This window comes from Streptomyces coryli (assembly GCF_011044975.1).
GTDB classification, from domain to species: Bacteria; Actinomycetota; Actinomycetes; order Streptomycetales; family Streptomycetaceae; genus Streptomyces; species Streptomyces coryli.
Genome location: NZ_JAAKZV010000044.1, coordinates 1 through 40873, shown reverse-complemented (window position 1 = coordinate 40873; position 40873 = coordinate 1). Strand labels below are relative to the sequence as shown.

General features: G+C 71.2%; 36 protein-coding genes, 2 tRNA genes, 2 pseudogenes and 1 riboswitch. Of the genes and pseudogenes, 17 read left to right on the top strand and 23 right to left on the bottom strand.

Annotation, left to right across the window (positions count from 1 at the left end; genetic code table 11):
• The coding region (locus G5C51_RS13160) for a low temperature requirement protein A (protein WP_206313770.1) at positions 1-1166 on the bottom strand (1166 nt) is incomplete at its 3' end.
• A 41-nt stretch (positions 1167-1207) separates the two neighbouring features.
• On the opposite strand from G5C51_RS13160, the gene G5C51_RS13155 reads away from it, so the two are divergent.
• Positions 1208-2137: a cyclase family protein gene (locus G5C51_RS13155; protein ID WP_165236704.1), complete on the top strand. Its 930-nt coding sequence runs from the start codon at positions 1208-1210 to the stop codon at positions 2135-2137.
• The gene (locus G5C51_RS13150) at positions 2134-2880 is read left to right on the top strand and encodes an MBL fold metallo-hydrolase (protein WP_165236702.1); all 747 of its coding nucleotides are present in this window, start codon (positions 2134-2136) and stop codon (positions 2878-2880) included. The genes G5C51_RS13155 and G5C51_RS13150 overlap by 4 nt, the downstream gene beginning before the upstream one ends.
• Before the next feature lie 59 nt (positions 2881-2939).
• Here G5C51_RS13150 and G5C51_RS13145 read toward each other — a convergent pair whose 3' ends face one another.
• Positions 2940-4409, bottom strand: coding sequence for a DHA2 family efflux MFS transporter permease subunit (locus G5C51_RS13145; protein ID WP_165236700.1), 1470 nt, complete (start codon positions 4407-4409; stop codon positions 2940-2942).
• A 99-nt stretch (positions 4410-4508) separates the two neighbouring features.
• On the opposite strand from G5C51_RS13145, the gene G5C51_RS13140 reads away from it, so the two are divergent.
• From G5C51_RS13140 to G5C51_RS13130, 3 genes are all read left to right on the top strand, one after another.
• Positions 4509-5228, top strand: coding sequence for a TetR/AcrR family transcriptional regulator (locus tag G5C51_RS13140; protein ID WP_165236698.1), 720 nt, complete (start codon positions 4509-4511; stop codon positions 5226-5228).
• 40 nt (positions 5229-5268) lie between these two features.
• Positions 5269-5853, top strand: coding sequence for a DUF1349 domain-containing protein (locus G5C51_RS13135; RefSeq protein ID WP_165236696.1), 585 nt, complete (start codon positions 5269-5271; stop codon positions 5851-5853).
• A gap of 210 nt (positions 5854-6063) precedes the next feature.
• Positions 6064-6456: an STAS domain-containing protein gene (locus G5C51_RS13130; RefSeq protein WP_165236694.1), complete on the top strand. Its 393-nt coding sequence runs from the start codon at positions 6064-6066 to the stop codon at positions 6454-6456.
• 31 nt (positions 6457-6487) lie between these two features.
• Here the strand turns inward: G5C51_RS13130 and G5C51_RS13125 are convergent, their stop codons facing one another.
• Positions 6488-7426 (bottom strand): alpha/beta hydrolase family protein, encoded by a 939-nt coding sequence (locus tag G5C51_RS13125; protein WP_338118120.1) that lies wholly within the window; start codon positions 7424-7426, stop codon positions 6488-6490.
• A gap of 153 nt (positions 7427-7579) precedes the next feature.
• Between G5C51_RS13125 and G5C51_RS13120 the strand changes: the two genes are divergently transcribed.
• The 3 genes from G5C51_RS13120 to G5C51_RS13110 all read left to right on the top strand — a co-directional run bounded on the left by G5C51_RS13120 (position 7580) and on the right by G5C51_RS13110 (position 10380).
• Complete coding sequence (locus tag G5C51_RS13120) at positions 7580-8503, top strand: LLM class flavin-dependent oxidoreductase (RefSeq protein WP_165236692.1); 924 nt, start codon at positions 7580-7582, stop codon at positions 8501-8503.
• Positions 8504-8565: 62 nt separating this feature from the next.
• Complete coding sequence (locus tag G5C51_RS13115; RefSeq protein WP_165236690.1) at positions 8566-9549, top strand: formylglycine-generating enzyme family protein; 984 nt, start codon at positions 8566-8568, stop codon at positions 9547-9549.
• A 21-nt stretch (positions 9550-9570) separates the two neighbouring features.
• Positions 9571-10380 (top strand): maleylpyruvate isomerase family mycothiol-dependent enzyme, encoded by an 810-nt coding sequence (locus tag G5C51_RS13110; RefSeq protein WP_165236688.1) that lies wholly within the window; start codon positions 9571-9573, stop codon positions 10378-10380.
• Positions 10381-10464: 84 nt separating this feature from the next.
• Here G5C51_RS13110 and G5C51_RS13105 read toward each other — a convergent pair whose 3' ends face one another.
• Positions 10465-11244 carry a transglycosylase SLT domain-containing protein gene (locus G5C51_RS13105; RefSeq protein WP_165236686.1) on the bottom strand — a complete coding sequence of 260 codons (780 nt, stop codon included), beginning with the start codon at positions 11242-11244 and terminating at the stop codon, positions 10465-10467.
• Positions 11245-11246: 2 nt separating this feature from the next.
• Positions 11247-11403, bottom strand: a riboswitch (cyclic di-AMP (ydaO/yuaA leader).
• Positions 11404-11749: 346 nt separating this feature from the next.
• Here G5C51_RS13105 and G5C51_RS13100 point away from each other — a divergent pair.
• On the top strand, positions 11750-12544 hold the full coding sequence (locus G5C51_RS13100) for an SDR family oxidoreductase (RefSeq protein ID WP_165236684.1): 795 nt from the start codon (positions 11750-11752) through the stop codon (positions 12542-12544).
• A gap of 11 nt (positions 12545-12555) precedes the next feature.
• On the opposite strand, the gene G5C51_RS13095 is transcribed toward G5C51_RS13100, so the two are convergent.
• Genes G5C51_RS13095 through G5C51_RS13080 form a run of 4 tightly spaced genes read right to left on the bottom strand, consistent with a single transcriptional unit; the run spans position 12556 to position 16958 of the window.
• Complete coding sequence (locus G5C51_RS13095) at positions 12556-13752, bottom strand: Gfo/Idh/MocA family oxidoreductase (RefSeq protein ID WP_165236682.1); 1197 nt, start codon at positions 13750-13752, stop codon at positions 12556-12558.
• A 31-nt stretch (positions 13753-13783) separates the two neighbouring features.
• On the bottom strand, positions 13784-15136 hold the full coding sequence (locus G5C51_RS13090; protein WP_165236680.1) for an ABC transporter substrate-binding protein: 1353 nt from the start codon (positions 15134-15136) through the stop codon (positions 13784-13786).
• 12 nt (positions 15137-15148) lie between these two features.
• The gene (locus G5C51_RS13085) at positions 15149-16030 is read right to left on the bottom strand and encodes a carbohydrate ABC transporter permease (RefSeq protein ID WP_165236678.1); all 882 of its coding nucleotides are present in this window, start codon (positions 16028-16030) and stop codon (positions 15149-15151) included.
• Positions 16031-16049: 19 nt separating this feature from the next.
• The gene (locus G5C51_RS13080; RefSeq protein WP_165236676.1) at positions 16050-16958 is read right to left on the bottom strand and encodes a carbohydrate ABC transporter permease; all 909 of its coding nucleotides are present in this window, start codon (positions 16956-16958) and stop codon (positions 16050-16052) included.
• Between the two features lie 177 nt (positions 16959-17135).
• Here G5C51_RS13080 and G5C51_RS13075 point away from each other — a divergent pair, with 177 nt between their 5' ends.
• Both G5C51_RS13075 and G5C51_RS13070 read left to right on the top strand, forming a co-directional pair.
• Positions 17136-18311, top strand: a complete 1176-nt coding sequence (locus G5C51_RS13075; protein ID WP_165236712.1) for an ROK family transcriptional regulator — start codon at positions 17136-17138, stop codon at positions 18309-18311.
• A 61-nt stretch (positions 18312-18372) separates the two neighbouring features.
• Positions 18373-19521, top strand: a complete 1149-nt coding sequence (locus G5C51_RS13070; RefSeq protein ID WP_165236674.1) for an L-talarate/galactarate dehydratase — start codon at positions 18373-18375, stop codon at positions 19519-19521.
• 63 nt (positions 19522-19584) lie between these two features.
• Here G5C51_RS13070 and G5C51_RS13065 read toward each other — a convergent pair whose 3' ends face one another.
• Entirely contained in the window at positions 19585-20142 is a 558-nt protein-coding gene (locus tag G5C51_RS13065) for a heme-binding protein (protein WP_165236710.1), read from the bottom strand.
• 240 nt (positions 20143-20382) lie between these two features.
• On the opposite strand from G5C51_RS13065, the gene G5C51_RS13060 reads away from it, so the two are divergent.
• Positions 20383-21720, top strand: a complete 1338-nt coding sequence (locus G5C51_RS13060) for a sensor histidine kinase (protein WP_420824802.1) — start codon at positions 20383-20385, stop codon at positions 21718-21720.
• Positions 21717-22355 (top strand): response regulator, encoded by a 639-nt coding sequence (locus G5C51_RS13055; RefSeq protein WP_165236670.1) that lies wholly within the window; start codon positions 21717-21719, stop codon positions 22353-22355. Before G5C51_RS13060 ends, G5C51_RS13055 begins: the two co-directional genes overlap by 4 nt.
• A gap of 3 nt (positions 22356-22358) precedes the next feature.
• Here the strand turns inward: G5C51_RS13055 and G5C51_RS13050 are convergent.
• From G5C51_RS13050 to G5C51_RS13040, 3 genes and pseudogenes are all read right to left on the bottom strand, one after another.
• Positions 22359-22977: pseudogene (locus G5C51_RS13050) on the bottom strand (DinB family protein).
• 37 nt (positions 22978-23014) lie between these two features.
• Entirely contained in the window at positions 23015-24121 is a 1107-nt protein-coding gene (locus tag G5C51_RS13045; protein ID WP_165236668.1) for a helix-turn-helix domain-containing protein, read from the bottom strand.
• Between the two features lie 88 nt (positions 24122-24209).
• Positions 24210-25205, bottom strand: coding sequence for a quinone oxidoreductase family protein (locus G5C51_RS13040; protein WP_165236666.1), 996 nt, complete (start codon positions 25203-25205; stop codon positions 24210-24212).
• 151 nt (positions 25206-25356) lie between these two features.
• Here G5C51_RS13040 and G5C51_RS13035 point away from each other — a divergent pair, with 151 nt between their 5' ends.
• A complete protein-coding gene (locus tag G5C51_RS13035; RefSeq protein ID WP_165236708.1) occupies positions 25357-25584 on the top strand; it encodes a hypothetical protein in 228 nt (75 codons plus the stop codon).
• A 32-nt stretch (positions 25585-25616) separates the two neighbouring features.
• Here G5C51_RS13035 and G5C51_RS44030 read toward each other — a convergent pair whose 3' ends face one another.
• The 6 genes from G5C51_RS44030 to G5C51_RS13005 all read right to left on the bottom strand — a co-directional run bounded on the left by G5C51_RS44030 (position 25617) and on the right by G5C51_RS13005 (position 32158).
• Entirely contained in the window at positions 25617-25955 is a 339-nt protein-coding gene (locus G5C51_RS44030) for a hypothetical protein (protein ID WP_338118118.1), read from the bottom strand.
• 95 nt (positions 25956-26050) lie between these two features.
• Complete coding sequence (locus G5C51_RS13025; RefSeq protein WP_165236664.1) at positions 26051-26902, bottom strand: carbohydrate ABC transporter permease; 852 nt, start codon at positions 26900-26902, stop codon at positions 26051-26053.
• A gap of 2 nt (positions 26903-26904) precedes the next feature.
• Positions 26905-27795: a carbohydrate ABC transporter permease gene (locus tag G5C51_RS13020; protein WP_338118117.1), complete on the bottom strand. Its 891-nt coding sequence runs from the start codon at positions 27793-27795 to the stop codon at positions 26905-26907.
• Between the two features lie 12 nt (positions 27796-27807).
• Positions 27808-29097: an ABC transporter substrate-binding protein gene (locus G5C51_RS13015; protein ID WP_165236662.1), complete on the bottom strand. Its 1290-nt coding sequence runs from the start codon at positions 29095-29097 to the stop codon at positions 27808-27810.
• 44 nt (positions 29098-29141) lie between these two features.
• Entirely contained in the window at positions 29142-30875 is a 1734-nt protein-coding gene (locus G5C51_RS13010; RefSeq protein WP_206313768.1) for an alpha-glucosidase, read from the bottom strand.
• An 89-nt stretch (positions 30876-30964) separates the two neighbouring features.
• Complete coding sequence (locus G5C51_RS13005) at positions 30965-32158, bottom strand: ROK family transcriptional regulator (RefSeq protein ID WP_165236658.1); 1194 nt, start codon at positions 32156-32158, stop codon at positions 30965-30967.
• Between the two features lie 287 nt (positions 32159-32445).
• On the opposite strand from G5C51_RS13005, the pseudogene G5C51_RS44270 reads away from it, so the two are divergent.
• Positions 32446-34173: pseudogene (locus G5C51_RS44270) on the top strand (glycoside hydrolase family 66 protein); the annotation flags it as partial.
• A gap of 197 nt (positions 34174-34370) precedes the next feature.
• Here the strand turns inward: G5C51_RS44270 and G5C51_RS12995 are convergent.
• Positions 34371-34447: transfer RNA gene (locus tag G5C51_RS12995), tRNA-Ile, on the bottom strand.
• Between the two features lie 279 nt (positions 34448-34726).
• Positions 34727-34799 (bottom strand) — tRNA-Asn (locus G5C51_RS12990).
• Positions 34800-34958: 159 nt separating this feature from the next.
• On the opposite strand from G5C51_RS12990, the gene G5C51_RS12985 reads away from it, so the two are divergent.
• Both G5C51_RS12985 and G5C51_RS12980 read left to right on the top strand, forming a co-directional pair.
• Positions 34959-35279, top strand: a complete 321-nt coding sequence (locus tag G5C51_RS12985; protein ID WP_165236656.1) for a YtxH domain-containing protein — start codon at positions 34959-34961, stop codon at positions 35277-35279.
• Positions 35280-35320: 41 nt separating this feature from the next.
• Positions 35321-36775, top strand: coding sequence for a xylulokinase (locus G5C51_RS12980; RefSeq protein ID WP_165236654.1), 1455 nt, complete (start codon positions 35321-35323; stop codon positions 36773-36775).
• A 48-nt stretch (positions 36776-36823) separates the two neighbouring features.
• Here G5C51_RS12980 and G5C51_RS12975 read toward each other — a convergent pair whose 3' ends face one another.
• The 3 genes from G5C51_RS12975 to G5C51_RS12965 all read right to left on the bottom strand — a co-directional run bounded on the left by G5C51_RS12975 (position 36824) and on the right by G5C51_RS12965 (position 40682).
• Entirely contained in the window at positions 36824-38110 is a 1287-nt protein-coding gene (locus G5C51_RS12975; RefSeq protein WP_165236652.1) for a sigma-70 family RNA polymerase sigma factor, read from the bottom strand.
• A gap of 187 nt (positions 38111-38297) precedes the next feature.
• Positions 38298-40196, bottom strand: coding sequence for a DNA primase (gene dnaG / locus G5C51_RS12970; RefSeq protein WP_165236650.1), 1899 nt, complete (start codon positions 40194-40196; stop codon positions 38298-38300).
• Positions 40197-40205: 9 nt separating this feature from the next.
• Positions 40206-40682, bottom strand: a complete 477-nt coding sequence (locus tag G5C51_RS12965; protein WP_165236648.1) for a GNAT family N-acetyltransferase — start codon at positions 40680-40682, stop codon at positions 40206-40208.
• Between the last annotated feature and the right edge of the window lie 191 nt (positions 40683-40873).

The following is a 40873-nucleotide window of genomic DNA, read 5'->3' as shown; positions in this document are numbered from 1 at the left end:
CCCACGCCCCTCCCATCCCTTCGCGTGTACTCCCCCACCACAATCGCCGCCACCAACACCAACCCCGTAACCAACACCGGCTCCCCCGTAAAGCTCGCCCCCAGCACCAACACCGCCGCGACCGGCCCCACCCACGCATGCACCCGCCCCGCATGATGGGGCTGGAGATGCAGCAGCCACAGCGTGACGAGGAAGACCGCCACCGGCACCGTCACGGCAAAGCCCGCAGCAAGGTCACCGATGTGTGTCTTATGCGCGGCCTGGTCCACCGACACAGCCAACCCCGCCCCCACCGCCGCCGCCGAGGCGAAGACGAGGTAATGGCCGTAGCCCCACCGCAGCGACCTCGGGATCGAGGTGAGCAGCTCAGCGGCCGGCTTGGAGAAGTACAGCCACCACAGTGTGAAGACGATCAGCAGGCCGCCGATGGCGGTGGTCGCCAGGTGGCCGATGCCGACCCCGTCGTCGGCGTCCATCGCGCCCTGCACGGCGACGGTGGCGGAGAGGATCGACTCACCCAGCACGATGATGGTGAACAGCCCATACCGCTCGGCGATGTGGTGCGGATGCCAGGTGGTGGCGCCGCCGCGCTCGGCGAAGGCGGGGACGGCGAGCTCGGCGAGGGCGAGGACGAGGAAGCCGGTGATGGCCGGGGCGCCGTCGGGGAGCAGTAGCCGCAGCACCCACCCGATCTGTACGACGATGATGCCCGCGGCGTACCGCAGGCAGTTCCGGCGGTGCTCGGGATCGGAGCGGGCGGCGCGCAGCCACTGCGGGACGGCGGCCAGCCGCATGATCACGTACCCGAGGGTGACCATCCCGAAGTCCTTCTCGTCGACCGCGCGATGCACCCCGGCGGCCACGACGAGCGCACCCGTCATCTGGACGAAGACCGCGATCCGGTACGGCACGTCGTCGGTGTCGTAGGCGGAGGCGAACCAGGTGAAGTTCATCCACGCCCACCAGATGGCGAAGAAGACCATCAGGTATCCGGCGACGCCGGAGCCCACATGGTCCTCGGCCACGGCATGGTGCAGCCGGGCGGCGGCCTGCGCGACGGCGACCACGAAGACCAGGTCGAAGAGCAGCTCGAGCGGGGTGGCGGCCCGGTGCGACTCGGCGGGATCACGGGGGTTCATGGGACGGATGGCCGTGCGGGAGGTCATGCGATCATTCTGCCGGGGGACGGCTGCGTAGGAGGGGACCTATGAGTGATGGCGGGCAGTGGCGGGTCGAGTTCGACGCCGATGTGACCTTCGCCAACGGCGGCGGGCTGCAGGTGCAGGGCTTCCGGCTGGACGTGCCGGGCGACCGGATCGAGGACGGCCGGCTCGCCGAGCTGCTCGTACGGCACCTCGGCCTGCTGATGGTCGGCGACGTCTCCATCAGCAACAAGCGCATGCTCCGCGAGCCCCACAAGGGCGGCCGCGGCGTCGCCGTCGCGGCCCCCGGGCCACGGCGGCTGGTGGAGCTGAGCCATGTCGTACGCGAGGGCATGATCACGTATCCCGGACTGCCCGGCCCCACGATCAGCGATCACCTGTCCCGCGAGGCCTCCAAGGCCATGTACGCGTCCGGGACCACCTTCCAGATCGGGCTGATCACGATCTGCTCCAACACCGGCACCTACGTGGACACCCCCTTCCACCGCTACGAGGACGGCACCGACCTCTCCGGCTTCCCGCTGTCCTCGCTCGCCGACCTCGACGGCGTCGTGGTGCGGGTGACCGGCGCCGCGGGCCGCGCCATCGACCGTGCCGCCCTGCTCCCGTACGACGTGCGCGGCCGCGCTGTACTGATCCACACCGACTGGTGCCGGCACTGGGGCACGGAGACATACGGCAGCAGCGAGCACCCGTACCTCACCGAGGACGCGGCGGAGTGGCTCGCCGAACAGGGCGCGGCCCTGGTCGGCATCGACTCGCTCAACATCGACCACACCCCGCAGGGCGGGACGAGGCCCGCGCACACCGTGCTGCTCGCCGCCGGCATCCCGATCGTCGAGCACATGCGCGGCCTCGAGCAGCTGCCGCCCGAGGGGTTCCGCTTCCACGCGGCGCCGCCGCGGGTGGAGGGGATGGGGACGTTCACGGTCCGGGCGTATGCGGTCGTGGGCGGCGAGGACGGGGCGGCATGAGGCTGACCGTGCTCGGCGGCTGCGGGGCGTGGCCGGCGGTGGATGACGCGTGCAGCGGGTTTCTGGTGGAGCATGATGGCTTTCGGCTGGTGCTCGATCTCGGGTATGCCGTCATGCCGCGGCTGCTGCGGTACGTACGGGCGGAGGACGTGGATGCCGTGGTGATCACCCACGGGCATCCGGACCACTGCGCGGATCTCAATCCGCTGCTGCGCGCCCGGTCGATGACCGACGGGCCGCCGCCCGCGCCGTTGCCCCTTCACGCGCCGCCCGGGTCCCTCGACGCGGTGCTCGCGCTGGACCGGCCGGGGATGCTCGACGATGCCTATGAGCTGCGGGAGTTCGAGCCGGGGGCGGCCTTCGCTGCCGGCCCCTTCCAGGTGACGACGAAGCTGCTGCCGCACATGCGCGTGAACGCCGGGCTGCGGGTGGCGGCAGGCGGGCGCGTGCTGGCGTATACGGGCGACACCGGCCCGTCCTCGGCTATCGCGGCGCTGGCGCGGGGCGCGGATGTGTTCGTGGCGGAGGCGTCGTACCCGGACAAGGTGCCGGCCGACATGGCCGAGCACCTGTCCACCGCGCGGCAGGCCGGCGCGGACGCGGAGCGGGCCGGTGCGGCCCGGCTGCTGCTGACGCACCTGATGCCCGGCACGGACCGCGCCGCCGCGATCGCGGCGGCGCGGGTGTCATACGGGGGCGACGTGGCCGTCGCGGAGAGCGGGCTGGTCGTCGAAGTGGGGTAGGCCTGGCCGGTGAACGGGCGGCCGTACGGCGGGTACCGGCCCGTGCTCAATGCCCGCCCTCAATGCCCGCCCTCCGCACGCGCCTTGCGCGGCAGTAGGAAGGCCGTCGCCGACGCCAGCACCAGCGCCGTCGCCGCGATCCCCATCGTCCACTGGGCCGCGCCCGTGAAGTCATCGCCCGACGCCGCCGAGAAGAAGACCGTACCCAGGACGGCGACGCCGACGGAGGCGCCGAGCTGCTGATTGGCGTTCATGACGCCGGACGCCGAGCCGGTCTCCTCGTCCGTCACGCCCGCAAGCGCGATGTCGAAGAACGGGCCCATCCCCAGGCCGAGCCCGAGGCCGGTGACCAGCAGCACCGGGGCCAGCTGCCAGGACGACACCGACGCCCCCGCCCCGTGCACGGTCAGCGCCAGCCAACCGATGCCGACGGCCGCGATCACGAGCCCGACCTGGAGGCCGTAACGCCCGTACTTCTCCCCCAGCTTGATCCCGGACGCGGCCGCCGCGACCGACATGCCCAGCGCCCAGGGGATCACCGTCGTGCCCGCGTGCATGGGCGAGAAGCCGAGGCCCATCTGGAGGTACAGCGTGAAGATCAGCATCAGCCCCGCCATCCCCGCGAAGATCAGCGTGCCGACGCCGAGCGCCGAGACGAAGGCGCGGTTACGGAACAGACTGGGCTCCACGAGCGGGTCGCCGCCGCGGGCGCGGAGCCGGCGCTGGTACCAGGCGAAGCCGGCCAGGACGGGGACGGCGGCGGCCATCGACGCGTAGGTCCAGGCGGGCCAGCCCAGCTCGTGGCCCTGCACCAGCGGGAAGATCAGCAGCAGCACGCCGAGGCCGACGAGCGCGGAGCCGCGCAGGTCGAGGCGGGTGGTGGTGCTCGTACGGCCCTGCGGGAGGGTGCGGCCTGCGGCGAACAGGGCGAAGAGGCCGAGCGGGACGTTGATCAGGAAGATCGAGCGCCAGCCGAGGCCGAAGATGTCGGCACCGGTCAGCCAGCCGCCGAGCACCGGGCCACCGACCGCGGACAGGCCCATGACCGGGCCGAAGACGGCGAAGGCGCCGCCCATCTCCTTGGGCGGGAACATCTCCTTGATCAGCCCGAAGCCCTGCGGCACGACGAGCGCGGCAAAGGCGCCCTGCGCGACGCGGGCGGCGATGAGCATCTCGGGATTCATCGCGGCGGCGCACAGCGCGGAGCAGAGGGTGAACCCCAGCGTCCCGACGAGGAACATCCGGCGGCGGCCGACGAGGTCACCGAGCCGGGCGCCGGTGATCATCAGGATCGCGAAGGCGAGGGTGTAGGCGGCGGTCGTCCACTGGATCTGGGTGGCGCCTCCGCCGAGGTCGGCGCGGATGGACGGGGCGGCGATGCCGACGATCATCGCGTCGAGGAGGTCCATGATCTCGACGGCGAGGATCACGGCGAGGCCGTACCAGCGCAGCCGGTGAGCGCGGGAATCCGCAGGTCGGGCGGCTGTGGGCGCGGGAGGTGCGCCGGGGGCGGCGTCGGTGGCGGTCATGAGGGTCGAGCTCCTGTCGAGAGGAAGTGGAACAGCGTTCGTGTTGTCGCGAACACTGTTCTACTCACGAACAGCGTTCCAGTCAAGTACGGTGTTCGCATGACGACGGTCCCCCCGCCCCCCTGGCGCCAGCCGAACAAGAAGTCCGGGCCGCCCCGCCGCACGCTCAATCAGTCGGCGATCCTGGACGCCGCGATGCGGATCGTGGACGCGGAGGGCATCGACGCCCTGTCCATGCGGCGCGTGGCGCAGGCCCTGGACACCGGCCCGGCGTCGCTCTACGCCCACGTGCGCAACAAAGAGGAGCTCCTGCAGCTCCTCCTCGACCGCGCCCAGGAGGGCATCCCCCGCCCGGAGCCGGACCCGGACCGCTGGCAGGACCAGATCAAGGAAGTCCTCCGCGCGGCCCGCGCGCAGCTCGCCGCCCACCGCGACCTCGCCCGCGCCGCGGACCAGGTCCCCCTCGGCGCCAACTCCCTGATCAACACCGAGACGATGCTCGCCGTGCTACGGGCCGGCGGCCTGCCCCCGCAGGCGATCGCGTACGCGGTGGACACCCTGGCGCTGTACGTGGTGGCGACGGTCGTCGAAGACGCCGCGCGCGACCAGCGGATGGGACACGTAGCGGAGCCGGAACGCTCAAAACTCCGCACGGAATACACGGGCAAGGTCCGCGACTACTTCGCCTCCCTCCCGGAACCGGACTTCCCCAACACCCGCGCCCTGGCCTCCGAACTCACCCGCGACGTCGGCGACGAACGCTTCGAATTCGGCCTCGACCTGCTGGTCAGCGGCCTGGCCCGGCACGCCGGGGACTAGGGCCTGTCCGGCGAATCCTGCCGGGCTAGGCTGCACCCCCATGACGACCAACGTGCCCTGGAAGTCCGGGACCTGGACCACTCCCCCGGCCGCGGCCCGCGAAGCGGACGGGCGGCTGCTGGTGACGGCGGTCGAGGGCAGCGACGCGTGGCTGCGCACCGGTTACGGCTTCGTCCACGACAACGAGCACGCCCTGCTGGCCCCCTGGGATCGCGATCAGGATGCGGTCGAGGTCACCGTCAAGGCGGGCTTCGACGAGGAGTTCGACCAGGCGGGCCTCTTCATTCGCATCGACGGCGAGCGGTGGGTCAAAGCCGGGCTCGAGTTCGCCGACGGCGTGCTCGGGGTCGGGGCGGTGGTGACCGACGGCGGCTCGGACTGGTCGAGTGCGCCCGTACCGGAATGGGCCGGGCGTGAAGTCACCGTGCGGGCCTCGCAGTTCGAGGACGGTGTCGTCATCCGCGCCAAGGCCGAGGGCGAGGCGTGGCGGCTGGTGCGGCTGGCTCCGCTGGATCCCGGCGCCGACGCGCAGGCCGGGCCGTACTGCTGCGCCCCCACCCGCGCCGGGCTCACCGTGGACTTCGCATCCTGGCGGCTGGCCGCGCGGGATACGTCACTCCACTAGACTTCCGACACCAGGTCACCAACCGCACCACAGCCGATCAATGTCAAGCAATCAAGCGGACGTTCACACCATCGGGTGAGACTGGGGGGATGGTGTCCACTTCTGTCTTGTCAAGGGTTGGGGATTGCGGACTACGGTGATCGCGGCGCCGCCCCGGACCATGGCGGCCATCGGACCATTCTTCACGCCGCGAGGGGGGCGCGAGAGGTCATGCACGCAGGCGCCCCCGGCCGGCAGAGCGGCACCAGCAGACCGGCACCGGAATCCACGGAGTTATTGCGGACGTATGCGCTCCGCGAGTTCACCGTGCTGGAGTTGCGCGGCGAGATAGATCTCGCCGCGCTGCCCCGGCTGCAGCCGCACATCGACTTCGCGACCGGCGGGCACGGCCCGCAGATCGTCATCGACCTGCGGCAGGTCACCTTTCTCGACTGCTCGGGGCTGCGGCTGCTGTGCCGGGCCCGCACCCGCGCCGAGGAGCGCGGCGGGCGGGTGCGGCTGATCTGCGATCACCCGCTGACGCTGCGGATCCTGCGGGCGGCAGGGCTGATGCAGGCGTTCCGGCCGGTCGCGGACATGGAAGCCGCGGTCGAGAGCGAGTGAGGGCGCGGCCCGTAACGCATACAAGTCCCGCTCAGGCGCTCTCCCCCACCGGCCGCCCCGTGCGGCCGAGCCAGTCCGCCACATACGCCGCGAGGCCCTCGCCGTGCCGGACCCAGCGGAAGTGGTCCAGCCGGCTGCCGCCCGCCTTCGACGCGGTGTAACTCCACTTCTCCAGGTCCGCCTTCGGGACCTTGCCGCACAGATGGCGTACGGCCCCGGGCGGGGCGAGGCGGTCGCCGGCCACCCCCACCGCCAGGACCGGCAGGTCGAGACGCGCCATCAGCGCGTCGTAGTCCACCGCGGCAGAGCCGGCCGCCGCCTCGGGCAGCCGGTACCTGCCCGTGCGCGACTGCCGCGCCCAGTCCCGCATCACCCGCGCGGGCTGCCGCCCGCCGAAGCCGAACAGGTCGCCCGGCCACCGGCCCAGCACCGTCGCCAGCGCCGCCGCGCTCTGGCTCCCGGCCAGCACACCGAGGCCGCGGACGGCGCCGAAACTGCGGTACCAGACCGAACCCGCCGCGACGACCGCCACCGCGTCCGGCGCCGCCGTCCCGCGGTGCGCGCCCTGCGCGGCCTGGAGCAGGGCGAGTTGGCCGCCCAGGCTGTGTCCGAGGACGGCGAGCGGGGCGTCCGGGAAGGCGGTACGGGCCGCGGTCACCGCCGCGTCGAGGTCGGCGAGCAGCTCGGCGTAGCCGAAGCGGCCCGCGCCGTCGGCGCGTTCGCCCTGGCCGCGCTGGTCGAAGAGCAGCGGCACGAGGCCGCTGCGCGACAACTCGGCGGCGAGCGGGGCGTAAAAGCGGGCCGGGGTGCCCATCGCGGGCGAGACCAGGACCATCGGGGCGGTCCGGTCGTCGGCCGCCGGCCCGCGCAGCCGGATGCGGGCGCCGTGCGCGCCGTCGGCCTCGGCGACCACGTCGAAGGGGGCAGGGGTGAGAGCGGTGGATTCGGCTCGGTCTGGCTGGGCTGTCACCCGCAGATGATCCCACCGCCGCCGGGCCGTGGGCTGTGATGCGTACCACCGGAGGGCCCCCGGCGGAGCATCAGCAGACCCGCGTGCCACGTTCGGTCTGCCATCGGCACAAGCAGGGTGACCTGCCACCTTCCGCTGGCTAGTCTCCGAAGCATGGCACCGACCATCTCCCTCCAGGCCCAGCCCAAGGACGCCGCCTCCTGGTCCGCGCTCGCCCGCCGCGCCGAGGACGCGGGCTTCGACGCGCTGCTCGCCGCCGATCATCCGGGCGCGGTCGCGTCGCCGTACGTGGCGCTGGCCGCCGCCGCGGCGGTCACCTCGCGGCTCGGGCTCGGCGCGTACGTATCGCACGCCGGGATCCGCGAACCGCTGCTGCTGGCGGGCGACGTCGCCACCCTCGACCTCGTCTCCGGCGGCCGGGCCCGGCTGGCGCTCGGCGCCGGGCACACCCCTGCGGAGTGGGAGATGCTCGGCTCGAGCCGGCCTGATGTGGCGGGCCGGGTACGGCGGTTCCTCGCGGTGGCGGAGGCCACCCGGACGCTGCTGGCCGGCGGCGAGATCACCCTCGAAGGGCCCGAGGTGCACGCCCGCGGGGCGCGGCTCGACGGGCCGCGGCCGGTGCAGGAGCAGGTGCCGTTCGTCTTCGGCGGCGGCAACTCGACGCTGCTGCGCTGGGCCGGCGAGCACGCCGACGTGGTCGCGCTCAGCGGCCTCGGCCGCACCCTCCCGGACGGCCACAAGCACCGCACCCGCATCGCGGAGACCGACGTGGACCGGCAGCTGGAGCTGGTCGCCGCGGGCGCGGCGGCGGCCGACCGCGAGGCGCCGCCCGGGCTGGAGGCGCTGGTGCACTTCGTGGAGCTGACGGACGACGCCGCGGCCGCGGCGGCGGGGATCGCCGAGCGGCTGGACTGCACGGCGGAGGTGCTGCTGGCGTCGCCGTACGCCTGGATCGGGACGGAGGCGGAGATCCGGGCGAAGATCGAGCGCGACCGGAACCGGTGGGGGATCACGCGGTACGTGGTGCGGGAGCCGGGGTTCGACGTGGCGGAGCGGGTGTTGGGCGGAAGCGCCTAAGTCCTGCCATACCGCGCAAAACCGGCCTGGACGTCCATCACGGCACGACATAGCGTCGAGCCATGAGTGAGCACGGTCGCGCATGCTGCACCCCTGGACGTACGGGCGCAGGCCCTGAACCGGTGACCCTCGCGGCACCCGGCGCCGCGCGGGTGGTCCAGGCGCCGCCCGAGCCCCTGGGCCCGTCTCAGCACACCGCCGCCCTCACCTCCCTCCGCGGCGGCAGCTTCCTCATGGGCACGGAGGACGCCGAGGGCTTCCCCGCCGACGGCGAGGGGCCGGTGCGCGAGGTGCACCTCGCGCCGTTCGAGATCGACACGTACGCCGTCACCAACGCCCGCTTCGCCGACTTCGCCGACCGCACCGGCTACGTCACCGAGGCCGAGCGCTTCGGCTGGAGCTACGTCTTCGCCCGCTTCCTCCCCGCCGAGCTGCGCCGCAGCTCCCGCCGCCCCGAGCAGACCCCGTGGTGGTGCGGCGTCCCGGGCGCCGACTGGCGGCATCCCGAGGGGCCCGGGTCGTCGCTCGACGACCGCGCGGACCATCCCGTGGTGCACGTGTCCTGGTCCGACGCGGAGGCGTACGCGCACTGGGCCGGGCTGCGGCTGCCGACCGAGGCCGAGTGGGAGTACGCGGCCCGCGGCGGCCTGGCCGGCGCCCGCTACCCGTGGGGCGACGAGCTGACGCCGGACGGCGAGCACCGCTGCAACATCTGGCAGGGCAGCTTCCCGTCCAAGAACACCGGCGAGGACGGCTACCTCGGCACGGCGCCGGTGGACGCGTACGAGCCGAACGGCTTCGGGCTGTACAACGTCTCGGGGAACGTGTGGGAGTGGTGCGCGGACTGGTTCAGCGCCGACTGGCACACGCGCCCCGACGCGCGGCGGAAGAACCCCGACGGGCCGCCGTCCGGGACGTCCCGGGTGATGCGGGGCGGCTCGTACATGTGCCACCGCTCGTACTGCAACCGCTACCGGGTCGCGGCCCGCAGCAGCAATGAGCCGGACAGCTCAGGGGGCAACATCGGGTTCCGCTGCGCACGCTAGCGACCGGGTTACGGTGGTCCGGTGACTGACGTGAGCTATGAGGCGTACTGCACCGAAATCCGCTCCCGCTCCGACGAATTGCGTGCCGCGCTCAAGGCCGGTGATCCCGCCGCCACCGACGTCCCGTCCTGCCCCGGCTGGACCCTCGTCGAGCTCGCCCGGCACGTGGGCGGCACCCATCGCTGGGCGGCGGAGGTGGTACGGACCCGGGCCACCGGACCCGTACCCCACGACGCCACGTACGACGTCTCCGCTCCCGGCGACGCGGCCGACCCGGCCGCCCTGGGCCGCTGGGTCGCCGAGGGCGCGGGCCTGCTCACCGACGCGCTGCGGGAGGCCGGCCCCGACGCCCCGCTATGGACCGTGGCCCCCGGCGGCACCGCACATTTCTGGGCCCGCCGCATGACCCACGAGACGACCGTGCACGCCGCGGACGCCGTGCTCTCCACCGGGACCCCGTTCACCGCCAACCCGCCGATGGCGCAGGACGCCGTGGACGAGTGGATGGGCTTCGCCGCCCTCCCCCGCGTTCTGGAGGCGGCCCCGCAGGACGCGCCGCCGCTCCTCGGCCCGGGCCGCACCCTACATCTGCACGCCACGGACGCCGCCGACGGCGGCCCGGAGCCCGCCGAGTGGCATGTCGACCTCACCGGCGAACTGCCGTACTGGCAACGGGCGCACAAGAAGGCGGCGGTGGCGGTCCGCGCCCCGCTCGCCGACCTGCAGCTGCTGCTCTATGGGCGCCGCGCGATCCCGGAGCTGGAGACGCACGGGGATACGGAGCTGCTGGCGCTGTGGCTGGAGCGGACGAGCTTCTGGCTGCGCAAATAGCGCCGCGCAGACAGCAAGGAGGGGGCGGTCGCCCCCGAGCAGCGACCGCCCCCTCCTTACGGCTCTCTATCCCTCAGTACGGGCTCAGTACGGGCCGTTCACGTTGTCGATCGAGCCGTACCGGTCGGCCGCGTAGTTGCACGCGGCCACGATGTTCGCCACCGGGTCGGTGAGGCTCGTCGAGGTGCCTTCGACGTGGTACGAGTCGAAGGTCGGCTGGATCACCTGGAGCAGACCCTTGGACGGGGTGCCGTTCTGGGCGTTGATGTCCCAGCCGTTCTGGGCGTTCGGGTCGCCGCCGGACTCACGCATGATGTTGCGGTGAATTCCGTCGTAGCTGCCCGGGATTCCCTTCTCCTTCATGATGGAGAGGGCCTCGTTGATCCAGCCGTCGAGGTTGTCCGGGTAGCTCGCCTGCTTTGCCTCGGTGGGCTTGGCGGACTTCTCCTCCGTGGACGCCTTCTTGGCCTCGGACTTGGCGGGCTTCTGGTCGCCGTCCACGGACAGCTTCTGGCCCGGGCGGATAACCCGCGGGTTGTCGCCGACGGCCTTCTTGTTGTCCTGGTAGAGCGCCTTCCAGCCGCCGTCCACATCGTGCTCGTGGGCGATGGTGGAAAGGGAGTCGCCCTTGACCACGGAATAGGTGGTGGCGGTGCCGGCCTGCGGCGCGGCGGTCTTGGCGGCCTCGGCGACGTGCGCCGCGGTGTGCGCGGAGGTGGCGGCGGGGGCGGACTGACCAGCGGCGCTCGCGACGGTGGCGCCGACCAGCGGCAGGGCCAGGGCGGCCCCGCTGGTGCCCGCGACGGCCATGCCGCGGCTGATCGGACTCTTCTTGGGACGGCGGTGCTTACCCTTTGCAGGCATGACGAATTCCTCTCCGGCGCCTGCGAGGTGAGCTGTCGGGTTCGGGCTGGAGCTGCCCGGCCGCCATGTTCGGCGGCTTCACCCCAAGCCGTTCCGGAAACGAATCCGGACCGGCGACTTACCTGGTTCCCCCGCTCCTGCCGAAAGCGTCTGTGGTCGGGTACCGGACGGCGGCAGGATTAGGCGGTCCGTCCGGCTGGTCGCCGACACTAGGCAGACACCCCCGGCGGAAACAAGCCTCGAATTCAAAGAAACAATTCGGTCGGGGTAAATCCCTACGGGAATGACCTTCGGCCCGTACGTCGTTCGCACTCAACTCCCGCACGGCGCCGGGAAAATGACCGGAGCGGGCCACCCCGAGACCTCAACGGCGTGACCCTTGTCACGACTTAGGTCCCGAATTTCTCAAACTGGACATTCGGCTACGAGCCGGACTGATCGCCGGACCCCTCGGCTTCTGCCCGCCCCGCGGTTAGGCTGCGGCCACCTACCAGGAGGTAACCACATGCCCAGGACCGCGCTCGTCACCGGCGCCTCTTCCGGCATCGGCGCCGCGGTCGCCGCCGCGCTCGTACGGCAGGGCGACACGGTGTACGGCACCAGCCGCGACCCCGAGAAGATCGCCGAGCCGGTGCCGGGCGTGACGTATCTCCCGCTCGACCTCACCGACGACGCGAGCATCGAGGCCTGCGCCGCGGCCGCCGGAGCGGTGGACATCCTGGTCAACAACGCGGGCGAGAGTCAGAGCGGCCCCCTGGAGGAGCTGCCGCCCGACGCGGTGCGGCGGCTCTTCCAGACCAATGTCTTCGGCGCCGTCCACCTCACCCAGCTGCTGCTGCCGGGCATGCGCGAGCGCCGCTACGGCCGGGTGGTCATGGTCGGCTCGATGCTGGCGAGCTTCCCGCTCGCGTACCGGTCCTCCTATACCGCCTCAAAAGCCGCGATCAAGGGCTTCGCGCTCGCCGCCCGCCGCGAGGTGTCCGGATACGGCGTCGGGATCACGACCGTCGAGCCGGGCTCGATCGCGACGGGCATCAGCGAGCGGCGCACTCAGTACGTAGCGGACGATTCACCTTTCCGGGATGAATACGACACGATGCTCGCCGCCCTCAACGCGAACGAGGCGAGCGGCATCACCGCGGAGCAGGTGGCGGCGACCGTGCTGCGCGCCATCGAGGCCCGCCGTCCGAAGCCGCTGTACGCGGTCGGCAGCAACGCCCCGGTGGTCTTCGCGCTCCGTCGGCTGGTCCCCCGGGAGACCGTGCTGCGCCTCACGGCACGCCGCCACGGCCTGCGCTGACCCGCCCGCCGTCAGCCCGGCTCCCCGAAGTCCGGAATCGCCAGCCGCTCGCCGCCCCGCTTGGCGGACTCGTGCGCGACGATCCCCGGCAGCGTGTAGCGCGCCGCCACCCAGGCGTTCACCGAGGGCTGCGTACCCGCGTTGACCGCCGTCACGAAGTCGTCCACCAGGAAGTGGTGGCTGCCTTCGTGGCCGTTCGGCAGGTGCTGGAACTCGGCGGGCAGCTGCGAGCGGTCGTGCACCGGCGCCGAGCCGGAGGTGAAGGCGTCGCGCAGCGCGGGGGAGATGTGCTCGAGGGACGGGTCGTCCGGGGAGAGCGTCGGCTTCGGCTGCAGCAGCTCGCTGATGTCCGTGGCCCCCTTCTTGTCCTGCCAGAAGCTCACCGTGGCGAGCTGCTCCATCGAGGCCTCGGTCCCGAAGAACCGGAACCGCGACTCACGGATGTGCGAGGGATAGCCGACCCGGCGGAATTCATTCGTACGGAACGAGCCGCCGCCCGCGACCTCGAACAGCGCGGTGGCGTTGGAGTGGTCGTTGCCGAACTGGCTGACCTCGGCGTCGAAGACCCCGTCCCCGCGGTCGTCGGGCACTCCGATCGCGGAGACGCTGACCGCGTGCGTCTGCCAGGCGCCGAGCACGCCGCCCACCGAGTGGGTGGGGTAGAGCAGCGGCGGATAGCTGGCGGTGGCCTTCCAGTTGTCCCCGCCGCTGTAGCGGTACGCGTCGTAGAAGCCGAGGTCCATGTCGTGGACGTAGTCGCCCTCGGCGTAGAAGAGCCGGCCGAAGGCGCCCTCGGCGATCTGGTTGCGGGCGTGGACGGTGGCCGGGTTGTAGTGGCTGGTCTCGCCCATCATGTAGGTGAGCCCGGTCTCCCGTACCACGTCGATGATCTCCGCGATCTCCTCCTGGGTGATCGCCATGGGCACCGCCGAATACACGTGCTTGCCGGCCCGCAGCGCCTGCACCACCAGCGGGCCGTGGGTCCAGCGCTGGGTGAAGATCCCGACCGCGTCGATGTCCGCGGCGGCCAGCATGGCCTCGTACGACGGGAAGGACCCGGCGAGCCGCTCGGCGGCGACCAGCTGGTCGGCGCGCTCGGGCAGCAGGTCGGTGGCGTGGACGGCGCGGACGCCGGGGTGGGCGCGGAACAGCTTGGCGAACTGGCCGGCGAACTGGCCGGCGCCCACGATGCCGATGGAGAACGTCACTACAGGTGCCTTTCACTTGGCGGGTCTTGAGCTACTGCGAGAGCAGGAAGTTGATCTGGCTGTTGGTCTCGTCGAGGCCGCTGACGGGCGCCCCGTTGGTGTAGATGTCCTGCATGGCGGGCCGCATCAGCGCGTAGACGTCGGCGGCATAGCTGGTGATGGGGAAGGAGAAGGTGGTCTTGTCGGCGACCGGCCGGGTGAAGGCCGAGGTGTCGATGCCGTCCTTCTCGTACGCGGCCACCGCCGCCTCGGTGCCGCTCGGCGTGGCCGGGAAGACGATGCCGTAGCGGCCGACGGTGCGCTGGCACTCGGCGGAGGCGAGATAGGCGACCCACTTCGCGGCGCCCGCCTTGTTGCGGGCGTTCTTGGTGATGGAGTCGGCGAGGCCGTTCATCATGGTGGCGCGCTTGCCGGTGGGGCCTTCCGGGGTGCGTACGGTGCCGACCTGCACGTCCTTGAAGCCGTAGATGGTCTGCGCCATCCAGGAGCCGTGCAGGGCGGTCGCCGCCTTTCCGGAGCCGAGCTGGGTCTCGGGGCCGTTGGATTCCGAATACACGGTGAACGGGGGCAGATAGCCCTTCTCCGCCAGGCCGAAATACCACTCGATGACGGACTGGAAGGTGCCGGAGTCGTAGTGATAGCGGCTGCCCCAGGGCTTGTTGCCGGTGTAGTGCCAGCCGGCGGAGCCGGTGAACGGGGACCAGGTGGTCTGGCCGTCGGCGTCGCCCGCGCCGTTCGTGGCGAGGCCGTAGACCTTGACGTTGTTCTTGTCGAAGCCCTTCTCGTCGCCGCGGCGGCCCTTGGCGTCCACGGTGAGGCGGGCGATCGCCTTCTCGAAGCTGCCGCCGTCCTTCGGATTCCAGCTGAGGCCGTCGAGATCCTTCGCGGTGAGTCCGGCCTCGCGCACCATCTTCTGGTTGAAGAACAGGGCGACGGTGTCCCAGTCCTTGGGCGCCCCGTAGCGGTGCCCGTCCGGGCCCTTCCAGATGCCGGCGAGGCCTGGCTGGTAGGCGTCGTCCCGTATCCCCTTGGTGGCGGCGAGCTCGTCGAGCGGGGCGAGCACCTCCAGGTCGGCGAACTGCGGGAACTTCTGCACATGGTTGGTGAAGACGTCGGGCTGGGTGCCGGCGATGAAGCTCGCGGTGAGCTTGGTCCAGTAGTCGTCCCAGCCCATCTGGGAGATCTGCACGTCGAGGCCCGGATTCGCCTTCTCGAAGTCCTTGGCGCAGGCCGCGTAGGCGGGCATCTGATTGGCGTCCCAGAGCCAGTACGTGACGGTGCGCGCGCTCGCGGCCGAATCGCCGCCCGTACCGCAGCCGGCGAGGGCCGTGAGGGTCAGCGCGAGCAGGCCGCACAGGCGGCTGCGGATACCGGGTCGTTTCATGGCGGCCCCTCCCTACTTGATTCCGGTGAAGGCGATGGAGTTGACGATGCGCCGCGCGCAGACGAGGAAGAGCACGAGCATCGGCAGCGCGGCGATGAGGGTGGCCGCCATCAGCCCGGACCAGTCGGTGCCGGCCTGCGGGGTCTGCGCGCGGAAGACCGCGAGCGCGACGGTGAGCACCCGGGAGCTGTCGCTGTACGACACCATCAGCGGCCAGAAGTAGTCGTTCCAGGCGGTGATGTACGTCAGCACGGAGAGGGTGAGGACCGGGGTGGCGGCCATCGGCAGCAGCACCCGGAAGAAGATCCGTACCTTCCCGGCGCCGTCGAGGAGGGCGGCCTCCTCGACCTCCCGCGGCAGGTTCAGGAAGAACTGGCGCAGGAAGAAGACCGCGAACGGGGTCATGAACATCGTCGGCAGCGAGATGCCGAGCAGCGAGTCGATGAGGCCGAGCTCCTTGATGAGCACGAAGTTCGGCAGCAGCGTGAAGATCGTCGGCACCATCAGCCCGGCCAGGAACAGCCCGAACACCGTGTCCCGGCCGCGCCACCGCAGCCGGGCGAACGCGTACGCGGCCATGGCGGAGAAGAGGATCTGGCAGACGGTGATCAGGGTGGAGGTGATGGTGGAGTTGAGCAGATAGCGCCAGAAGTCCAGGGAGGCGCCGGCGCCGCCCTGCGCGATGGCCTCCTCGGTGCTCTGCATCCCCAGCGCCCGCTCGAAGCCGCCGAGGGTGAACCCGGTGGGCAGCGGCGAGGACGGGTTCTCGACGAGGGCGGTGTTGCCGGAGAGCGCGGTGCGCAGGATCCAGTAGAACGGCAGCAGGGTGACGATCACGATGGCGCCCATCGCGGCCCAGGCGGCGATCCGGCCCGGTGAGGTGGTCCTGGTCATGGGAGCGGCTCCTTGCCCGTCAGCCGAGGTCGGAGTGGCCGGCCCGGGTGAGCCGGTACTGGAGGACGGTGATCGCGCTGAGCACCACGAGCAGCGCGACGGACATCGCCGACGCGTAGCCGAACTGGAAGCGTCCGAAGGCCGTTCCGTAGATGTAGAACTGCAGGACGTTGGTGGCGTTCGCCGGGCCGCCCATGGTCGTGACCGCGACGGTGTCGAAGACCTGGAAGGACCCGATCATCGTCATGATCAGCACGACCGCCAGTACGGGCCGCAGCAGCGGCAGCGTCACCCGCCAGAACATCCGCCACTCGCCGGCCCCGTCGACCCTGGCCGCCTCGTACATGATGTTCGGGATCGCCTGCAGCCCGGCGAAGAGCAGCAGCGCGGTGTAGCCGACGTGCCGCCAGACGTTGATCAGCGCGATGACCGGGATCGCCCACGTCTCGTCGGTGAGGAAGGGGATGCGGTCGACTCCGAGGGCGACCACGATCTCGTTGCCGATCCCCATTTGGGTGTCCAGGATCCAGAGGAAGACGATGCCGGCCACGACGTTGGAGACGAGGTACGGCGTCAGCACGACGGAGCGCAGCAGCGCGGACCGGGTCAGCCGCTGCAGCAGCACGGCGATGCCGAGGGCGGCGACCGTCTGCACGCCGATGTTGATGACCACATAGCTCACGGTGGCCTTCATCGACTCCCAGAAGATGGGGTCGTTGAGCATCCGCTCGTAGTTGTCGAGGCCGACCGGCTCGGCCGGGGTCAGCAGGTTGAAGCGGGTGAAGCTGAGCCAGATGCCGCGCAGCGTGGGCCAGAGCAGGAAGACCAGGAAGCCGAGCAGGGCCGGGGCGATGAAGAGCGCGGCGAGCGGTCCGTCACCGCGCGGGCGGGTCGGCGGGCTGCTGGCGGCGCTTGCGGCGACGGCCATCTCGTGACTCCCTCGTCGGGGGGACGCGCTCGGGATGTCACTTACTTTTGATGCAGAAGTATCTGGCCGTCAATACCCGCGCAACAGACCTCTGTTGACCCGGTGGCCAGACGTATAGCCTGAGCATTGATTCTGCATCAAAAGAAAGTTGGGGAGGGCCTGGTATCCATGACTGCCATGACTCCGCGTCCCGCCAGCTGGCTGCCGCTGAGCGCGGGTGAGCGCTCGGTGGCGATCGAGATCCTCAAGCACGGCCCGCTGCCGCGCGCCGAACTCGCCCGCCGGCTGGGCCTGTCGGCCGGCAGCCTGACCCGGCTGACCAAGCCGCTGATCGAGTCGGGGCTGCTGGTGGAGGCGGCGGAGGAGACGGCCACCGGGGGCGCGCCGCTCGCCGGCGTGCGCCAGGGGCGCCCGTCGCAGCCCCTGGACATCGTCGCCGACTCCCGCAGCTTCGCCGGCTTCAAGATCACCGGAGACACGGTCTACGGGGTGGTGACCACGCTCCGCAGCGAGATCGTGGCCAGCCAGGAGCGCCCGCTGACCACCCACGATCCCGGCGAAGTGGCCGATCTGCTACGGGAGATGACGGCGGAGTTCGCCGCCCGCTTCCCGCGGCTGGCGGGGATCGGCATCGGCGTGGGCGGCCGGGCGGAGGAGCGCTCGGTGGTGGTGGAGTCGGCCTTCCTCGGCTGGAAGGAGGTGCACTTCGCGGCGATGGTCGAGGAGCGCATCGGGCTGCCCGTCGTCGTGGAGAACGACGTGGCGGCGCTGGTCGAGGCCGAGTCCTGGTTCGGCGCCGGCCGCGGCCTCGAGCGCTTCGCGGTGCTGACCATCGGGGCGGGCATCGGTTACGGGCTGGTCTACGGCGGCCGCATGGTGCGCGGCGCCGACCACGGCCTGGGCGCCGGCAAGTGGTGGATCCTGGACCCCAACGGCCCGCTGACCCCGGACGGCGAGCGCGGCAGCGCGATCGCACTGCTGTCCATCCCCGGGATCCGCTACCAGGTACAGGCGGCCACGGGGCGCGAGACGACATACGAAGAAATCCTGGCGCGCGCCGCGGCCGGGGACCAGCCGGCGGCGCGGGTGATCGACGAGGCGGGGCGGGCGCTGGGCACCCTGGTGGCGCACATCGCCAACTTCGCGATGCCGCAGAAGATCCTGCTGGCCGGCGAGGGCGTCGGCCTGGTGGACGTGGCGGGCCCGGCGATCGAGCGGGCGCTGCGGGCGCACCGGCATCCGCGCGCCGATCCCGTGAATCTGGAGACCAAGGTCTCCGACTTCCACGACTGGGCCCGGGGGGCGGCGGTGCTGGCCATCCAGGTGCTGGTGCTGGGGGCGGCGGCGAGCTGACCTCTTGCCCCGGGCTATAAGGCCGTGATTGCCTGGGTATTCAGATACTCAACCAGCGTTCATGTATGTAACCTGTGGAGCCCCAGTGCCCGACCGCATCCGCCGTATCCGCCTCTCCTCAGTCACGCTTCCGCTCGCCAACCCCATCAGCGACGCCAAGGTGCTCACCGGCCGGCAGCGGCCGATGACCGAAGTGGCCATGCTGTTCGCCGAGATATCCACCGAAGCGGGCCACGAGGGGCTCGGCTTCAGCTATTCCAAGCGCGCGGGCGGGCGCGGCCAGTACGCGCACGCGAAGGAGGTCGCCGGCGAGCTGCTCGGCGAGGACCCCAGCGACATCGGGCGGCTGTGGACGAAGCTGGTCTGGGCCGGCGCCTCGGTCGGCCGCACCGGGCTCGCCACCCAGGCGATCGCCGCCATCGACGTCGCCCTGTGGGACCTCAAGGCCCGCCGCGCGGGACTGCCGCTCGCCAAGCTGCTCGGCGCGCACCGTGATGCGGTCCGCTGCTACAACACCTCCGGCGGCTTCCTGCACACCCCCATCGACGAGGTCTGCGCCAACGCCACCGCGTCGCTGGAGCGCGGCATCGGCGGCATCAAGATCAAGGTCGGACAGCCGGACACCGCGGCGGACCTGAAGCGCCTCGAAGCCGTCCGCAGCCACCTCGGCGACGACGTGCCGCTGATGGTCGACGCCAACCAGCAGTGGGACCGCACCACGGCGCTGCGCGTCGGCCGGGCGATGGAGTCGTTCAACCTCACCTGGATCGAGGAGCCCCTCGACGCGTACGACACCGAGGGGCACGCGGCGCTGGCCGCGGCGCTCGACACCCCGGTCGCGACCGGCGAGATGCTCGCGGGCGCGGCGGAGCACGTCGCGCTGATCGAGGGCGGCGCCTGCGACATCATCCAGCCGGACGCGCCGCGGGTCGGCGGGATCACCCAGTTCCTGAAGGTGGCCGCGCTCGCCGAGCACCGGCGGCTGCAACTGGCCCCGCACTTCGCGATGGAGCTCCACCTGCACCTGGCGGCGGCGTACCCGCTGGCGACGTGGGTGGAGCACTTCGAGTGGCTGGAGCCGCTGTTCGAGGAGCGGATGGAGATCGCGGACGGGCGCATGCGCGTGCCGGACCGCGCCGGGCTCGGCCTCACCCTGAGCGAGCAGGCGCGGGAGTGGACGGTGGAGAACTGCGAGCTCACGCGGGCGTGAGACGGCAGCCGCGCGCGGCCCGCGCGCGGCTGCAGTCAGGTCACTTGCGGGTGTTCCGCGGATTTACTCCGCGACCGCCGCCACGCCCGCCTGAGCGATCTTCTCGTCGATGTCGCCGGACGGGGCGCCCGCGACGCCGATGCCCGCGATCGGGGCCTCGTCGGCCTTGACCGGCGCGCCGCCCGCGAGGAACAGGGTGCCCGGGATGTCCTTCAGCGTCGGGGCCTGCTCGAGGCGCTTGGTGAGCTCGGAGGTCGGGGCGTTCCAGGAGACGGCGGTGTACGCCTTCTTCTCGGCCGACTCGTAGGACTGCGGGCCCGCACCGTCGCCGCGCAGGGTGACGATGGTGTTGCCGTTGCGGTCGACCACGGCGACGGAGACGCGCTGGTTCTCCTTCTTCGCCTCCGCCAGCGCGGCGTTCGCGGCCTTGGTGGCGGCGGCGGTGCTCAGGTGGGTGGACGTGGTCAGGTTGCTGTCGGCGGCGGCCGCCTGCACCGGGGCCTTCGCGGTGTCGGCCGGGGCGCCTGCGGAGGCGGAGACGGCGCCGACGGTGCCCACCGCGACGGCGGCGAGCACGGCACCACCGGTGGTGATGCGGGCGCGCTTGCTCATGTTCTTGATCTTCCGCATTGCTGACTCCGTAGCTGATCGGGGAGGTCTTGCGCGGCCGGTCCGCGCCGTTCCGCTGAGATCAATCCTGGTCCGGGAACCTCCGCCGACCGGTCGACGTACCGGCTGCAAGCGGCGAGCGGGACGGCCGACCGGCGGGTCATCCGATCGGCTGACCCCGGCGGCGCCGGGATGGCCGAGCATGGGTGTGTACGCCCTTGTCAGCCACCCGCAGCAGCCACAGTGGATCCCGTGAGCACGAGCCGCCCGGGCCCCGTAACCCCGCGGCCCAGCACCGACCCCGCCGACGCCTTCGCCCTCGATGCGGAGCGCGTGCGGTGGCTGGCGGCCGTCATCCACGTCGCGTTTTTCCTGCTGCTCGGCGGCGCCCTCGCCCGCTTCCTGATCCGGCATCCCGGCGAGCTGCGCACCCCGTGGATCATCGCGCTGTCCGCCGCCCTGGCGCTCCTTTACGCCCTCGGGCCCGCACTCGGCGACCAGCCGTCCGGGCCGGGTGGCAACGGACCGGCGAAGGCCACCCCCCGCCGGCTGCTCTGGCTCGCCCTCGTCGTCGGCGTCTGGGTCGTCCTCGTCCTGCTGGCGCCGAGCTTCGCGTGGTGCGCGGTGCCGCTCTTCTACACCGGCCTGCGCACGCTGCCGATGCGCGCCGCGCTCGTCCTCGTCGCGCTGCTGACCGCCTTCGTCGTCGGCGCGCAGCTGCAGCTCGCCAAGAGCTTCGACCCGAACCTGCTGCTCGCCCCGCCCGCCGTCGCCGCCCTCGCCACCGCCGTCTTCGTGCACATGGAGCGGCAGGCGGAACGCCAGCGCAACCTCATCCACGACCTCATCCGCACCCGCCGCGAACTCGCCGCCACCGAACGCCGCGAGGGCACCCTCGCCGAACGCCAGCGGCTGTCGATGGAGATCCACGACACCCTCGCCCAGTCCCTGTCCAGCCAGCGCATGCTGCTGCAGGCCGCCGACCGGATGTGGGATACGGACCCGGCCAAGGCCCGCGCCCACGTCCGTACCGCCGGCGCCTTCACCGAACGCGGCCTCTCCGAGGCCCGCCGCTTCGTGCACGACCTCGCCCCCGCGGGCCTCGCCGAGGCCGAGGCGGCGGGCGGCGGCCTGCGCGAGGCGCTGCAGGCGCTCGCCGAGCGGGAGTCGGCGGCGGGGCCGACGGCGGTGCGTTTCCACGCCGAGGTGCACGCCGACGGCGGCGGCGCCGGGCTGCCCGCAGGGGCGCAGGCGACGCTGCTGCGCATCACCCAGGGGGCGCTCGCGAACGTCCGCGAGCACGCCGGGGCCCGTAACGCCGCGGTCACCCTCACCCACCTCGACGACCAGGTGGTCGTCGACATCGCCGACGACGGCCGCGGCTTCGCTCCCGAATCCGCCGGTACGCCGTCGGGCCCGCAGCGCGGCCACGGCCTGCCCGCCATCCGGGCCCGGGCGCGCCAGCTCGGCGGCACCGTCACCGTAGAGTCGGCGCCGGGGCAGGGCACGGTGCTGTCGGTGTCGATCCCGCTGACCGCGCCGCGGCCGGAGTACCCGATGTCCACCCACCAACCGCCGGAGCAGCAGTGAACGATCCCGCGAAGCCCATCCGCCTCATCCTCTGCGACGACCACGCCGTCGTCCGCGCCGGGCTGCTCGCGCTGCTGGACAGCGCCCCGGACGTCGACGTGGTCGGCGAGGCCGGCACCGGCGAGGAGGCGGTCGCGCTCGCCGCGAAGCTGAACGCCGACGTCGTGCTGATGGACCTGCAGCTGGGCGCCGGCATCGACGGCGTCGAGGCCACCCGCCGGATCACGGCCGAGCGCCCGGACACCCACGTCCTGGTCCTCACGACGTACGACACGGACGCCGACATCACCCGCGCCATCGAGGCGGGCGCGACCGGCTATCTGCTCAAGGCCGAACGCCCCGACGAGCTCTTCGCCGCCATCCACGCCGCCGCCGAGGGCCGCACCGCCCTCTCCCCGCCGGTCGCGGGCCGCGTCATGGCCCGCATGCGCAGCCCCCAGCCCACCCTCACCGACCGCGAACGCGACATCCTCGCCCAGCTCGCCCAGGGCCTCGGCAACCGCGACATCGCCCGCGCCCTCTTCATCAGCGAGGCGACGGTGAAGACCCACCTGGGCCGCATCTACGACAAGCTCGGCGTCGATACCCGCGCGGGCGCGGTGGCGGTGGCGAAGGAGCAGCGGCTGCTGGGCTGAGGATCAGGCCTCCCCGGCCTCCCCGGCCTCCCCTGCCTTACGGGCCGCCTCCTCCACCCGCTCGCGATACGCCTGCCACCGCTCCCGGTCCCCGGGCGGCAGATTGTCGTTGTCCCGCTGCATCCCGGCGGCCCCGTCGACGAGTTCGCGGACGATGTCGGCGTGCCCGGCGTGCCGCTGGGTCTCGGCGAGCATGTGCACCAGGATCCGGTGCAGCGTGACCTCGGCCCGGTCGGCGGGCCAGTGCGGGACCCGCCCGAGCCCGTCGGCCGGCGTTGCCTCGATGGTGCGGTCGGCGTGCGCCGCAGGCACCGCGGTACAGCCCGGTGATGTCCTCCCGGGACTCCTCCGGGGTGGCCCACATGTCCACGTTGTCCTCGGCGTTGTCCAGATCCTCGAGCCAGGCCGGCAGCGGCTCGTAAGGCCGCCCGAAGGTGTCCCCGAAGTACCCGATCTCGCACCCCGCCAGGTGCTTGACCAGCCCGAGCAGATTGGTCCCGGTGGGCGTCAGCGGCCGCCGCACGTCGTACTCGGACAGCCCCTCCAGCTTCCAGAGCATCGCCGCCCGCGCCCGCTGCAGATATCCGTGCAGGTCCGTCTTCAGATCCTCATCGCCAGTCATGCGGCACAGCATGCCAGGCCGTCCGGACGGGACTTGATCAGTCGGTACGGACCCGTTCGGTCCTGGCTTCGAGCGCCGGTTCCAGGTGCTCGTGGAAGAGGGTGGCGACGAGTTCGCCGCGGCTGGCGACGCCGGTCTTCGCGAAGACCGCCTTGATGTGGTCGCGGACCGTGTGCCGGGAGATCCCCAGCCGCCCGGCCATCTCCGCGGTCGGCACGCCCGCGCTGACCAGCCGGGTGATCTCCAGCTCCCGCGCGGACAGGCCGTACGCCTCGGCGATCAGCAGCGCCACCTCGGACGGCGGCGCCGGTTCGACCACGACGGCGGTGAAGCCCGTATCGCCGTCCAGCCGGGAGGCGTGGCAGACCAGCCAGCGCCCGCGGCCGTCGCGCACCCGGACCCGGCCCTCGCCGGCGGCGGCCAGGGTCCGTACCCACACGGGGAGCCCGCGAGCGGCCGGGTCCGGGTGCGCGGCGGCGCCGCTGACCGCGACCTGCGGCAGGTCGGCGAGGTGGTGCCAGGCGGAGTCGTTGGCCGAGACCAGCTGGCCGGCGGGGGTGAACAGCAGGAGCCCGGTGCCGTCCGCCGGTTGCTCGGCGGGAACGTCCGGGGGCCGCGCGTACGCCCGCAGTCGGGAGGCCAGCGGGGCCGACAGGCCGGCGACGAACTCGGTGTCCGCGGCGCTGAACGCCGGGCGGTCCTGCCGCCGGAAGAGGCTGACCGCTCCCCACTGCCGCCCGCCCGTCCTGAGCACCGCGCGCAATTCGTCGCCGAGGCCGCGCGGCCGCAGATACGCCTCGTAGAGCGGGGCGTGCTCAGGCCGCCCGCCGGTAGCCCGGCCGAGCGCCGCGACCGGGGACGCGGCGCCGGCCAGCGCGCGGAACGGGATGACCTGGTCGACGCGCGCCTCGGTGGTCCAGTAGACGGCGCAGCCGCCCTCGTCCAGGTTCTCCACCCGGATCGGCGCGGTCATCAGCCCGGTGACCGGGTCGGTGGCCCGCCAGATCGCCGCGTCGTACGGCAGCAGCCGGCGCAGCCGCGCCGAGGCGGCGCCGAACAGCGCCGACGCGTCCGGGGCCGCGGCGGCCTGCTCCAGCAGCAGGTCGCGCCGCCATCCGGTACGCCGGTCGGGGGCATGGGCCATGCCGGTGCCAACGCGCCCGGCCGATCGGCCCATTCCCGCGGCCCGGACGGGGGTCTGGCCCGGGTCCCGGTCCGAGTCCCGGTCCGCATCACGGCAGCAGCACCAGCTTGCCGCTCGTCCGCCGCGCCTCGAGATCCTCGTGCGCCTGCCGCGCCTCGGCGAGGGCGTAACGGCTCACCTGCACGCGCAGCGCCCCGGACACGACGCGCCGCCAGACATCGTCGGCCCGGCCGGTCAGGGCGGCACGCTCGGCGATGTAGTCGATGATGCCCGGCCGGGTCAGATACGCCGAGCCCGCCACCAGCAGCCGCCCGGTGTCGAGCGCCTGCACCGGGCCGCCGGCCGCGCCGAGCAGCACCAGCAGCCCACGGCGCCTGAGAGTCGCCAGGCTGCCGTCGAAGGTGGTCGCGCCCACGCCGTCGTACACCACCGCCACCCCCTCCCCTTCGGTCAGTTTCCGCACCGCCTCCGGGAACTCCTCGTAGGCCACGGCCGCCTCCGCCCCCGCGGCCAGCGCGGCCTCGCGCTTGGCGGCGGTGGAGGCGGTCGCGACCACGCGAGCGCCGCGGGCCACGGCGTACTGCGTGAGCAGCTGACCGAGCCCGCCGCCGGCCGCGTGCACGAGCACCGTGTCACCTGGACCGACCGGATACGTGTCATGGGTGAGGTAGTGCGCCGTCATGCCCTGCATCAGCACGGCCGCGGCCGTCTCGAGCACGATGCCGTCCGGCACCTTCACCAGCCGGTCGGCGGAGACGACGGCCTGCTCGGCATACGCCCCGTGCGCGGAAGTCATGCCGCCGGCCATGGCCCAGGCGACGCGATCCCCGACGCCGAGCCCGCCCAGCCGGGCGGCATCCACCTCCGGCCCGACCGCTGCCACCGTGCCGGCGGCCTCGACGCCCGGCACGAAGGGGGTGGGCACGGGAAAGACCCCGCGCCGATGGACGACGTCGACAAAATTCACCCCGGCCGCGGCAACGTCGACGACCACCTGGCCGGGCCCCGGCTCGGGCACCGGCTGGTCGTCGACGGAACGGAGCACTTCGGGCCCGCCGTAACGGGAAACGAGGATGGCGCGCATGGCTGGACTCCCTGCCTGAGAGAACGGATCCACTGACGGAACGGATCCTGCGCTCCCGGCCGCCGGCCGCCCATCCCCCACCTGCGGGATGCGGGGTGCGGGGTGCCGGGCCCTGAAGAAGAATGCGCCTATGGGCACGGCAGCGGAGCAGATGGCATGGGCGAATGAGGGCCCGCACGGCGCAACGTCCGTCTCGATCTCGGTGGGCCTGCTGCTCTTCGTATTCATCGTGATCTTCGTACGCAGCGGCCGCCTGAAGGTCTCCCACGTAATCGTCTGCGGCCTGCTGGGCTTCTACCTGGCAGGCACCACGGTGGCCCCGACGATCCGCTCCGGGCTGGACTCGACGGCACAGATGGTCAGCACGCTCGATCCGTAACCGGATGCTCACGGGCATAGGCCGCTCTCGGCTCAGACTTTGATAGCAGCGATCCGCGTGTGTCCCGTAGCCAAAGTCTGGATGTCCTCGACGTCCGAGGTCAGGATGCTCACCAGGCCGGGCTGGGCGAGTGCCGTCGCGCACACGATCGCGTCGATGGCGTATTTGTGACCGTGCAGCTTGGCGGCCGCCGCCAGCCGGGCGGCCATCGTCCGGTCGTCCCGTACGAGAAGAGACAGCCCCTCGCGCGAGGCGGTACCGAACAGCTCGGCCTCCGCGGCGGCGAGCTCTTCCGGTGTGAAGTCGCCGTGGCGGGAGATGTGGTCGTCGATGAGCTCCTGGAGGTTGTCACGTTCGATCTGGCGTTGCACGGCCGCCTCGATGTAGGCCGAGACGCCACGTTTACCGACCCGGGATCGCACCGCGCCGAACTTCTCACAGTAGCCAAGAGTCTCGCCGCCGCGGACTACTTCACGGCGCCGGCGGTGACGCCGCGGGTGAGGGTGCGCTGGAAGATCAGGAAGAAGACGATCATCGGGATGACGCCGAGGAGGGCGGCCGCGCTCATGGAGGTGGGGTCGCTGGTGTACTGCCCCTGCAGCACGGACAGGCCGAGCGGGACGGTCTGGTTGTCGTTGGAGATGAGCAGGACGAGCGGGTAGAGGAATTCGTTCCAGCTCCAGACGAAGAAGAACACGCACATCACCGACAGCGTGGGCCAGCTCATGGGCAGCACGATGCGCCACAGGATGGTCCAGCGTCCGGCGCCGTCCATGGCGGCGGCCTCGATGAGTTCCCTGGGGAAGCCGGCGAAGACGGATGAGAGCAGATAGGTGCCGAAGGCGCTGTAGGTGATGCCGACCAGGAGGGTGTAGCCGAATTTGCCGTCGTAGAGGCCCACCTCCTTGAAGAGGTAGTAGATCGGGTAGACCAGGCCCTCCTGCGGCAGGATGTTGACGCCGAGGAAGAAGACGAGGAAGGCGGTGCGCCAGCGGACGCGGCCGATGCCGATCGCGTATGCGTTGAGCAGGGCAAGGACCACGGCGATGAGGACGACGCCGAGGCTGATCTGGACGCTGTTGAGCAGCTTCTGGGTGAAGCCGACGCGCTCCCACACGTCCGCGAGGATGCCCCAGTTCCATGAGGTCGGCAGGGACAGCGAGCCGTTGGCGCGGTAGTCGGCGCCGGTCTTGAAGGCGTTGAGCAGGATGATCAGGAACGGCGCCAGGAAGGCCAGCACGAAGGCGGTGACGGCGGCCAGGACCGCGTACGAGCGGAGTCCGCGGCGCGCAGAGCCAGGGTTGATGTCGGTGCTCATGGTCATCCGTCCTCGCGGGCCTGGCGGGTCAGCATGGTTCCGGCGATGAGCAGGATGAGCAGCGTCATGACGCTGGAGATCGCGGAGCCGTAGCCGACGTCGGCGCGCTCGAAGAAGTTCAGGTAGGCGAAGTAGGAGGGCACGAGGGTCGCGTTGCCGGGACCGCCGCCGGTCAGGACGTAGATCTGGGCGAAGACCTTCAGGCCCGCGATGGTGGTCGTGACGAGGACGACGTACACCTCGGGGCGCAGGATCGGCGTGGTGATGCGGGTGAAGCGCTGCCACCAGGAGGCGCCGTCGAGGGCGGCGGCCTCGTAGAGCTCGGGGTCGATGCGCTGCAGGCCGGACAGGAACAGCACCAGCGGGTAGCCGAGCTGCATCCAGACCATGACGCCGAGGACGATCCACAGGGCCAGGCCGGGGTCACCGAGCCAGTTCTGGACCAGGGATGTCAGGCCGGCGTTCTGCAGGAGGCTGTTGACGGCGCCTTCGGGGGCGAGGATCCAGCCCCACATGATGCCGGTGATGGCGACGGGGATGACCTGTGGCAGGTAGAGGCCGGAGCGCAGGATGCTGACCACTCCGTCGCCGTGCTTCTTGCCGATGTAGTCGAAGAGCAGGGCGGCGAGGAAGAGGCCGAGCAGGGTGGGCACGATCGCCATGCCGATGATGACGAAGGCGATGTTACGGAAGGACGCCCAGAAGTCGGCGTCGGCGAACAGGCGGGTGTAGTTGTCCAGGCCGGTGAAGGCCGGGGTGCCGATGCCCTTCCACTCGGTGAAGCTGTAGCCGAAGGTCATCAGCAGCGGTACGGCGAGGAAGAGCAGGCTGAGCAGCAGGCCGGGGGCGAGGAAGACGCCGTAGCCGCGCCGCGGGGTGCGGGAGGTGGTCACGGAGGCTCCTCGTCAGCGCCGGGTGGCGATGTACTTCTCGTACGGGGCGGCGAGCTGGTCGAGGACCGTCTTCGGGCTGGTGCCGTTGATCAGGTTCTGGGTGGAGCCGACGAAGGTGTCGTAGTAGCCGGGCACCGGCCAGTCCGGGTAGAGGGCCAGGCCGTCGTTCTTCTGGTACTGGTCGAAGGCGTCGATGAGCTGCCGGGACTTGGGGTTCTTGATGGTGTCGGGCTTCGCGGCGAGCGGGATGTTGCCGCCCTCCCCGATCAGCTTCTGGATCTTGGGGGACATGGTGATGCCGATGAAGTCCTCGGCGAGCTTCTTGTTCTTGGCCTTGGTGGGGATGACCCAGTTGTTGCCGCCGGAGCCGGCGGTCAGCTCACTGCCCGGATACGGGGAGGTGGACCAGGAGAAGTCCTTGATGTCATTGGTCAGCCCGCCGAACCACCAGTTGCCGCCCACCATGATCGGCCGCTTCCGGGCGACGAACTGCTCGGTCATGTCGGTGCCCTTGAGACCGACGTCCTTCTTCTCGAAGTAGCCCTTGTCCAGCCATTCCTTGTACTTGTTGGCGGCATACGTCCACTCCTTGCCGTGGAAGTCGACCTTGCCCTCGTACAGCTGGTAGTCGTCGACCCACTTCTTGTCGGCCTGGGACAGGGCGAGGAGATAGAGCCAGTGCTCGGCGGGGTGATCGTTGCCTGCGTTGGCCAGCGGGGTGATGCCCGCCTTCTTGAATTTCGCCAGCGCCGCCTCGAAGGAGGCGAAGTCGGTGGGCTTGCCGACCTTGTACTTCTTGAACAGGTCGTCGTTGTAGTACGCGAGGACGAACTCCCCGTAGTTGGGTATGCCGTACCACTTCTCGCCGCCCATCTCGCCCTTCTCGTCATAGCGGGCGGTGAGAGACGCGCTCTCGCTGATCTTCTTGTCCCAGCCGCGCTTCTCGACGAGCGGGGTGAGGTCGGTGAGCAGGCCCTGCTTGCCGAGTTCGCCGGTGGTGGCGTTGCCCTTGTTGTACTCCAGGACGTCGGGCGCCTTGTCCGAGTTGAGGATCATGGAGGCGTTCTGCTGGATCTGGTCGAAGGTCTTCTGCTCGAATTCGACCTTCACATCGGGGTGGGTCTTCTTGAACTCGCTGATCGCGGCCGCCCAGGCCTTGCCCAGGGCGCCGTCCTTCTCCTCGTAATGCCACAGCCGGAGGGTCTTGCCGTCCTCGGCGCCGGCGTCGGAGCCGCAGGCGGTGAGCGGTGCGAGCAGGGCCAGTGCGGCCGCGGCGAGCACGGGGGTGCGCGAGATGTTCATCGGTGTACGTCCTTTTGGATGCGTCGTAGCGGTGGAGTGCGCGGTCAGCCGGCGATACGGCGGCGGTGCACGCGCGCCTCCCAGGGGGCGAGCGGGTGCCGGGTGCGCAGGGGGGCCGTGGCGGGCACGTTGGCGATGAGCACCTCGGTGTTCTCCCACCCGGCGGGTACGGCGGCGGTCACGGACTCGCCGCTGAAGTTGGCCAGGACCAGCAGTTCGGTGCCGCTGTGCGGGTCGCGGCGGGTGAAGGCGTAGAGCTGCTCGTGGTCCGGGTGGAGCAGCTGGAAGTCGCCGGCGGTGATGGCGGGTTCGGTGCGCCGCAGGGCGATCAGGCGGCGGTAGTGGTGGAAGACCGAGTCCGGATCGGCGAGCTGGGCCTTCGCGTTGACAGTGGCGTGATCAGGGTTGACGGCGATCCACGGGGTGCCCGCGGTGAAGCCGCCGTGCTCGGTGGCGTCCCACTGCATCGGGGTGCGGGAGTTGTCCCGGCTGCGCCGGCGCAGGCCGGCCAGGATTTCGTCCTCCGCGACACCGAGGGCCGTCTGCTCGCGGTGGTGGTTGACGGATTCGATGTCGCGGAAGTCGTCGATGGCCGTGAACGGGGCGTTGGCCATGCCCAGTTCCTCGCCCTGGTAGACGTACGGGGTGCCGTGGTGCAGATGCAGCACCGTGGCGAGCAGCTTGGCCGAGCGGTCGCGGTGGGCCGGCGAGTCGTCGCCGAAGCGGGACACGGCGCGGGGCTGGTCGTGGTTGTTGAGGTAGAGGCTGTTCCAGCCGGTCTCGGCGAGGCCGGTCTGCCAGCGGCCGAGGCTCGCCTTGAGGTCGGTCAGCTTGAGCAAGCGGATGTCGAACTTGCCGCCCGCCCCCTGGTCGAGGCCCACATGCTCGAAGGTGAACACCATGTCGAGCTCGCGCCGCGCCGGATCGGTGAACAGCCGGGCCTGCTCGATGCTGACGCCGGGCATCTCACCGACGGCGAGCAGGGGGCGCGGGTGGCCGGCGAAGACCTCGCGGTGCATCTCGGCGAGGTGCTCGTGGATGCGCGGCCCGCAGACGTAGTACGGGCGGCCGTCCCCGTAGCGGGAGCCCTCGGCGACCTGGCCGTCGGGCAGCTCCGGGTCCTTGGATATGAGGTTGATGACGTCCATCCGGAAGCCGTCGACCCCACGCCGCAGCCACCAGCGCATCATGGCGTGCACCGCGTGCCGGACCTCGGGGTTCTCCCAGTTCAGGTCGGGTTGCTTGCGGGAGAAGGTGTGCAGGTAGTACTCGCCGGACGCGGCGTCGTAGGTCCAGGCGGGGCCGGAGAACCACGACTCCCAGTTGTTCGGCTCGGCCCCGGGAGTGCCGGGCTCGTGGCCGGCGCGCGGCGGGCGCCAGATGTACCAGTCGCGCTTGGCGCCCTGCGGGCCGCCGTCGCGGGAGGCGGTGAACCAGGCGTGCTCGTCGCTGGTGTGGTTGACGACCAGGTCCATGATCAGCTTCATGCCGCGGTCGTGGACGGCGGCCAGCAGCCGGTCGAAGTCGTCCAGGGTGCCGAAGAGAGGGTCGACGTCCTGGTAGTCGCTGATGTCGTAGCCGTTGTCGTCGTGCGGCGAGGGGTAGATCGGGGAGAGCCACAGCACGTCGACGCCGAGCTGGGCGAGGTAGTCCAGCCGCTCGATGATGCCTTGCAGGTCACCGATGCCGTCCGCGTTGGAGTCGGCGAAGGAGCGCGGGTAGATCTGGTAGACCACCGCGTTCTTCCACCAGGCGGGGGCGGGACTGGGAGTGATCATGGGCACGTCAAGACCTCGGGAGTGGTCGATGAAGGAACGGTGCGTGATGCTGCCGCGGGCGTACGGGGGTGCCCGCGGCCAGGTTCAGGTCAGGAGATGGCGGAGCGCACGGCGGCGCGGATGACGAGGCAGGCGGCGCCGCGGGCCCACAGGTCGTGCTGGGCGGCGGAGTCGACGTGGATACGGCAGTCACGGGCGGCGTCGGAGAAGGCGTACGTCTGCAGCGTCTGCTCGGCGGCGGGTCCGAACAGGTCGTAGGCGACCGCGCCTTCCCCGGCGATGATGATCTTCTGGAGGTTGAGGAGGTTGCACAGGCCGGCCAGACCCCGCCCCAGGGCGGTGCCGGCTTCGGCGAAGGCGGACTGCGCCACGGCGTGTGCGGGGGCGGTGCTGCGCGCGCGGGCGAGGTCGATGGCGGCGTCGATGGTGGTGCAGTCGCTGACGCCGGCGTCCTGCAGGTGCCGCAGGACGGCGCGGTCACTCGCCAGCGCCTCCAGGCAGCCGCGGCGACCGCAGCTGCACATCGGCCCGGCGGGGTCGAGGGGCAGGTGACCGAGTTCGCCGGCCATGCCGGTGGCGCCCGCGTACAGGCCGCCGTCCAGCAGCAGCCCGCAGCCGATGCCGGGGCCTACGGTGACGACGGCGAACGAGTCGATGTCGCGACCCTCGCCGAACCAGCGCTCGGCAACCACCAGGGTGTTGACGTCATTGTTGACCACCACCCGCAGGCCGGTGGCCTCGCTCAGCGGCCCGGCGACGTCGACCTTGGTCCAGTTCAGCAGCGCCGAGTAGCGGCAGATGCCCGCCTCGGAGTCGACGTGCCCACTCACCCCCACGCCGACCCCGAGCACCCGGTCCGCCGCCTGCGGAGCCTGCGCCAGGAGGCCCGCGGTCAGGGAGGCGGCGGCGGACAGGGCAGTCTCCGGAGTGCAGTCGGCAAGCGCCACGTCGGCGCGGGCCAGCACGTTGGCGGCCATGTCGGTGACCACCCCGGACACCTGGGTGGGGCCGATCTTGATGCCGACGACGACATGCTTGCCCGGATTGACCCGCAGCATCTTCTGCGGCCGGCCGCGCCCGCCCTGCGGCACCGCCTCGGACTCGCGCAGATAGTCGTGCTCAAGCAGCGGCGGCAGCGCCCGGGTCACACTGGAAGGCACCAGCCCCAACCGCTCGGCCAGTTGGGTACGGGAGATGGGCCCGGCGGTCAGCACCGTCGCGAAGACCTCCGCGCGAGTCTGCTCGCCGAGAAGATCCGAGAACGGGATCGGGGAAGGGCTCATCGCCCGGCACCTCCAGCGGTGTTGCTTGCGGATGACGGGAGTGTGTCCCTCAATCTTTTAGTGCGTCAAGCACGAAAAGATGGCGTTATCGAACCGTGACACCGCTCGTGGCATGCAGCATCGCCAGGACCTAAGCGGCAAATCGGTCTCTTCTTCCTGGCCGAGCGTCGGGAGTCTTGCCCATTTCGTTGACGTGAAGAAGAAAACGCGGGACGTTAACCGGCGACCGAGGGGCGCTTCGACACCCCGCCCTGCAGCCCGACCACGCCTCATCCAGCGAGGAATCAATGACAGGTACACGACATGAACGTAATCGCGGACGAAAGCGACACCTTCGGGGAGGAGCCGCGCTCAGCGGCCTGCTCCTGGCCGGCTCGGGACTCGTACTGCTGCCCGACACGGCGTCGGCGGCGACGGTCTCCGACGCGTGGACGGACGCCTCCCGCTACGCGCCGGGCCAGACGGCCACGGTGACGGCGAAGGTGGACGGCGACGGCCCGGTCACCTTCAAGCTGACCCACCTCGGCGACGTCGTCGACGAGGCCACCGTGGAACCGTCCGGTGGGCAGGCGGAATGGCAGGTGAAGCCGCCGAGCACGGACTACCGCGGCTACCTCGTCGAGATCGACGCCGGCGACAGCCGTACCCAGACCGCGATCGACGTATCCAGCTCCTGGACCCGCTTCCCCCGCTTCGGATTCCTGGCCTTCTACGGCACGGGCATCTCGCCGGACGAGGCCAAGGGCGACATCGCCGAGCTGTCGCAGCGCTACCACATCAACTCGCTGCAGTACTACGACTGGCTGTGGAAGCACGAGAAGCCCGTCAAACACGAGGGCGCGGGCGTCGCCGACACCTGGACGGCCTGGAACGGCGACACCATCAGCTCCGCGACCGTACGCAACTACATCGACGCCGGACACGATCGCGGCCTCGCCGCGCTGCCGTACCAGATGTCGTACGCGGCGCTCAACGACTACGACCAGTCCCAGGTCAGCCCCGACTGGCGGCTGTTCAGCAAGCCCGACGGCACCGACCCCTGGCAGTACCAGATGCTGCCCGGGCAGATCCTGCACCTGATGAACCCGGAGAACCCCGGCTGGCAGAACTACATCGTCGACCAGTACCAGGACTCGGTCTCCTCGATGGGCTTCGACGGCGCCCACCTGGACCAGATCGGCTACTGGTCGGAGAAGTACGACAAGGACGGCAACCAGGTCAACCGGCCGAACGGCTTCGCCCAGCTCACCGACAAGACCCGCGCCGCCCTGCCCGCGGGCCGTAACGCCGTCGGCTTCAACGCCGTCGACGGCTACGGCGACGGCGAACTCGCCAAGACCAGCGCCGACTACCTCTACACCGAGCTGTGGGCGAACTTCGAGAACAACGCCCAGGTCAAGGAGTACCTGGAGAAGCAGCGCGCGGCCTCCGGCGGCAAGCCGCACGTCACCCCCGCCTACATGAACCGGCCCAATACCCCGGAGGGCACCCCCAACACCAACACGGTCTTCGACACCACCTCGGTGCAGCTGGCGAACGCCATGTTCGCCGCCAACGGCTCGCACCACCTCGAGATGGGCCCGAACGACCACATGCTCAACACCGAGTACTTCCTCAACAAGGACAAGACCATGTCCGCCGAGCTCAAGGCCTGGCAGAAGACGTACTACGACGTCATCACCGGCTACGAGAACCTCTTCTACGGCCCCGAGCTGCGCACCGCCGGCAACAAGACCGAGATCGCGGGCGAGAACACCTCCACCGACGGCTCCGGCAACACCATCTGGGCCAACGCCATGCGCAACGGCGACACCGACGTCCTCCACCTGATCAACCTGCTCGGCAACGACGGCAAGTGGCGCGATGCGGGCACCGCGACGCCGCCCGTCAAGCAGGATCTGAAGGTCAAGTACTACCTGCGCGACGGCCAGCAGGCCCCCGAGGCCTTGCGCGTCGGCAGCCCCGACCGGGCCGGCGGCCGCTCCGCCGACCTGCCCTTCACCGAGGGCAGCGACGACGGCGGCACCTACCTGGAGTTCACCGTCCCGGAGCTGAAGAACTGGGACTTCATCTACTTCGACCACACCGCAAACGGCGAGGCGCCACCGCATCGCCAGGCCCAGCGGCTGGGGCAGCCTCGAACAGGTCAAGAAGACCGGTCTGCCACCTACGAAGAGGTGCCCGCAGGTCAGAACGATTCTTCTCGGGCTGTTGGTGGGGCGGGTGGGACTCGAACCCACGGCCGACGGATTATGAGTCCGTTGCTCTAACCGGCTGAGCTACCGCCCCGGAACGGCGTGCCGCGTACACGTGTGCGCGCCGTCTGCCGCAGCATAGCTGCTCATACGATCTGTCGCCCGAGGTCCCCCCACGCTTGGCAGCGGGACTCCGGCCGGCCGGCACGCCGGTACGCACGTAAGGCAGGACGGCTGGGGGCGGTGATCGGTTCCCGGGGCGCAGTGTGATGCGTGGGGCGGGACACCGCCGATGGTGTGATCTTGGTCCGGGAGACGTACCGACCCGGAAAACGCGGAAGGGGCCCTCGGGTAGAGGACCCCTTCCGCAGCGCTCCCCGGACTGGACTCGAACCAGTAACCTGCCGGTTAACAGCCGGCTGCTCTGCCAATTGAGCTACCGAGGAATGCTCCACGCGGACCTCCTACCGGTCTCCCGGAGGCGCTCCCGCGCTGCTCGGAATACATTAGCGCATGGCAGGCGGTGCTCTGAAATCGGTTTGGGGTACCCGCCCCGCAGCGACTGCCAGAGGGACCCAGTCACAGCCCAGGAAGAAGGGGTAGCCATGCCGCACCGGATGCTTCCGACGCACCGGATCACGTTCGTCGTCGGCCTGGCCGCGGGGTACGTGCTCGGCACCCGTGCCGGCCGGGAGCGGTACGAGGAGATCAAGAAGGCCGCCCGCGACTTCATGCAGAACCCGGCGGTGCGCAATGCCGCCGAGTCCGCCGCGCTCAGCGGCAGGGGCGCCGCCACCAAGGCCTTCCACGCCGTCGGCGAACAGGTCACCGACCTTCTCCCGGACGCCGTGGCGGCCCGCGCCAACGGCCTCCGCAACCGCGGCAGCGGTGGCGACGGGGACGACTGGGGCCCGAGCAACACCTGAGGCGGACCGGGCCCGCCCGGCGATGAGGCAAAATCTCCTGCATGGGGATAGTCGCCGGTCTCGACAGCTCGTCCGATTCCACTCGTATCGTCGTCTGCGACGCGGATACGGGTGAGGTGCTCAGGCACGGGTACGCACCGCACCCGGTGTCCGAGGGCGCCGATCCACGCTACGAGATCGACCCGCAGGCCTGGCTGCTCTCACTCGGCCAGGCCGCGGACGGCGGGCTGCTGGAGGGCGTACGGGCCATCGGGGTCTCGGCGCAGCAGGACGCACTGCTTCCGGTCGACGCCATGGGCTCTTTGGTACGGCCCGCCATGCTGGGCAATGACAAGCGCGGCCAGGGCGCCGCCGCCGAGCTGGCCGACGCGCTCGGCGGGCGCTCCGCGTGGGCGCAGGCGATCGGCAATGTGCCGGACGCGCGGCTGCCCGTGGTGAAGCTGCGCCGGCTGCAGCGCGAGGAGCCGGACCGGGCCAAGCGCACCGCGCAGGTGATGCTGCCGCAGGACTGGCTGGTCTGGCAGTTGCTCGGCTCGCCCGCACGCCGGACCACGGACCGCGGCGGGGCGTCCGGGACCGGGTACTGGTCGCCGCTCACCGGGCAGTGGCGGCCCGACCTCGCGGAGCTCGCGCTCGGGCACGAGCCCGGGCTGCCGGAGGTGCTCGGGCCCGCCGATACCGCGGGGCGTACGCCGGAGGGGCTGGCGATATCCGCCGGGACCGGGGAGACCATGGCGGCGGCCTTCGGGCTGGGCGTCGGGGTCGGTGACGCCGTCATATCGCTGGGGGCTTCTGCCGCCACCTTCGCCGTGCATCATGAGGCGCTGCCCGACCCGACCGGGACGATTACGTCGCTGGCCGACGCGACCGGGATGCATCTGCCGGTGGTGCACACGCTGAATGCCGTACGGGTGCTGCGGGGGGCCGCCGAACTGCTCGGCCGCGATCCGAAGGATCTGGAGGGGCTGAGCACGCTGGCGCTGAGCTCGACGCCGGGGTCGCACGGGCTGGTCTTCCTGCCGTATCTCGAGGGCGAGCGGACGCCGCAGCTGCCGCATGCCGCGGGGTCGCTGCACGGGCTGCGGCGCGAGGCGATGAAGCCGGAGCACATGGCGCGGGCCGCCTTCGAGGGGATGCTGTGCGGGCTCGCGGACGGGCTTGCGCTGCTGCGCTCGCGCGGGGTGGAGATCCGGCGGGTCTTCCTGCTGGGGCCGGCGGCGGAGCTGCCGGCGGTGCAGGCGATGGCGCCGTCGCTGCTCAGCGCGCAGGTCGTGGTGCCGGAGCCGGCCGACTACGCCGCGCTGGGCGCGGCCCGGCAGGCGGCGTGGGCGCTGGGCGTCAGCGAGGGGCGGCTGGGCCCCGACGCTCCCCCGGCCTGGGCGCCGCGCGGACAGCAGGTCTTCGCCGCGAGCGAGGAGGACTTCGCGGTCGGGGGTGCGGTGCGGCAGCAGTTCGGGGCCGTGCGTGATGCGGTGCATCCGGGGGCGATGGGCTGAGGCCGCTGCGCCCGCCCGTACGGCTTGGCAGGTGGGCGCAGCCCCGGGTCAGTCCAGATAACCCCTCAGCTGGTCCGCGAAAGCGTGATCCCTCAGCTTGTTCAGGGTCTTCGACTCGATCTGGCGGATGCGTTCGCGCGTGACGCCGAAGATGCGGCCGATCTCTTCCAGCGTGCGGGGGCGGCCGTCGACCAGGCCGTAGCGGAGCTGGACGACCTTGCGTTCGCGTTCGCCGAGGGTGGAGAGGACTGCTTCCAGGTGTTCGCGTAGCAGCAGGAAGGCGGCCGACTCCACCGGGGACGCCGCGTCGCCGTCCTCGATCAGGTCGCCGAGGGCGACGTCGTCCTCCTCGCCGACCGGGGCGTGCAGGGAGACCGGTTCCTGGGCGAGGCGCAGGACCTCGCTGACCCGCTCCTCCGGGAGGTCGAGGTGGCGGGCCACCTCCTCCGGGGTGGGCTCGTAGCCGCGCTCCTGGAGCATCCGGCGCTGGACGCGGACGACGCGGTTTATCAGCTCGACGACGTGCACCGGGACGCGGATCGTACGGGCCTGGTCGGCCAGCGCCCGCGACATCGCCTGGCGGATCCACCAGGTGGCGTACGTGGAGAACTTGTAGCCGCGCGCGTAGTCGAACTTCTCCACCGCCCTGATCAGGCCGAGGTTGCCCTCCTGGACCAGGTCGAGCATGGTCAGGCCGCGGCCGACGTAGCGCTTGGCGACCGAGACGACCAGGCGCAGGTTGGCCTCGATCAGGCGGCGCTTGGCCATCCGGCCCAGCACCACTAACCGGTCGAGGTCGAGGGCGAGCCGGGTGTCGAGCTGCGTGGCGTGGGTGAGCTTCTCCTCGGCGAACAGGCCCGCCTCCACCCGCCGGGCCAGCTCGACCTCCTCGGCCGCGCTGAGCAGCGGGATCCGGCCGATCTCGCGGAGGTACTGGCGGAAGAGGTCCGAGGACGGCCCGCCGGTCTCGGGTTTGGTGCGCACTTCCGGGACGGGCGGCTCTTCCGCGAACACCGTTGCCGGCGGCTCGGACGGTTCCTCGGCGGCGGCCGGCTGCTCCGGGTGGCTCGTGATCCGCGACTGCGGCGGCACCGTGGTGCCGGGCTCGGGTGGGGCCGCCGTCGGTGGGTGTGCGAGGGTGTCGAGAGTGGTCGAGAGGGTCTGGGTCTGCACGGGGGCGACCTCCAGAGTGATCACTGCCGGTTCGAGGGCGTGCGACAGGGGAACGGTTGCGGCGGCCGTGCCGCTCTCCGTTCCATGCGTCGTGAGCGCATCCCCGGCGAGCCCGGACCCGTCTTCAGGTCCGGCACCGCCGCGCTCCGAGGACTCAGGCACCGGGACCAGTGTGGAGTACGACACATGCCCGGCACGAGGGGCGTGCGGGCACTATTTGTGCCCGCTTCGTGACTGGGTGGTTATGGGAGCGGGAGGTTCGCGGCGTACGCCGGGCGTACCGGAGGGCCTGATTCAGGCCTTATTCAGGCGTAGTCAGGGCCGGGTCAAGGCGTGAGCCCGGCGTGCGTCAGAGGGCCGCGGCGCCGCGTTCGCGCAGCGCCTGGCGGTATTGCTGCAGCACCCACAACTCGTTCTGGACCGCCGCCTGTTGGTCAGGGGCGGCCTGCGGGCCGAGGCGGTGGAGGCTGCCGCGGACCTCGTCGATACGGCGGTCGGCGGCGGCGAGGCGGACCTTGACCAACTGCTCGCCCGCGTACATCTCGTCGGCCTCGCGGCGGGTGCGCAGCGGCTCGACCGCGAGCTCGGTGATGAGCGAGCGGACCGTGTCGTCGGGCGCGCAGTCGCGGACGCGGATCAGATACCCGTCGTCGGCGAGCGCGGCGCCGCCCGCGGCCTCTATGGCCACCTTCACGGCGGCGTAGGGCGGGGCGGTGAACTCGTCCGTGCCGTACGCGTCGAAGGCGGGCGAGACCAGGGCGGGGAACTGCAGGGCCAGCTTGAGGAGTTCGCGCTCGGCGTGGTGGGCCGGATTGCGGAGGTTGATCGCCGGGCCGCGGGGCCCTGGCGGGGCGGCCTGCTGCGGCGCCTGCTGACCACGCTGCCCCGGCCCGCCGGCACGCTGCCGGCCGCCGCCCTCGCGGGCCCAGCGGGCGAGCTGGCCCACGCGCCGTACGACGAACCGCTCGTCGAGGATGCCGAGCATGCCGGCGAGCTGGACGGCGTACTCGTGCTGGATGGCGCTGTCCTTGATCCGCGCGACGACGGGCGCGGACTCTTCGAGGGCGGCCGAACGGCCCTCCGCCGTATCGAGGTTGTGCTGCGCGACGAACGACCGGATGGCGAACTCGAAGAGCGGCGAGCGGTCCTCGACCAGCTGGTGCACGGCGTCGTCGCCCTTGGCGAGGCGCAGCTCGCAGGGGTCCATGCCGCCCGGGGTGATCGCGATGGACGTACGGGCGGCGAACTTCTGGTCGTCCTCGAAGGCGCGTAGGGCGGCCTTCTGGCCTGCGGCGTCGCCGTCGAAGGTGAAGACGACCTCGGAGCGGGAATTGTCGGTCAGGACCCGGCGGAGGATCTTGACATGCTCGCCGCCGAAGGCGGTGCCGCAGGTGGCGATGGCGGTGGTGACGCCGGAGAGGTGGCAGGCCATGACGTCGGTGTAGCCCTCGACGACGACGGCGCGGCCTTGTTTGGAGATCTCGCGCTTGGCGAGGTCGATCCCGTACAGCACCTGGGACTTGCGATAGAGCGGCGTCTCGGGGGTGTTGAGGTATTTCGGCCCGTTGTCGTCGTCGCGGAGCTTGCGGGCACCGAAGCCGACGACCTCGCCCGTAATGTCGCGGATCGGCCACATCAGGCGGCCGCGGAAGCGGTCGATGGGGCCGCGGCGGCCGTCCTGGGAGATCCCGGAAAGGATCAGCTCCTTGTCGGTGAAGCCCTTGCCGCGCAGGAAGCGGGTGAGGTGGTCCCAGCCGGCCGGGCTGTAGCCCACACCGAAGTGCTCGGCGGCGGCCTGGTCGAAGCCGCGCTCGGCGAGGAAGCGGCGGCCGATCTCGGCCTCGGCGGACTGCAGCTGGTCGACGTAGAACTGGGCGGCGTGCTTGTGCGCCTCGATCAGGCGGGTGCGCTCGCCCTGCTGGCGGCCGGGGTTGTAGCCGCCTTCCTCGTAACGGAGGGTGATGCCGGCCTGGCGGGCGAGGCGCTCGATCGTCTCGGAGAAGGAGAGGTGCTCGACCTTCATCACGAAGTCGACGGTGTCGCCGCCCTCCTGGCAGCCGAAGCAGTGGTAGAAGCCCTTGGCCGGGCTGACGTGGAAACTCGGCGACTTCTCGTCGTGGAACGGGCACAGCCCCTTGAGATTGCCGCCGCCGGCGGGGCGGAGCTGCAGGTATTCGGACACGACGGAGTCGATCGGCACGGCGCTGCGCACCGCCCGTACGTCCTCGTCGTTGATCCTCCCGGCCACGGGGAGATTCTACGGCCGGGCGGGGACAGTCCCGAGCTTGCGGACCATCACGTAGTGCGGGCCGACGCCCTCGATGTGGAATTCCTCGCCGCGGATCTCCCAGCCGTGGGCCTCGTAGAACCCGACGGCTTCGGTACGCGCATTGCACCAGGCGACCCCGGCCCCGCGCGCGGCGGCCTCGGCGAGACCGGCGTCGAGGACGGCGGTGCCGTAGCCCTGACCGCGGACGGCTGGGTCGCTGGCCATGCCGCGGAGGCGGATGGCGGGGGGTGCCGCGTGCCCGTCCCCGTCGCCGGGGAGCTGCTCGGGGGAGAAGGAAGCGCAGCCTCGGACGACGCCGTCGGGGTCGTAGGCGGCGAGGTGATACGCGCCGGGGGCGTCGTCCTCGGGAAAGACCGCGCTCTCGCGGGGAAGGCCGGGACGCAGCACGGTCCAGCGGAGCTGGAGGATATCGGCGGCGGGAACGACTGCGGTACGGATCGGCATGCTGCCGAGGCTACCTGCGGGGTGGGGGGTGCTTGCTGGCAGGCTGCTGGGGGCTGCGGTCCGGGTGTGCGCGTCCGTCCCGCGATGTGGGGATGCCTGCCCACAGCCTTGCGGGATCGTCCCTTCCGAGCCCGCCCACAGCCTTGCAGGATCGTCCCTTACTCGACTGCCCACGGCCTTCGGTCTCGTCC

What these genes read in the sequence shown, in the direction of transcription:
- G5C51_RS13130 (WP_165236694.1), top strand. Translation starts at nt 6,064, where the DNA reads ATGCACGCAGGCGCCCCCGGCCGGCAGAGCGGCACCAGCAGACCGGCA.
- G5C51_RS12980 (WP_165236654.1), top strand. Translation starts at nt 35,321, where the DNA reads ATGGGGATAGTCGCCGGTCTCGACAGCTCGTCCGATTCCACTCGTATC.
- G5C51_RS13075 (WP_165236712.1), top strand. Translation starts at nt 17,136, where the DNA reads ATGACTCCGCGTCCCGCCAGCTGGCTGCCGCTGAGCGCGGGTGAGCGC.
- G5C51_RS13085 (WP_165236678.1), bottom strand. Translation starts at nt 16,030, where the DNA reads ATGACCAGGACCACCTCACCGGGCCGGATCGCCGCCTGGGCCGCGATG.
- G5C51_RS13155 (WP_165236704.1), top strand. Translation starts at nt 1,208, where the DNA reads ATGAGTGATGGCGGGCAGTGGCGGGTCGAGTTCGACGCCGATGTGACC.
- G5C51_RS13010 (WP_206313768.1), bottom strand. Translation starts at nt 30,875, where the DNA reads ATGATCACTCCCAGTCCCGCCCCCGCCTGGTGGAAGAACGCGGTGGTC.
- G5C51_RS13135 (WP_165236696.1), top strand. Translation starts at nt 5,269, where the DNA reads ATGACGACCAACGTGCCCTGGAAGTCCGGGACCTGGACCACTCCCCCG.
- G5C51_RS13105 (WP_165236686.1), bottom strand. Translation starts at nt 11,244, where the DNA reads ATGCCTGCAAAGGGTAAGCACCGCCGTCCCAAGAAGAGTCCGATCAGC.
- G5C51_RS13100 (WP_165236684.1), top strand. Translation starts at nt 11,750, where the DNA reads ATGCCCAGGACCGCGCTCGTCACCGGCGCCTCTTCCGGCATCGGCGCC.
- G5C51_RS13140 (WP_165236698.1), top strand. Translation starts at nt 4,509, where the DNA reads ATGACGACGGTCCCCCCGCCCCCCTGGCGCCAGCCGAACAAGAAGTCC.
- G5C51_RS13115 (WP_165236690.1), top strand. Translation starts at nt 8,566, where the DNA reads ATGAGTGAGCACGGTCGCGCATGCTGCACCCCTGGACGTACGGGCGCA.
- G5C51_RS13015 (WP_165236662.1), bottom strand. Translation starts at nt 29,097, where the DNA reads ATGAACATCTCGCGCACCCCCGTGCTCGCCGCGGCCGCACTGGCCCTG.
- G5C51_RS13005 (WP_165236658.1), bottom strand. Translation starts at nt 32,158, where the DNA reads ATGAGCCCTTCCCCGATCCCGTTCTCGGATCTTCTCGGCGAGCAGACT.
- G5C51_RS13080 (WP_165236676.1), bottom strand. Translation starts at nt 16,958, where the DNA reads ATGGCCGTCGCCGCAAGCGCCGCCAGCAGCCCGCCGACCCGCCCGCGC.
- G5C51_RS13025 (WP_165236664.1), bottom strand. Translation starts at nt 26,902, where the DNA reads ATGAGCACCGACATCAACCCTGGCTCTGCGCGCCGCGGACTCCGCTCG.
- G5C51_RS13045 (WP_165236668.1), bottom strand. Translation starts at nt 24,121, where the DNA reads ATGGCCCATGCCCCCGACCGGCGTACCGGATGGCGGCGCGACCTGCTG.
- G5C51_RS13070 (WP_165236674.1), top strand. Translation starts at nt 18,373, where the DNA reads ATGTATGTAACCTGTGGAGCCCCAGTGCCCGACCGCATCCGCCGTATC.
- G5C51_RS13150 (WP_165236702.1), top strand. Translation starts at nt 2,134, where the DNA reads ATGAGGCTGACCGTGCTCGGCGGCTGCGGGGCGTGGCCGGCGGTGGAT.
- G5C51_RS12985 (WP_165236656.1), top strand. Translation starts at nt 34,959, where the DNA reads ATGCCGCACCGGATGCTTCCGACGCACCGGATCACGTTCGTCGTCGGC.
- G5C51_RS13120 (WP_165236692.1), top strand. Translation starts at nt 7,580, where the DNA reads ATGGCACCGACCATCTCCCTCCAGGCCCAGCCCAAGGACGCCGCCTCC.
- G5C51_RS12965 (WP_165236648.1), bottom strand. Translation starts at nt 40,682, where the DNA reads ATGCCGATCCGTACCGCAGTCGTTCCCGCCGCCGATATCCTCCAGCTC.
- G5C51_RS13090 (WP_165236680.1), bottom strand. Translation starts at nt 15,136, where the DNA reads ATGAAACGACCCGGTATCCGCAGCCGCCTGTGCGGCCTGCTCGCGCTG.
- G5C51_RS13035 (WP_165236708.1), top strand. Translation starts at nt 25,357, where the DNA reads ATGGCATGGGCGAATGAGGGCCCGCACGGCGCAACGTCCGTCTCGATC.
- G5C51_RS13040 (WP_165236666.1), bottom strand. Translation starts at nt 25,205, where the DNA reads ATGCGCGCCATCCTCGTTTCCCGTTACGGCGGGCCCGAAGTGCTCCGT.
- G5C51_RS13145 (WP_165236700.1), bottom strand. Translation starts at nt 4,409, where the DNA reads ATGACCGCCACCGACGCCGCCCCCGGCGCACCTCCCGCGCCCACAGCC.